Here is a 57,671-nt window from a genome sequence, read left to right as displayed (position 1 = left end):
AGCACCCGTTAGTTCTATAAGAAAAGCGAAACTTCTTCAAGAATCGCTCCCTTTAATTAGAATTACAGCTGCAATCGATTTTATAGATTGGGTTTTATACCCCCCTTTATTCACGGGGACTGACATGATTGATAAAACTGGAATTTTGATAAACTTATTTTAATAATGATAATATCATCGCTACAGAATTTTCTACAAATGAACGCTCTGGACGAGATTTCATCAACACGGTAAGTCCGATTAATGAAACGACTAGTGTCTGTGCTAAAACTTTAGCATTAAGGTTGCTTTCGAGCTCACCTGAGCGAATACCTCGGACAATCGTTTCTTGAAATATGATCGAAAGATACATCTGATGCTCCCTTGTAAGGATTTCAAATTTTTCATCGTGAGGGGCAAGTTCCACCATTGTGTTAATGCAAAAACATCCCTTGTTCGGACTTTCTTTATATTCCTCTTCCACCAAATCTTCAAAAAATGTGTGAAATGCTTCCTTTACTGATAGATTGTTTTGAAGTTTTTTTCGAATATGGGAAGCATGTAGCTTTGTATATTTGCGTAATGCAGCCTCAAACAATTTCTCTTTGTCTCCAAAAGCTGAGTATAAGCTTGGTCGTTGTATCCCCATTTTGGCAGTCAAATCGCTTAACGAAGTAGCCTTGTACCCCTTCTCCCAAAAAAGCAACATAGCATCATCCAACGCTTTTTCCTCATCAAATTCACGTTGTCGAACCATAATAAATCCCTCATTTCAGAATAAAATTTCTTCACTAGATAATTAATCTTGTTCTTGATTCTTTTTTATTTGCTCAATGATTCCGAATCTGTCCACTTGAATCCAGTATTCCACTATTTTTCGATCCTCTAATCGGTATACGGCACTACCTATTTCAATAACCTCTTTATTTGTAGGCAGATAACCCTCATACTCTCCAATATGCATTCCTGTCTGCTTCCATCTGACATGAACTTTTTGATTTTGAGAAATTAATTCTTGAATTTCAATTTTAAATTTCCCCCATGAATCTATCATTTCTCTTATATGATCAGCATAATTCTCAGGTGACCTTTTAATTGTCACCATGCTTTCTGAATTCACTTGATGTGCTCTTACCTCCTTCGCCATAAAAAACTTAGCTTGTTCGGGATTGCAACCTGATCTGACAACTTCAAAGAAGCTTTTTATAATCTGTTCGTTTGTCTGTAGGAATTTTGGAGATGGTGAATCGCCCCCAGATAATTCAGTTAATTCGTTATTCCCCGGTATTTGATTCATGGATAATTAATCCCCCTTTTAATTACCAATCGGTATATTATGATTTTATTTAATTAAATTCCTATTGTCAAATTGTGATCATTTTTTCAAGGACAGCATTCAAATAACTGCATAACTTACTTGACATCAAAACGTTTTGTTGGTTATCCTTATAAGGAATCATTTCATACCGAACGATATATTATACTGTTAAGTACAAAAAGGGGTGTAAGTAATGGTAAAGGTGAAGGTTAAGGTTAAAGAAAAAACAACAATTAAAGTTGAAGATCATGATACGAAAACGGTTCAGTTACAAATAGTATCCGGATCAACCATGACTCGCTATATGGCACTATTGTTTGCAACAGCCTGTGGGATGGCTGTCGCCAACATATACTATGCACAACCGTTGCTAGACTCTCTGGCGACCGAGTTCGGTATCGCCCATTCATCCATCGGCATTGTCATTACCATTACTCAGCTTTGTTACGCGCTAGGACTGCTACTGCTAGTACCGCTCGGTGATCTACTGAATCGACGTCGGCTAATCATCGGTCAGATGCTTTTATCCGTGTTGTCTCTGATTGTGGTTGGCATCGCCCCCATCATCACAGTGCTGTTCACGGGGTTAGCTGCGGTCGGACTGCTTGCTGTGGTGACTCAGGTGCTCGTAGCGTTCGCATCGACTTTGGCTGCCCCAGCCGAGCGTGGACGTATAGTCGGCTTGGTGCAAAGTGGAGTCGTGATCGGCATTTTGCTCGCACGAACATTCGCTGGTGTACTAACCGATTTCGCCGGTTGGCGTTCGGTCTATCTAGTTTCTGCCGCCATGATGCTCATCATGACTGGCGTGTTGTTCCGAGTACTCCCGCGTGATGAAAGCGAAAGAGAGTCACTATCCTATCCGCAGCTGCTTCGTTCGGTGCTCACATTGTTCATGCAAGAACGAATCCTACGCATCCGCGGAGTACTGGCTCTGCTGATTTTTACCGCGTTTAGTACATTGTGGACTTCGTTGGTGCTTCCTCTCAGTGCTCCACCATACTCTCTTTCACATACCGCTATTGGAGCGTTTGGTCTTGCTGGAGTTGCCGGAGCATTAGCTGCTGCTCGTGCTGGGGGTCTGGCTGATCGAGGTTTAGGGCAGCGAACAACCTGCATAGCCCTAGTTTTATTGCTAGCATCATGGTTCCTAATCAGCTTTACCGAACACTCACTGATCGCATTAGTTATTGGCGTTATCTTTCTTGACCTGGCTGTGCAAGCAGTACATGTCACCAATCAGAGTATGATTTTCACAGTGCGTCCTGAGGCGAGAAGCCGACTTACTGCTGCTTACATGATTTTTTATTCCATCGGCAGTGCCATGGGTTCAATTGTTTCAACCAATATATACGCAAACTACGGATGGATCGGAGTATGTCTATTTGGTGCCTCTGTCAGCGCTTTGGCCCTTTTGTATTGGGTAATAACCTACCGTATAACGGAGCAGATTAGAAAGAAATAATAACGATATTTTGTTGGTTTGAAATTTTTCAAGTCTTAAAATCATACAAAGTTACAAAAAGGGGTGATACATATTAGTCATGTATAATATGTATCACCCCTCTTACTTCTTGTTCAACAAACGCACGCTTATATACAGAGTTTTTCCAAAGCAGTGCAGCTTTATTTCAAATATACACTTATTCGATTAAATGGCCCAATTGTTGAACAAAGATCAAACAGTACTCTTAAACTAAATTGCCCCGATAATTCCATAAAGAAAAAGCTGCCTTAAAACAGCTATGATCTTCAGCTAACCCAGCTGTTAGCTCAATAATTATTCTTTATCTTGGTGCATCAAACTCAATTGGAAGAAAATAGCGCTTAATAAAGCTATGATCATTCCTAACATTGCAGCATAGCCAGAAAATACTTCATTTCCCTTGAAAACACTACAAATAACTATTCCGCCAATTCCACCGAATCATATTTTACACTGCTGGATGGTTCTGGTTACACTAAACGAACATATAGGAAGAAAACCCCCGAAAATTTTGATATCAGGGGTTTTCTTCATTTTTTATATTTAGTATTTTTCTTCACATACTTAGTTTTATTTAAGGAATCTGGATTGAGCTGCAAATGTAATACAATTTTTTTCACTGCAAAAATCTACATTAGTCTCTCTAAACTCATTTGGACTTTCAACGTAGGAATAGTGGATACTATCTAACACGCTAACACACGAGCTTTTCAGATTTAGTCATAAGTTCAATAGTAGACTCCTATTTCCAAATAGAATTATCAACTGTGTTATATCGTTAGATTTTTTAGCATTTCAATATATGCCTTCAATTCTGAATCCGTCAATCCTGAAATACGTTCGAAAAAAATAGATTCTTTTTCTTTTAAAGCTTTTATTGTTTTGTCATGACCAAGCTCGGTTAAAGATAGCATTACCCCTCGACGATCTTTAGGGTGGGGTTCACTCTTTACATATCCCAGACCTTTTAATTGCCCTATAAGTCTACTGATAGAGCTACGGTCCATTGCTGTTGATTCAGCTAAAGTCGATGCGTTAGTAGGACCATGTGAAAATAACCAGCGAACAATCAAAAAGGCTGCTGGCTGCAAAGTTGTATCAAATGTAGCTGCAGTTCTGACATTAAGTGCATGTGCCTCACTAATCAACGAATTGAGCTGTTCACCAAGAGCTAACTCCAGTTCTTCTCTCAAATCAGAATTATTAATATCCATAGTTCTCCCTTCTCAACGCAACTAAATGTATTTGACATATATCAAATACTTGAATATGATTGATATATGTCAAATATATTTAATTGTTAATACTATGTCAAGTTTATAGAAGGAGAATGTATAATGCCCGAGTATCCAATAATTGTAATGACTGGTGCTACCAGTGGTATTGGTCAGATTGCTGCAATTGAAATCGCAAAACGTGGTGCACATTTAGTGCTGACTGCTCGTAACAAAGAACGGGCTAAAGCAACTGAGAAATTAATTAGAGAAGCTTCACCAAATACGGAGGTTGATTTCTATTTTGGTGATTTATCGTTAATGCATGATGTTCGCCGTATAGGACTTGAGATAAAACAAAACTATTCAAAAATTGATGTACTCATCCACAATGCTGGGCTTCATGGGTTCGAGCAACGTGTTACCTCTGAAGGATTTGCCGAGATGATTGCGGTAAACTATCTAACGCCTTGGCTACTAACAAATCTGTTAAAGGACTCTTTGGTAAAAGCAAAAAATGCAAAAATTATTAATGTCGCTTCGGAAGCCTCACGAAATCATGGGGAACTAAAATTACCATATGATTTGACGGACACATCTCCATTTACATTGAGGGGTTCATCTAAAATTTATGGAAAAACAAAGCTTCTAAATATCATGTTTACTGGTGAGTTAGTGCGTCAGTTTTCAGGAACTTTGGTAAATGCCAACGCTCTAAATCCTGGTTTCAATAATACTGGCCTGGGAAGAGAACTTCGTATATCTTCTGTATTGGGAAAAGTCTTAGAATTCCTTAATATCGGAGATCCAAAAAGAGGGGCTGACATCATTGTTCGTTTAGCGCTTGATTCCGAATATGAGAGAGTGACAGGAGGATACTTTAATGTTGGAACTGGAGATAAAATTGATCCGATATATCCAGGAAAAGATGTTTCTATGCAGCAAAGTTTGTGGAATGATACCAAAGAATTATTATTAGAGTATATAAAATGATTTACTATTCTTCAATGAAGTTACATTTTCCTAAACGGAAATGTATATGGGAATTGGTTAATGCGATTCCAATTTAGACAAATAGTCTTTTATTATACAACTAGTGCTGAAACTTTAGTAAATTCAAGTTCAATTTCACTTCCCGTATTTCTCATTTCCAAACTTTTATTACGTTTGTTATTGAACTAACCTCCCTCAATAAACTAAACACAATCTCACGATTGCTTTAGAATTCTTAGGATTTCATAGTCATATCATTAACCGTTATCTATGTAAGCTCGGCATTACTCCTCTAGGATAGGGATTTATCGAAAAAAGTGTATGCTAAACTAGCCAATCATAGGAAAAAATTGGTTTAAGCAATGTTATGATCGCACTATAGGATATCAATGTTTCATGGAGGTCCACCCTCCCATGTCTCACAGAATCGATGCTCCTACATTCCTTCGTTCAACCTTTCAATAAGGGTTGCTGCAGCACCCCCTTATTCACTCCTGAAGCACCATTTGCTACTAGACAGAGCATGGCTGCCTGTATAGGTTTGAATCCCAATGCAACTAATAGAAAGGCACAGATTGCAATCGGTAGATTGAATATCTTTAAGTGTTTTAACAGAGTGTGCAAACTTTTCTTTTTCGCTCTCATTTAGTGAAAGCTCCACATTATTTTTTGCACCTGTACGATTAATTACAGTTGGAGTATCAACATGAACATTACTTTGACCATATTGGCCTTCAAACAACGATCCAACTAGTAAGTATCTGGAATAAAAATGCCGATACACCTATGCTAATGATTAGAGTAAGAAGGGCTGTGATAATGCCCTTCATTTTAAATACAGTCAGACCCAATAGAAAGGAATATGACAGGAAAGGCCGCAACCAAGGCTGATAAGTACGTGTTATTCAATGGATTATAATCTTGAATCCACATGATGCTTTCTTCTTTCTATTTAATGTTATAATTTTAATTCTTCAAAATGAGGCGCCAAAATGTCTTTTAAGACATAAGCACTGTGTTGGAAATTCTGTTGTTCTTCTTCATTGAGTTCTAATTCGACAATTTCTCGGATTCCACTACGATTAATGATTGCTGGAACACCCATGTACACATGCTTTTCACCATACTGGCCATCCAGATGAGCAGAGACAGTTAACACGCTATTTTCATTGTGGAGAATGGCTTTTGTAATTCGCACAAGTCCCATAGCGATGCCATAGTAAGTAGCACCTTTTCCTTCAATGATTTTATAGGCTGCATCACGTACATTAATAAAAATCTCATCTAAGTCTTCTTTTTTATAGTGTTCTTGGCGTTCAATCATTTTCAAAACGGGAATACCACCCACGTCTGCAGAACTATAAACAGGTAGCTCGCTGTCACCGTGTTCTCCGATGATATACGCATGCACATTTTTCGGCGCGACTTTAAAGTAATCACCTAGTAGGAAACGGAAACGAGCTGTATCAAGAATGGTACCAGATCCAATGACTCGTTCTTTAGGTAACCCACTATAATGCGATGTTGCGTATGTTAAGATGTCAACGGGATTGGTTGCAACAAGAAAGATGCCATCAAATCCACTAGCCATGACATTCTCGACTATTGTTTTAAAAATCTTCAGATTTTTATCCACAAGGTCAAGGCGTGTTTCTCCTGGTTTTTGGTTCGCTCCTGCACAAATTACAACTAAATCTACATCTGCACAATCTTCATACTCTCCAAAGCGAATATTTGTCGGATCTGGAGCGAAAACTTTCCCATGATTTAAATCCATCACATCACCAATTGCTTTTTCTTTATTTAAATCAATCATAATCAACTCATCTACAATTCCTTGGTTCATAAGAGCAAAGGCGTAGCTTGAGCCTACAAACCCTGTTCCAATTAATGCGACACGGCTTACTTTTTCTTTTGTCATAGGTTTTTCATCCTTTCATCTCATTAAGTTTTCAAAAGGACAATATTGTTTGTGAAAAATTTCACAAATTAATGATACATCACTTTTTTCCAATTTACAATCCATTTTCAAAAAAAATGTGTTTTTACAAAGGCTACTAAACTGCATAAATTTCTCTGTAAAGCTACTCAGTTTCTATCTTTAACGCTCTCCCTTTAACCTCTAACTTTTTGCATCAATTATCTGTTTAATAATTTCTATGCTTTTAAAATCCTTTGGACGAAGTCTTCTTCCTGTTCCTTGTTCGTAAACTCTTTTTTCCTCAAGTAATTGGTATGGGTTTAGAACATTTATTGATACACCTCTTAAATTATAAAGTTCCAATGGCAAGGCATCTTTCCTCCATACCCAATCTGGAAAACCGTTAGCGACTATATCGCCATTATCAGAATACCGAACAAATACAAAACTCACATCGACATTGTTTTTGAGGAAATCGGTTTGAAACTCTCCTACAGGCTTTATTTGAAAACCAGCATTAACAAGAGCCTGTTCCAAGTGCTCACGATAATGTAACCAAGTAACTAAATCAATATCAGTATGTGAACGAGTAATCTTTCCAAGAAGAAAATCTATCGCCCATCCGCCTCGTAGCCACAGGTTAAAATTAAGTGATAAGCAAATTTCATTTATTTCAAGAAGTATATTTAATTGTGATTTGCCTGTATCATTTTCTCCGGTAACATTCTTACAATCCATCCTCATACACACCCTTTATGTACTAAGATTTTAAGCATTACCTTATTCTGCATAAGGATTGCAAAATCCTTCTTCAAAAAACCTGCCCCGTTAGTTGCATATAGAAAGAGCTGCCTTAAAGACAGCTCTGATCTTCAGTTAACGCACCCGTTTGTTCAATAGCGTTATTGTAGAGTTGATACAAACTTGACGTAAAATGTGTAATTCAAGGAAGTATTAATGAGAAGGCTTTTTCTCCAAAATACTTTTAAAACTTTTTCTGTAACAAAACAACAAATAACTATACATGATTACAATTATTACTGCTAAAACAAGTAACGAATGATCAAGGATCAAATGAAGTAAGAAAATGTTGGCTACAATTGGACCCAATATTGCAAGTGCTAATGGGACAAATCGATTACTTAAAAGTAAAACTCCACAAACAATCTCTAAAAACTTTTCAAATATTAATAGATATTCAAATTTGAATAATGCCATCGCTTCGGGGCTAGTAGCAATAAATGGTTCAAAGTCAAAAATGACAAAATAACCGTTTAGACCTGCAATAAGGAAGATAAAACCTAAAAATATTCTGGAGAGATGTAAAAGGACTTTATTCAACCTGCACACCACCAATTTGATTTTAGTTTTAATTCTAATTTTATTATAGTTGGTTACTGCGCAGTACGATAAAACTTTGTACTAATGCAACTAACCCTCCCCTATAGTTGCATAAGAAAAAAAGCTGTCTTAAAGACAGCTCCGATCTTCAGCTAACGCACCGTTAGTTCATTAAGGAATTGATTCAATACTCAACTATATTTAGCCATTGACCATCAGGTTTATCATTTATCTCAAATAAATAGACACCAAGCTCTTTAATATTGCCGTTTCTCTAGCAGCACATGCGAATGCACGCACAAAGAAACTCTTCTTTCTTTTTATAGCGATGTCCCCTGTAACATTTTAAAAAGTCGGCTCATACATTTATGAATATTTTCATTTTTGGTATTATCAATCCATGCACATCCTACTGAACCTCATTACACAACCGACCGATATTCTCGACTTCAACAACGACTTCATCCCCCGACTTGATCGGGCAGCTGCCAGATGGTGAACCCGTGGCCAAAATGTCACCGGGCTCCAGTGTCATTACCTGTGAAAGCCAGCTGATTAAAAATGGAATGCTTAGAGACATTTCATTGGTATTTCCGTCTTGGACAACGCGGCCGTTTAAAGTGGTCACAATCCTTAAGTTTGTAGGATCTGCCCCGGTAACGATGCATGGTCCCAAAGGTCCGAACGTATCAAATCCTTTGCCCCGCGTAAACTGTGGATCTTTTTTTGTAAGATCTCTTGCTGTGACGTCATTAAATATCGTGCAACCAAACACATAATCAAGCGCATCTTCTTCTTTAATGTTTTTTCCTCGCTTTCCAATGACCAGGGCCACTTCCCCTTCAAGTTCCACTTGGTTGGATAGATCGTTTGGAGGAAGGATAATTTTCTCCTTGTCTGCAATAAGCGCAGATAATGGCTTTAAAAATAGAAATGGTTCTACAAGGTTTGCCTCTCCCCCTGTTTCCTTCGCATGACCTGCATATGTCCAGCCGAAATTAACCACCTTAGAAGGTTTTACAGGTTCCAAAATTTTCACGTCACTATATTTCAGCTCTACCCCGTCATACTTTATTTCCTTTTTGACAAGTTCCGCAAAACTGCTAGACAGTTGTAATATCATCTCATCCTCAACAATACCGTAATGTATTTTGCCGTGTTGATTCTGATAGCGAACTATTTTTTGTGTTTTTTGTAGCACATGCATTATGAATAAACTCCTTTGATGAGTAAGATATACTTACCTCAGATAATATAAAATTCGGCTCTCCTCCTAATCACAAACAAGCCCCCTGTAGGGGATAATACCAAACCCTTATGTCTGAAAATTTTTTTTATTACATGATGTTTTCTTTTTTTATATTGGTAGCATCTTGAGAGTGCTCCCAACATTCAAGATTTTCAAGACCTTTAATGCTGTCTTTATAAAAAACTGGATCTTGACCAGCCTTTTTCTGTTTCATATAATCACTTAATGCTGCAAAAGCTACTTTTGATAATAAGAGAACGGCAATTAAGTTTACGATAACCATCAAGCCCATAAATAAATCTGCTAAATCCCATACAAGCTCGACCTTTGCAACCGAACCGAATACAATCATGGCGAACGCGCCTATTCGATATAGAATCAACCACACTTTACTTTTGTGTAAAAATCGAATATTTGTTTCCCCATAATAATAGTTACCAATTAACGAACCGAATGCAAATAGGAAAACAAAGATAGCAAGACAACCTGATGCCCAGGAACCGATGTGTTCACTTAATGATGTTTGTGTAAGTGCAATGCCAGTTAGCCCTGGTTGTTTATAAGCATCAGAAAGTAAAATAATAAATGCTGTACTTGTGCAGATGATCAGTGTATCCGTTAATACGCCAAATGCTTGAATAAGTCCCTGTTTCACCGGATGACTTGTTTTTGCCGTTGCGGCAACGTTTGGCGCACTCCCCATACCAGCTTCATTCGAGAATAAACCACGTTTAACTCCATTCATGAACGCAGCGCCTATTGAACCGCCTGCTATTTGTTCAAAGCCAAACGCGTTATTAATAATAAGAGAAAGAATTTCCGGCATTTTGGTTATATTCATTGCTACGACAAATAATGCCATTCCAAGGTATAACACACCTAGAATCATAACCTTGTATTCAGCAATTTTTGCAATACGCTTCACACCGCCAAAGATAATCACAGCGAAAGCAAGTGTCATGAGAATCCCTACGATTAAACGATCTGTACCAAATGAATTCTCAAAAGCAATTGTAACGGTATTTGATTGTACAGAATTGAATACAAGACCGAAAGAAAGCGTAATTAAAATAGAGAATAATACTCCCATCCAACGTTTGTTCAATCCTTTTTCCATATAATAGGATGGGCCGCCTCGGAAACCAGTTTTATCTTTCACTTTATATACTTGCGCTAACGTACTTTCAATAAAGCTGGTTGCTGAGCTAATAATAGCAATAATCCACATCCAGAATATCGCTCCAGGACCGCCTAATGCAATCGCAATCGCAATTCCTGTGATATTACCTGTTCCAACGCGAGCGGCCATACCAATACAGAAAGCTTGAAATGGGGAAACGCTGTCTTTAGAACTAGTTCTCCCTTCCATTAAAACACGGACCATTTCCTTTAACATTCGAACCTGTACAAATTTCAATTTAAATGTGAAATAAATCCCACAAGAAACAAGCATAATAACTAATAATTTTGACCAAAGGAATTCATTTGTTACGCCAACTACATCATGTAATAATTGTTGCATTCTATCACCTCTTATAAAAAATTTACTAACTTAGAAGATACCTAGTTTTTTCACTGTAAAAATATCAACTTCATCAACTGATGAATTCTGGTTAAAGTCAGGAGTTATATAGCCGCCAAATATTTGAATTAATAGCCTTGATGGCAATATCTCAAAAATATAATGTAATATCTGCTGCAATCGATGTTTCCATCATTTCTTTTACCTTTTTAGGATCTGTTGTTTTTCCTAGCACCCACATCAATTTCGGCACGATTGCTTCTGTGTTCATATTTTTAGAACGTACTACACGATTATGGTCAATTTTCCGACCGACTTCATATATCCCCATGTCTTCTCCTTCTTCTAGACATTGAGTCGTAATGACAACCGATACACCGTGCTCTATTAATTCAATTAATTTCGCCAAAATGTTGCGCACTTGAAAAGGAACACCACCACTTCCATAGCTCTCCACAACCACTCCTTTATACAAATCTTTTAGGCAGTCAAAAAATTCTGGCTTTATCCCAGGATGTAATTTCACAACCGCTACATCTGTACAAAGTGATGTATCTAATTGAATGTGTTTCTTTTTTTGAATATGAATCGATTCATTATATTCAATATGGTCATCATGCATCGATGCAACATACGGATAATTAATACTTTCAAAGGCATCATAGCTTTTCGTTCTAAGTTTAATCGCTCTTGTCCCTTGAATGACTTTGCCGTCAAATACAATATATACCCCACCTATATCTTCACAAGCAAAACGAATGGCATCTGAAATGTTTCGTTTTGCATCCGTTTTACTATACGAAATAGGAATTTGCGAACCTGTAACAACAATCGGTTTTGATGAATCTTGTAACATATAAGAAAGTGCAGCTGATGTGTAAGCCATTGTATCGGTACCATGAGTAATAATAAAGCCATCGTATTGATCGTAATGTTCGTAAATAGCATTCGCCATATCTACCCAAAACTCTGGTTGTATGTTGGTGCTATCAATGTTCATTAACTCTTTCGTATCAATACGGCAACGTACATTTAATTCAGGAATGTAACTTAATAGATCATCGGCATGCAGTTCAGGTACAAGTCCGTTTTCTCCTTCAAGTGAGGCTACTGTTCCACCAGTCGCAAACAACATTAATTTTTTCAATGATAACGGCTCCTCTATCTCTTTTTTACAATACGTTTTTTAAAAGAAAGTATTCAATTCGCGTATGTTTATTCGATTCGCGTACTTTCCATGTAATTATAGTAACATAAATATAATAATTCAAGATAAAAATATTCAATTTTCGTACACTTCCTCCACTTTTAGAATCCACAGAATGGTGCTTGCTTCCTGAATCTGAGCTGAGTTATTACAAATAATAAATATCAAAAAGATGATTGTTTCATAAAGATACTTAATTACAACTTAGATGAAATTAAGCCTAAAAACTCATATACATCAACTTGTTTATATGTTGTCAATGAGAATATTATAGTTTTTATATACGTGAATCATTTAGTGAAATAATTTAAAATCTTTAATTAGGGGACAATTGATTTTATCCCATGTCGGATAATATACCTTCTGTCCAGATTTAAACATACAGTATCCTTAAAAATATCACGCAAAAAAAGCGATCATACGTTCAAAAGGCCGCCAATTGGCGGCCTTCTTATGGTGCTAACGCACCCGTTAGTTCATACAGGTTTGTTGGGTTGACACAAACTGTGAGGTGAAAATTAAGTTAAAAAGGACAAAAAAGATTACTTTTTCTTATCCTTTTCAAGTAAATCAATTATTCTATCAACTTTTGTTCAATGCTTTCTGATTTGCTTGGCTGTTTAGTAACGAGAGAAAGAACAAGAAAAAAACACACCAGAAAAAATCCCAAATATAAAAATAAGGAAAACTAGTTGAAATATCAAATCACCAATATTCATAATAAATCCTACCTTTACTTCAATAAGGGGGTGCCGCAGCACCCCCTTATGAAATAAATCCCCTTTAGTTGGATAAGTTAAGCTACGATCTTCAAAAAAAAACCACTTAATTGAAAAACGTCTATTGATAGCAAAATAAATTATTATTTTAATCGGGGATTTTTAACTTTTATGTTAATAATTTGTATTATGTAAACCAGGAAAGTTAAATATATTGTGTTTAATGATGTCGGTATATGTTGTTTTATGTAGATTGAAATATAGAATAAATATGAACCCTATTTGTTACAAAAAAGTTCACTCAATATGTTAAGTTGGAGACTATCTTCGTTAATTATTAATTACTATAATTTGTCTTACTTGAGTTATTATATTTTTATTTATCACTTAATAATAAATACTTATATTGTATGTTTAAACGGGGTTTTAAAGAAATAAAAGAGGGAAGATATGAAAAAATTAAATGATCAACTATTGATAGACTCATACCTTAAAGCAATTGAATTAGACTTAGAAAAAAAATTCATCCTCGTTCTAGAAGAGGAATTGAAGAGAAGAGGTCTACCCCTTATCGATCAAAAAGATAGGAGTAACTAATTAGTATATGCTTTAAACTGTAATTCTTTGCTTTGTTTTTTAACCCATACTAATAATTCATGTTCCTTATTAGTCAATTCTCTGTATAAGACTCGTTCAAGCTATAAAACTAATTAACTCTCTAAGATTAACCTTTTAGTGTCAAAATATTGACTATAAAACCACTTAGAATTAATTAAATCTCTTACTTGAATTTCGACATAAACTTTCATTTGTCCTTTATGAACTAAACTGTAAACGGATTGATACGCAAATAGCATTGTTGAAGGAGACTTCTAATTAATATTCGTTAAGGAGTGATGAAAGATGATAAGCGTAACAGTAGATAAGTTAAAGTTCAAGAAACAATTATCGGTGATTGAACAAATCACACTGAAAGATTTTCTGTATACCTGGGTAGGTAGCTCAAGCAAGGGATTTGACGATTTTTTTCACCTTGAGTACACAGTAGATGTATTTGCCAAAATGGAAAAAACGACGAATGACAACGATTTGTTGATTTCTGATGATGATTATTTCAGATACATAACATTTACGGAAGATAATCAAATTGTGATAGGTGTTTTAGATATGAATTCAGAATTAAAACATAGAATAATTTCACTAGATAAGATTAAATAATTCTTCGTTTTCTTTAATTCATACAAAATGAGGCAGCGTGGTACACTGTCTTTTTTTATTTGTTCACTATATATCTTATGGGACGTTACTGTCCTGCCCCAAAAAAGCTGCCTTAAAGACAACTCAGATCTTCAGCTAATGCACCCGTTAGTTTTAGTAGATTTCTTCACATCCTTTTTAGTATTTCAGTTAATACAGGAATGCCGCCGTATGACGATTCTACAAGGAAGCTAACATTCTGAATTTCTATGGTTTTTTCCAACTGAATAAAAATCATGTAAGAAATATCAAAATATGATAGTATTTTCTATGTCATACATAATTTAATAATTAATAAAGAAGGAGCTAACTAGACATGAACATAAAAAAATATCTAGGAATCACGTTTCTATCAGTTACACTATTACTTTTTGGATCTATCACTGTTATCCATAGCTCAGCAAATAGTAATCCAAAAGAAGAGAGAGTAGAAGCAACTTCAACAAATCCAAAGTTAAACAATGTGAAAATTTTAGCTACTGGTGGAACGATTGCAGGTTCTGCTACGTCCAATACTGACACAACTGGTTATCAAGCAGGTGCACTTGGTGTTGAAACACTAATTAAAGCTGTTCCTGAACTAAAACAAGTAGCAAATGTGAGTGGTGAACAAATCGCAAATATTGGCAGTAACAATATGGATAATAAAACTTTATTAAAGTTGGCGAAACGAATTAATGAGTTATTAAAATCTAAAGACGTTGATGGTATTGTCGTAACGCATGGAACAGATACCTTAGAAGAAACTGCTTACTTTCTGAATCTGGTCGTAAAAAGCAACAAACCTGTCGTGATTGTTGGGTCAATGAGACCGGCTACAGCTATAAGTGCAGATGGACCTTTAAACTTATATAATGCTGTAAAAATTGCTGCTAGTAAAGATGCTAAGAACAAAGGTGTTTTAATCTCATTAAATGATCGGATAGGTTCTGCACGTTATATAACAAAAACCAATACAACCATGACAGATACATTCCAATCGGAGGAACAAGGCTATTTAGGAGCAATCGCAGGTAATAAAATACTTTTCTACAATGAACCTACTCGTAAACATACAACCAAATCGGTGTTTGATGTATCAAAACTAGATAAACTTCCTCAGGTGGACATTATTTATAGCTATCAAAATGATAGTAGATATTTTTACGATGCATCTGTGAAAGCAGGAGCTAAAGGGATTATAATAGCAGGTGAAGGAAACGGTTTAACTTCTGATACTGCTTTTGAGGGTGCTAAAGACGCTGTCAAAAAAGGCGTGATTATTACTCGCTCTAGCCGTGTAGGAAATGGTATTGTTACGAGAGAAAAGATTGACGATGAAAATAATTTTGTTACAGCGGACTCACTTAATCCTCAAAAAGCACGTATTTTGACGATGCTTGCATTAACAAAAACAGATGATCCAAAAGAAATTCAGCAATTTTTCAACGAATATTAATCATTAAAATTAGAAATTTCTAGATTAACTAAAAGTGAATGAAATTTAAAGCATACGATGGTATGAATCACCAACGTATGCTTTTATTTATTTTTGTACTAAGTTGAACTAAATTGTCCTAGTTGTATAAAGAAACCAGCCCTTAGGGAAGTTCAAATTTCAGCTAACGCACCCATTAGCAAAAAAGCTCTTTACTTAATATTCCTAATATAATCATCCGTTTCATTATAAGAATTTATCTGATTCGTATTTCCTCGATTTTTCATATAGTAGAAGAGATAGCATAAAATAATAAAAGGTACTCCACAATACAGAGCAATTCTTTGGCTCGCATCAAAAGCAAGACCTATACAAGAAGCAAGACACAAAACACAAGCAGCAATGGGTACAAAAGGATAAAGTGGTGTACGGAATTTTAAATTTTTAATATCTCCACCCATTTTCAAAAAATGTTTACGGAACATGTATTGAGATAAAACAATCCCTATCCAAACTACTACTACTGCAAATCCTGATATAGCCACAAGTACTACATAAACTGTATCAGGTGCAAATACACTAGATAATAGAGATAAACAAGCTACTGCCATACTTATAACTAAAGCATTCAATGGTACTCCATTTGACGTTATCTTTCCAAAAAATGAACTTATCATTTTCTCATTTGAAAGAGACCATAACATACGAGTAGATGCATATAGACCAGAGTTTGCTACTGAGAGTAAAGCTGTAATAATAACAAAGTTCATAATATCAGCTGCATAAGGAATTCCGATGTTGTCAAAAACCATCACAAATGGACTTTCAATGACTCCTGCTTCTTCCCAAGAGATTAAACCAGATAACACAAAAATTGCACCAACAAAGAAAAACATTGTTCGCCAAATTACATTTCTAATAGATCTTGGAACGTCTTTTTCTGGATTTTCACTTTCTCCAGCAGCAATGCCAATAAGTTCTGTTCCTGAAAAGGCAAAATTAACGGAAATCATGGCCATAAAAACTGGAAGCAGGCCATTTGGGAAAAGACCCCCATCTGCAGTGAAATTAGAAAGCATGGGGGCAGAGGCTCTATCATCCATTGGAATAAATCCAAGCATTGCAGATCCTCCAAGTACAATAAATAAGATAATAGTAATTATTTTAATACCTGAAAACCAAAATTCGGTTTCTGCAAATATTTTTACTGAAAAGGAATTAAGTAAAAAAATTAGAATCGCAAAGACGGCGCTCCACATCCAAACAGAAGTGTTAGGAAACCACCTCTGCATCAACAGTCCAGAGGCAGTAAATTCGGAACCTACCGTTACCACCCAAGTAAGCCAGTACATTAAACCAATAGTAAATCCAGTAGCAGGACCGATATATTTGGTAGCGTAAGTTTGAAATGAACCTGTTACTGGCATAGCAACAGTTAGTTCGCCTAGGCATAACATGACAAGGTACATGATTAACCCGCCTACTAAGTAAGCGAGAATCGTACCTCCTGGTCCAGCTTGGCTAATTGTATATCCACTGCTCAGAAAAAGACCCGTTCCAATTACACCACCTAGCGAAATCATGAACAAATGCCTGCTTTTCATTGAACGTTTCAACTGGTTTTCATTGGTATCATTTGTGTTTGGCATCTAGTCTCCTCCTCGTTTACTACTCTAAAAGTACTTATTTTAATAGATAACAATATACAAAGTTTATATTCTTACAGAAAAATCAGAATCTTTAATATAAAGACTGACCTGCACAGGTCAGTCTTTATGTCATCATATTGTTTTATTATTAACTTTAAAACAAACAACTTTTGGTTCAGTCATTTCTTGAAGTGCAAACTTAATTCCTTCACGACCTAAACCCGAACCTTTTACACCTCCGAAAGGCATCGCATCAATGCGATAATCTGAGCTATCATTTACCATTACTCCACCTACATCAAGTTTACGTATTGCTCTAAATGCCTTATCTAAATCACGAGTGAATATACCTGCTTGCAGTCCGAAATCTACACGATTAGATTGGGAGATAGCTGTATCAAGATCAGGAACATTATAAATGGTAACAACTGGGCCAAAAACCTCTTCAGTTGCCAATTTACAATTTTCTGGTACGTTAACTAGAACAGTAGGTTGATAAAAAGACCCTTCACGTTTTCCACCACAAAGCAACTTTGCACCTTTCTCAACAGCTTCATTTACCCAACTTTCAACACGTTTTGCTTCTTTTTCGGTGATCATTGGTCCCATATCTGTTTCTTCTAATAATTTATCACCTACTCGATATTGTTGAGTACGATCTATAAATTTACCAATAAAATCATGATAAACACCTTCTTGGACATATATTCTCTGTACCCCTAAACAATTTTGTCCTGCTGCCCAAAATGCTCCAGAAACAGTTGATTTCACAGCTTCTTCTAAATCAGCATCTTTCAATACAATAACGGGTGAGTTTGATCCAAGCTCCATACATATCTTTTTCAAACCTGCTTTTTGAATAATTGCTTTGCCAGTGGCAAGTCCTCCTGTAAAAGAAATCATTCGTATAGCTGAATGAGTAATTAGGCTATCTCCCATGTCACCTGGATGACCAGTAATGACCGATAAAATTTTCGGTGGCAAACCGGCTTTTTCAAAAGCTTCTGCCAATAAGAGAGCACTTAATGGTGTTACAGTTGCTGGTTTTACAATAATAGCGTTCCCAGCAGCAATAGCAGGACCCACTTTATGTGCAACAAGATTTAATGGATCGTTAAAAGGTGTTATAGCTACAATAATGCCAATAGGAAAACGATAATAGTAACCTATGCGATCTTCGCTTCCGGGCATTTGATCAAACGAAATGGTTTCTCCATTAATTCTCCTTGCTTCTTCAGCACTTATACGAAGTGTTTCAATACAACGTAGTACTTCTTTTCTTGCTTCTTTAATTGTTTTACTTCCCTCACGAGCAATAGTAGTCGCATATCTTTCCTCATTTTCAAGGATCCAGTCCGCAGCACGATGAAGAATAGCAATTCTATCGTGTGTTGGCATATCTGCTGCTATTTTAACCCCTTTTTTTGCTTCTTCTATTGTATATATGACGTCGCTTTCATTAGCAGCAGGAACTGTTGTGATTAAACTATGATCCTGTGGATCCAAGACTTCAATGCATTTATCACGAGATACCCATTCCCCAGCAAGAAACATCTTATTTTTATTTAATAATTTGTCAGTAAATATCATACAAAATCACCTCAAGATAAGTAATTTTTAACTTATAACTTTAAGACTGAAACGAATTATAATTATAATTGATCACGGTTAATATTGATTAAATCAATAAGAATCGAGAATCCTGTTTCTTTACGTCCAGCTCCGGCTCCAATTAAGGTAATCGGGCCCGCTAAATCACAATCATAAGTAATAGCATTTTGTGCACCTAAAACTCCAGCTAGAGGATCTGTAAGAGGTATAGCTTCAGGTCCTACCTTTGCAATGACTTTATCGCCATCCTTTATACATTTAGCAATTAACTTCCATCTCTTCCCTTCAGATTTTGCCCACTCAATGTCCTCTTCCGTAAGATGACTAATTCCTTCACATTCTACTTCTTCTCGTTTCATTGGAATACCCATTACAATGTTAGCAAGAATGGTAGCTTTATATTGAGCATCATATCCCTCAACGTCGCTAGTAGGATCTGCCTCTGCATAACCAAGAGCTTGTGCCTCTGACAATGCATCTTGATAACTCAATCCTTCTTCCATTTTAGTTAGGATATAATTAGTTGTTCCATTCAAAATCCCCCGTATTTCAAAAATGCTGTTCCCTGCCAATGAACTCAGAGGCATTCTTAATGCTGGGGTTCCACTCATAACTGTTCCTTCAAAGCCCCAACGAACATCATTTTTTTTTGCTAATTCAGCTAACTCTTGATAAGCTAGAGAAACCGGACCTTTATTACTCATTACTACGTTCTTTTTGCTTTCAAATGCTGCTTTACAATGATCAATGGCAGGTTGTCCTGTTTTTACATCAGTAAAGGTGATTTCAACAACAGTGTCTGCATTACTCTCACGTATTGTTTGAAAACTATCCCACCCTCTTACCAAGCCAGGGGTTTCAGGGTAACTATCTAATTTTCCTGTTTCCTTTACAGCTTGTAACGCTAAAGAAAGATCCAACCCCTTTGGATCATAAAGGGAACCTTTCATAACATCAGAAATAGCAACGATTTTTGCATCAAAGTTAAACCCACTACGTAGTGACTCACTTTTATCTTGTAAAATTTCAGCTAACCCTTGTCCAACTACACCAAATCCAAGTAATGCTATCCTATGTGTCATATTTCAATACCTCTTCCATTAGTAATATTTTATGCTTTCAACTACAGCTAACAGGGTAATTGGATTCTAAGTAAGAAAAAGCTTGCTCTAAATCTGCTATAAGATCTTCTGTATCCTCGATACCTACAGAGATACGAACTAAACCTTCTGGGATACCAAGGGCTTTACGCTCTTCAATAGTACATTCAACATGGCTGGTCGTTCTTGCAGGCCCATATATCGTTTCAACGGCTCCAAGGTTCCCAGCTTTGTTTGCATATTTTAATTTTGATAATAAAATTTTGATAGCTTTCATTTCATCTTTTAATACAAAACTTAATATCCCACCGAACCCTCTCATTTGTTTCTTTGCGATATCATGATGTGGATGCGCTTCCAATCCCGGGTAATAAACTGCGTCAACAAGCTTTTTCTTTTGAAGATACTTTGCAATTTCCATTGCACTTTTTTCTTGTTGCCGTACACGAAGCTTTAACGTTTTCATCCCTCTTAAAATAAGGTAGGCTGACCACGGGTCCATAGTTGCTCCATTAATTTCACGAAAATGATAGACTTTTTTCATTAATTTTTCAGAGCCACATACTATGCCACCTAATGCATCTGCATGTCCACTTAAGAATTTAGTTGCACTATGGACTACAATATCAACTCCTAATTGAAGAGGATTTTGATTAATTGGAGTAGCAAACGTATTATCTATGATAACTAATGCACCCACTGATTTTCCGACTCTTGCTAGCCTCTCAATATCAGTAACTTTCATAGTAGGGTTAGTAGGAGACTCTAAATATAGCACTTTACACCCTTTGGCCACTTCAGCTTCAATTTCTTTATGGTTTCCGGTATTACACAATGTCACATCGACATCAAGATTGGGCAAGAATTCAGTAAAAATTTTATTGGTTCCTCCATAAGTATCTTTAACTGATACAACCCGATCTCCCGGTCTTAGAAATGTATATAATGTACTACTAATAGCAGCCATTCCTGAAGAAAAACCTACAGCTTCCTCTGCCCCCTCGAGTATCCTCAATTTTTCTTCCAGGGCTTGAACAGTCGGATTTGCCATTCGATTATAGGTATAACCAGGTTTATTTCCAAGGGCAACTTCTTGCCATTCATCCACGTCATCGTAATTGTAGGCTACACTAAGAACTACTGGAACTTGGGTTGCATTATATGCAAGAGATTCTTTTTCTCCTGCCCATACCGCTTTTGTTCCATCTTGCACATCTTTAAAGTTATTCTCACTCATATTTTTCCACCTCTAATTTTATTACTTTGTAAAAATGGTCTTGTTGAAACATGAATTTTATTTTGTATATAATATATTGTATATTTTATACTTCACCCCCTTCCACATTACAGTTTTTACCTAGTGTTTTCTTGGGTTTATTTCTTGACATTAAGGTATCTAATACAAATAGTTTAAAAAAATTAAAACAAACGCTAAAAATATACTTTATATTGTATATTGTATATAGTACAGAATAGTCTGAAAATATTTTACATATCGAATTATATAATTAACTTATCTATTTTTCAATGCTTTATTATTTTATTCTTAAAAATTCTTTTAAAAAAACTGCATTATTTCTAATGCTATAAGCTATATCAACTTGAAAAACAACAATTCATAAAAAAAATGGAAGTAGGAGTCGTTTTATATCTTAAATATAATAATAAATAATAGAGATATTGAAGTCTGTAAAAGATGGTGCTAAGCTAATATATAAGACAAGAATTTCGAATTATATATTGTATACTATATATATTAACTTTTGGCTTAGGAGGAAACGCTATCAAAAATAGATATCAATCATTAAAAGATCTCGTATATGATTATATAACTGAAAGAATTCAGAACGGAACCTTACTTCCTAAGCATAAGATAAATGAATCGGTATTATGCGAAAAATTAGGAGTAAGTAGAACTCCTGTAAGGGAAGCTTTGATACAACTAGCTTCAGACAATTTACTCGAGTATCTTCCTAGAAAAGGATTTATTGTAAAAGAACTTGATACCAAGAAAAAGCTAGATGTATTTCGAATTGTTAGTGTATTGGATTCTTTAGCAGCCTCTTTATCTTTAGAGCATATCACGGAAAGTGATATTGAACGTATGGAAGATTTGGTTAAGAAAATTGAATTTTCAATTTCAACAAAAAATTATTTAGATTATCAAAAATACCAAAATCAATTCCATAAAGTATATATTGATAAATGCAATAATCCTACATTAATAGATCTTCTTGATTCTTTACAAAATAGTTTTGTTAGACAAATTTATTTAAGTAATAATGAAGAAAAGCTTTTTGCCGTATTAGAGGAAATGAATGAAGATCATAAAGAAATTACCAATTATTTTAAAAAAAGAGATAAAGAGAATTTAGAGCAACTTATTAAGAATAAACATTGGGAAATAACTCATTTAGATATGATATAGGGTTCCTGTCTTATAGTGAAAGGTAACGGGATTATCTACTCTCACCAATCCGATTCTGGAGAGGGCCTGAAATACTTATATGACTAGCTATTTTGTAAACACAAAGAGCGTTAACCCTTTTGGCTAACGCTCTAAATCTATTAATAATACCTTACCAACTCATATATGAACCTTTCCGACTATGAGTTAAGCCATACATCACACTCTTCTTTCTCTATTCTATCCCTCATATAAATCGTGACCACCAACATAAATAGTACCGTTTGCATGATCAATTCTTATTGGCCATTCATACGGAACAGATATACGTCTAGCCACACCTCTCCAAAAATTACATGAATCGGCTTCAAAGTCTTGAAACTCTTTTAATAGTTCTTTATAAGATGCACCGTCAAATTGTATAATCATATCCTGCAACCTCATGAAAGCCATATGTCTAATTTCAAGCTCGTAATGGTCTTTTCTGTTATATATTACCTATCAAACTTAGTAAACTAAATAGTCTTAATGTTCAACAAATAAAACTATTAGTCGTGAATGAGCTTAGTTGAACATGTCTTATCTCGTTCCATATACCAACAAAGAAAAGATACCGTATATTCTTCTGGTTAATATTTACTCTTTAAGTACTTGCATATCCTGTAGTTTATAATCCTTCAACCATGAATGGATATGATGTTATAGATTTAATTTTGACTTCAGTTATCGCTGTAATTGCACTCTACCTGTTAATCGTTATTTATAAAAAGAGAAGTAGAAAAGACTTAGATTTTTTCTTACCATTCTTTAGTTTATCATTTCCTCTTTTCATGCATACTTTCGTATGGTCAATACCTTTATTTATCATTGCTTATACATATATTGAACTTTTCGCTCCTTATCATTCTATGGATGAAACTAATCTAATTGATATAATTATATTTACGATAATCGGAATTGCTATTAACATAATGAATATTCATTACTTTAAAAAGATATTTAACTAAGCACCTGCACCCTATTGGTGCTTTTTTATTTCCTCCTCACAGACCCACCAACTGGTTTAATTCTTCTTTTTCTTTTGCTTGGAATCAGGTTACTCGGATTGCTGAAGTAGTTTTAGCAAGATCGGTGATAAAAGCGCAAAACCACAAAATCAATAAAGCGACTACTACACAGGCAGTTTATGTTGAAGACACGCGCATTTAAGAAGTTTGACATGAAGGTGAAGAGCGGAGTAAATATGATAAAGTACCATTTTCATACTTCAATGGAATTGTGAAAAAGTTATTGGACAAGTTATATTTTGATATGGGACTTATTACTTACTAAACAACCACAAAAACTAACATTTTAGGATAATATATGATACTTTAACCATGATATGTTTACATATAAAAAGGAGGGTGAATCTATGAAAAAATTAATTAGTATCGTAACACTTATAGTTTTATACTGGATTGTTTTATTAAAGTATAGCGATAACTTAGAATATGATTCAATATTTTATTTAGCAAGTTCCTTATTCATTTTATCTTTAATTTTTATATGTTTCTTAAAAATTAAAGATAAGATAAATATATTTATTTTAATTGCGCTTTTAAATATCTCAGCAATTTATTTAACTGTTAATTTTCTTATAGGCATAATACTTTTTTTAGCTTTCATCGTGATTTTCTGTTTTTATATTTATTCATATATAAGTAAATAGTAACATGTTAATAGAAAAAATCCGAATATTTATTCCTATTCCCCTGGGTTTATATATGTACATGTACATATATTTAAAAGGAAGGAATGTAGGCGATGAATTTTAAAAAAGGTACTGCATTTTTCATGAGTTTTATAATATTACTTGGTGAAAAGTTCCAGATTTGACAGCTGCTAATACAGCATACGAGTGGATTCAGCAAATTAAAAATAGTTTTGCTGCAAGCGAGGATTTTCGAATCAATCAAGTGGTATATAACGATGGTTAGGATATTACAGATTTAGTTAAGAAGGTTAGAACTAAATTTTGATTTACTATTAAAAAAACAGCCATGTTCATGTGAACCGGCTGTTTTTTTAAATTGGAAAAGCTTCTTATAACGATAATAATTTTTGTTTTTCACTCTGTAATTCTTCTTCAGTAAGATAGCCATGTTCTATAAATTTTCTACTTAAGCAGCACTAATATTTGATTTGGCCCCGTACGTTTCATCACCCTGTAACCATGATCTGCAGCTGTAGCAATCCCTTCATTATTTGGTTTACAATAGCTATTTATTTGGCAGGTTCCGTCATCTCGAACCAATAGTTTTCCAACTAGTCCAACAGGAACCCATTCAGGTCTTTGTAAACGCGGGATATATTCCTGTGAAGAGTCCCATTCAGGGTTTAATATAGGTTCAGTTTTTGTAAAAGAAGGCTGTATTATTCTTCCACCCGCATCTTTTTTTTCCGGTACAACAACCGTATGGTATTGGACTTGTCCCCATTCATCTTTCACGAAGAGTTTGTGCCAGCGCAAGTCACTAGCGTCTGCTATCATTGCGGGAGTCGCACTAATTACCCCAAGGATATAATCATCATTTGCATTCGCTTTTCGTATTTTATCTCCTTCTAAGGTTACAAAATAGCCAAAGTCAATTGAATTTCCGTCCACTGTTTCAAACATTTCAGCGTAATCAGCCTGAGCACCAGCCAATACCATACCATCTAGATAAAGATTGCCTGTCGCCCCTTCGATAACAGCAGAATTTAACGTTGGTCCAACAGCAAGACCATTTGCTAAATGCCAAGAAAAAGGGAAGCGTGTGGTTCCATTTTGACCCATAATGTGAGAACCTATATGTGCAGCAATCGTATTTAGTCCCTCTGAGTGGGAGATGTTTGCTTGTGATTGTGTATTCTGGCCTTCGGCATGAGAAACACTCCCAATGGCAGTTGTATTAAAACCTTCGGAATGTGATGCACTACCACTTGCTATTGTTGCACTTCCTTCGGCATGGGATAAATCTCCGCTCGCAGTTGTAGCAAACCCTTCCGCATGGGATGCATCACCGCTAGCAGTCGTATTAAGCCCTTCCGCATGGGATGCATCACCGCTAGCAGTCGTATTAAGCCCTTCTGCATGGGATGCATCACCACTAGCATCATTAGGAAGGTCACCAAAATTAATTGAACCACCCCCTTCTGCGTGAGCAGATCTTCCACTTGCTGTGTTGCCTAATCCTTCAGAATGGGACGCTTGCCCAATGGCAATTGAACTTTGCCCTTCCGCATGGGAAGCAAAGCCACTGGCTATTGTATTTGTCCCCTCGGCATGAGAAGCAAAGCCACTGGCGGTGGTTACAGATCCTTCCGCATGAGCAGCAGGCCCAGTGGCATTTGTATTTGCCCCCTCGGCATGGGAGCTTATTCCACTAGCAAGAGTACTTTGCCCTTCCGCGTGCGCGTTAACACCGCTGATAGTTGTTTGCGTATTCGATCCTTCTGTGTGCGAATTAGCTCCGGCTGCTGTTGTAGTGTTCCCTTCCGCATGGGAAGCAAAGCCACTTGCTAGTGTCAGTGTTCCTTCAGCATGTGAATTATCCCCATTAGCGTTAGAGAAAGACCCTTCCGCATGGGAAGCACTTCCATTTGCTTGAGTAGCCACTCCTTCGGCATGAGATTGAATTCCACCAGCAAATGTGCTCCTTCCTTCTGCATGAGAAAAATCTCCAAATGCCCGTGGACCTGGGCTTGCATTTATATCAGCAGTTCCTCCTTCCGCATGAGATGCGAATCCACTCGCAGTCGTTCCTACCCCTTCAGCATGAGAACTCTGTCCACTCGCTATGTTAGGAGCCGGATTGCCAAGTGGGTCTATACCACCGCCTTCTACGTGAGAAGCTCTTCCAGTCGCTGTATTTCCTTCCCCTTCTGCATGAGCGTTAACACCGCTTATAGTTGTTAGCGTATTCAATCCTTCTGTGTGCGAATTTTCTCCTACTGCTGTTGTATTGTTCCCTTCAGCATGAGAAGCATCTCCATTGGCAGTTGTACTAATTCCTTCGGCATGGGAAACTATTCCGCTTGCTATTGTAGAGGATCCTTCCGCATGAGCACTATCACCTTGTGCCAAAGTTGTATTGCCTTCGGCATGGGACGCAAATCCACTGGACGTAGTCTGAAATCCTTCGGCATGGGAATCTGTTGCTGTAGCGTTTGCAAGTTGGCCTTCTGCGTGAGAATTAATCCCAATAGCGTTTGTATTGCTACCCTCGGCATGAGAAGCTTCCCCACTTGCGGTTGTACTTTGCCCTTCCGCGTGGGAACGTGGCCCACTGGAGACAGAACCCTCCCCTTCGGCATGGGAAGCCATCCCGCTTGCTGTGGTAGAAGATCCCTCTGCATGTGCTGTATCTGCTGTCGCCGCTGTCCGAAACCCTTCCGCATGGGAGGAGTTTCCCGTGGCTATTGTTTCACTTCCTTCCGCATGGGAAGTATTTGCAATAGCTGTAGTAAGATATCCCTCCGCGTGGGAAGCAACCCCGCTTGCTGTCGTAGAAGATCCCTCTGCGTGGGCCGTATCCGCTGTTGTTTCGGTATCAAACCCTTCCGTGTGTGTAGCATTCCCATTTGCAGTTGTAGTACTTCCTTCCGCATGAGAAGCAGTCCCATTGGCAATTGTATTCACTCCTTCGGCATGGGAGGCTGTCCCATTAGCGGTTGTATTGATTCCTTCCGCTTCCGAACAAGCCCCTATCGGATTTTGGTTACATCCATTGGCCATCATCATTCTCCATTCTTATTAAATTTGTTCATATAAAAATCTTATTATTACGTTATGTATATTTTTAAAAATGGTATAGACAATCTTCACTCAATTAGACAATTTAGGATTCCTGGATAATTGCATTGCTATAATATAATGATCAAAAATGGAGAACAAAATATTACGGAGCTAGTTATGAAGGTTAAAAACCAAACTAAAACAAAAAAACAAGCCCCCCTCACTTTAGAGATGGGCTGTTATTAATCCTTAACTATTACACTATTAATATCACTAAACTGTATATACTCAAAGGAACTTTCTTTCTTTTCGATTCGTAACTCTTTCGTAACAGGATGAATGTACACCAGTATCTATGCAATTTTTTCCTTTTCCCCCTCTTTCTATAAACCGCACATCAATATGGCTACAATTATTGGATATTTTTCCGCCTGCTTATCGAAACAGGAATGCGTAAGGGCGAAGCTGCTGCATTGCAATGGACCGATATTGATCTAAAAGAACAAACCATTTCTATTTCAAAAACTCTAGATTTTACAGCTAAATCCAAACAAGATCTGTTCGGTGATACAAAAACATTTAATTCTAAGCGGGTTATTTCCATTAGCCAGACACTCACTCAAGTACTTCAACATCACCTACGGCATCAAAACCAACACAAACTAGCCTTGAATGATTTATATCACCATGATCTAAATCTAGTTCTTTGCAGGGATGATGGCAGCTTCATGCCAAAGTCTACTTTATTTAATGCATTCAGCCGCATCCTAAAAAAAGCTGAGCTGCCTTCTCTTCCCATCCACTCCTTACGTCATACACATGCAGTACTCCAACTTGAAGCTGGAGCCGATATGAAATATGTTCAGGAAAGATTAGGTCATGGCAGCCTTGCTATTACATCTGATGTTTACACACATATAGGCAAAAAAATTGAAAAGAAAAACATGGACAAGTTTGAGGAATACACCAAGAGAATAATCGATTAAATTTTTTCGCTGAATTTGGTGGGCAAATGGTGGGCAAATATCCACTTCATTTAAATAACTTGGATTTGCCCACCAAATAAAAAACCCCTGACACCAGAGGTGCCAAGGGTTTGAGCTATTAATACATTGACATATATTGTTCGCGTTCCCATGGGTGAACTTGTGTACGGAACATATCCCACTCGATTTCTTTTGCTTCAACGAAGTGTTCAAGTAAATGTTCACCTAATGCTTCTTTGATGACTTCATCAGATTTTAATGTTTCCAATGCAGCATATAAAGTAGCTGGTAGATCAACGATACCTACTTCTTCACGTTCTTCTTTATTCATTACATAGATGTTGCGATCAACTGGAGCTGGAGGAGTCAAGTCGTTCTTGATACCGTCAAGACCAGCTTTTAGCAGAACGGCAAGTGCCAAGTATGGGTTTGCTGCTGGATCGACACTACGTACCTCTACGCGAGTACTTACTCCGCGTGAAGCTGGGATACGGATTAACGGGCTACGGTTTTTAGCAGACCATGCAACATAACAAGGAGCTTCGTAACCAGGAACTAGACGTTTGTATGAGTTAACAGTTGGGTTTGTTACCGCAGTGAAGCTTGGAGCATGCTTAATGATACCCGCGATAAATTGCTCAGCTGTTTTGCTTAATTCCAATTTACCTTCTTTATCATAAAATGCGTTTTCGTTGCCTTTGAATAGAGAAACGTTACAATGCATTCCAGATCCGTTAACACCGAACAATGGTTTTGGCATGAATGTTGCGTGTAAACCATGTTTGCGGGCAATCGTTTTAACAACCAATTTGAATGTTTGGATGTTATCACAAGCTGAAATCGCATCTGCATATTTAAAGTCAATTTCGTGTTGTCCTGGAGCTACTTCATGGTGGGATGCTTCGATTTCAAATCCCATTTCTTCAAGCTCAAGAACGATATCACGACGGCAGTTTTCACCTAGGTCAGTAGGTGCAAGGTCGAAGTATCCGCCTTTATCGTTCAATTCCAGCGTCGGCTCGCCTGCTGCATCCAGTTTGAATAGGAAGAATTCAGGTTCAGGTCCAAGATTGAAATCTGTGAAGCCCATTTCTCTTGCTTCTGCAAGAACACGTTTTAGGTTTGCACGTGGATCTCCATCAAAAGGAGTTCCATCCGTATTGTAAATATCACAGATCAAGCGTGCAACTTTACCTTTTTCGGAAGTCCAAGGGAAGATAACCCATGTATTTAGATCAGGATATAAGTACATATCAGACTCTTCGATACGAACGAAGCCTTCAATGGAAGATCCATCAAACATCATTTTATTATCAAGTGCTTTTTCTAATTGACTGACTGGGATTTCAACGTTTTTAATTGTCCCTAAAATGTCAGTGAATTGTAAACGAATGTACTTAACATTTTCTTCTTTCGCTAAACGAGTGATGTCTTCACGTGTGAACTTTGCCAATTTCTATTCCCCCTAATAATTCATAAATCATATTTTTTATTGGAAAAAACGGGACATATCCCCTTGTCTAAGAGATGTACGATGCTTGCTTCCTTGTAAAAGCTCGGCACGCAGAAGCTTGCGAAGATCCTCGTCACTAAGGTCATGCCTTATTTTTTCCGCTTGTTCTAATTCTTGGGTTTTAGGTAAATTCTGTTCCTTTACAGTGAAAATCTTTTTAATGCCGGCCAGATTGACTCCTTGTTCGATTAAATCTTTAATCTCAAGCAGTCGATCGATGTCATTTAATGAAAAGACCCGACGATTTCCATCTGTTCTCATAGGAGTAATAAGTTGATGCTCTTCGTAATACCGAATTTGGCGTGCAGACAACTCAGTTAACTGCATGACGATTCCGATGGAAAAAAGAGGCATCGAACGCCGAATGTTGTTGCCGCTCATTCTTAGCATCCTCCTTTTGTTTATCTTAAAATAATCTTATATCATGTTATTAAACTTGTCAATATGATGTTACATTTTATGACGTGAATTTCTCAGAAAAATTAAATGATTTGTTACTACACAAATATTATGACTATTATTCTTACTGGAATCCAATTGTATCTGGATTCCATAACAAACCTTATTTAATTTCAATTACAATTGGATCAGCTTTTTGTCCATTAGCGCATTCACAGCAGTCAATACAGCCATTTTAACATGGGCGTATGTCAATCCCCCTTGAACATAAGCAACATATGGAGCCCTTGTCGGACCATCTGCCGTCAGTTCAATGCTGGCCCCCTGTATAAAGGTGCCTGCAGCCATGATTACATCGTCCTCATATCCCGGCATATAGGCAGGATACGGTGTCACATGTGAATTGATTGGTGATGCATATTGGATGGCCTGACAGAAGGCAACCATCTTATCCCGTTCATCAAATTGAACGGATTGAATCAAGTCAGTTCGTTTCGCATCCCATTTTGGGGATGTATTCATACCGAGCTTTTCTAAAAAGGCAGCTGTGAACATGGCTCCTTTAACAGCTTGGCCCACGACATGCGGTGCTAGGAAGAATCCTTGGTACATTTCCTGCAGACTATAAAGCGAAGCACCTGCTTCAGCCCCTATTCCTGGTGATGTTAACCGATAAGAGCAAGCTTCAACCAGGTCCTTTTTACCAACAATGTATCCACCGGTTTTCACTATCCCGCCGCCAGGATTTTTAATGAGTGAACCAGCCATTAAATCCGCTCCGACATGACATGGTTCTTGTGTCTCAACAAACTCTCCATAACAATTATCCACGAACACGACGATTTCCGGGTTAATGCCTTTAACGAAGGCAATCATTTCCTTTATTTCATCGATCGTAAAGGAAGGACGTGTAGCATACCCTTTTGATCTTTGTATACCGATCATCTTCGTATTCGGTTGAATGGCATGTTTGACGGCTTCGAAATCAACGGTTCCAGTTTCCGCCAACGGAACGGCCTTATAGCTGATCTGAAAATCACGTAAAGATCCAATACCCGTCCCCCGGATACCGACGATTTCTTCCAAAGTATCATACGGCTTTCCTGTTATGTATAACAATTCATCCCCTGGGCGCAAAATGCCGAAAAGAGCGGTGGAGATGGCGTGTGTGCCTGATATAATTTGGGGGCGCACCAATCCAGCTTCCGCTCCAAAAACATCTGCGTATATCAATTCCAGCGTATCGCGGCCCATATCATCGTATCCATACCCAGTAGTCGGGATGAAGTGGGAATCACTCACTTTATGTGCTTGATAACTTTGTAATACGCGAAATTGATTTTCTTCGATTCGTTCGTCCACTTGCTTATGTAATGGAGAAATCATCGCTTCCACTTCCTGGGCAATGTTTTTCAACACTTCTCCATTTGTTAACTGCTGATACATCAAAATTCCCCTTTATAATGAATATTTCTCCAGCTGCCCGGTTATTGGATGATCAGCTAGACAAAAACCTTTGCATTCATATCTTTCCGATTCTTCATTAAAGGAGAGAGTGCGCAATATGGTTTCATTTTTCAGCTGTGATAATAGTTTACCCTCACTCGATGGCAGGAAAACATGATACGGGATCATTTCTTCAATCACGTACTTTTCAATTTCTTCCATGATTTCATTCAGATCCGATTGTTCATAGGCACTGATCATTAAAGAAGCGCGACTGGCTGATCTCACAAAATCAGCGTGAACCTTATCTTTCTTATTATACAACGTTAGCTGTGGAATGGAAGGGACATCTAAGTCATTTAGCAAATCCTGCACCGTTTTCTGATGATTAAAGTAATCGGTACTTGAGGAATCGACCACATGTAACAGCAGATCCGCTTCTTTCACCTCTTCCAAGGTAGAGCGGAATGCGGCAATTAAAGATGTCGGCAAATCTTGTATGAATCCAACCGTATCCGTCAGAAGCACGGTAAATCCGCTAGGAAGAATCGCCTTTCGTGTCATGGGATCCAGCGTAGCGAATAATTGGTTCTCTTCATATGAATCCGCCTCCGTCAAACGGTTGAACAGCGTTGATTTACCTGCATTCGTGTATCCCACTAGTGCTATTTGAAAGGTCTTATTACGTTTCCTTCTATCACGATAGCGTTCACGATGCTTCACTATTCCACTTAATTGCTGCTTGATTTCATCTATTTTTCCACGGATGTGGCGGCGGTCGCTTTCCAGCTTCGTCTCCCCTGGTCCCCTTGTGCCGATTCCGCCTCCTAGCCTGGACATTGCCGTCCCCTGTCCAACCAAACGCGGCAATAAATATTGGAGCTGAGCAAGTTCAACCTGCAGCTTCCCTTCCCTGGATCGAGCCCGCTGAGCAAATATATCCAATATTAGCTGTGTCCGGTCTATGACCCTTGCCTCCAATTGTTTCGAAAGGTTCCGAATCTGGCTCGGGGATAATTCATCATTAAAGATAAATAAATCCGGCTCCAGCTCCTCTTCCAAATTCCGGAGTTCTTCCACTTTTCCTTTTCCTATATATGTAGCCGGATCGACGCTTTCCCTTTTCTGGGAGATGGTCATTAAAACCTCAGCATTCGCCGTCTTCGCCAAAGAAGACAGTTCATCGAGTGAATATTCAAAATGTTCACTTGTCTCAGTTGTTTGACACCCAATCAAGACAGCCGTTTCCTTTATTGCTTCTTCCAAATCACACGCACCACCTTCTGGTAAATTTAACTTAATCATAACAAAAAAATTGAATATATAAAAATTTCCTCAAAACGAAGCTTTTAACCGTTTTAAAAATTACGATACCGTGCTAAAATCAAATTTGGCTTTACCATCAAAATCGAAAAGACATAGAGGGACATTCATATGACATGGGAAGTATTAAGCTTCATAGGTACGATTGCATTCGCTATAAGCGGAACCATCATCGCCATGGAAGAAGAGTATGATATTTTAGGAGTTTATATTTTAGGAATCGTAACCGCCTTTGGCGGCGGGGCAATCCGCAATCTGTTGATCGGCGTCCCCGTTTCAGCTTTATGGGATCAAAGTTTCTATTTTGTCATCGCTTTAGTATCCATCACCATCGTTTTTGTTTTTCCTACAAACCTATCAAAGCACTGGGACAGATGGGGAAATCTCAGTGATGCCATTGGCCTCTCAGCCTTTGCCATCCAAGGGGCGATGTATGCCGTGGAACTTAATCATCCAATAAGCGCCATCATAGTATCAGCTGCATTAACCGGATGCGGCGGCGGGATACTCCGTGACGTGCTGGCCGGAAGAAAGCCATTGGTCTTCAGAAAAGAAATCTACGCAGTATGGGCCATCATTGCAGGCTTGGCTTTAGGCAGTGGTGTATTATCCCAATCATGGCAGCTTTATTCGCTCTTTGCCGTCATCACAATATTGCGAGTCCTTTCTTACACCAATAATTGGCATCTTCCTAATAAAAAATGGGTGCCTAAAACATAAATTTGAAAAGCCCGCCATCCTGGTGGGCTTTTCCATGTCATTCTTTCTCTTCATCCTCGAAAATCAAATCTTGGCTGGTAAGCGTCAATAAATCGGATTTTTCAAATGAATCTTCCAGTAAAAGCCGCATCGCCTGCGCCCTAATTGACTTTTCTATTATATTGCGGATATAACGACCGTTAGAGAATGAAATAGGTCCCCGGAAAGAACGTAATATGATTAAATGTTCCCTTAATTTCCTTTCGGCATCCCGATTCATAAGATACTCCTTTTCCTGCAGCATCCGATCGGCTATTTCCATTAACTGTTCAATCGTATAATCCGGAAAATCAATAACAAGCGGGAACCTCGAATGAAGGCCAGGATTAAGACTTAGGAAATATTCCATTTCCCTCGAATATCCAGCAAGGATCAAAATGAATTCATGCTGCCGATCCTCCATATGCTTGACAAGGGTATCTATGGCTTCTTTTCCAAAATCCTTTTCGCCGCCTCTTCCCAAGGAATAGGCTTCATCAATAAATAAGATTCCGCCAATGGCCTTCTTAATCAAATCCCTGGTTTTTTGGGCAGTATGGCCAATGTATTCCCCGACTAAATCTGCCCTCTCCGCTTCAATTAAATGCCCTTTCGAAAGTACATTCATTTTTTGAAACAACTTCCCGATTAAACGTGCTACCGTTGTTTTCCCTGTTCCCGGATTCCCTTTAAACATCATATGCAGCGCTTGCCGGCCAGTCTTCAGCCCCTTTGCCTCACGTTGTTTATTGATGTAAATCCAGGCATATATCTCTTTTATCATCCGTTTCATTTCTTCCATTCCAACCAGCGATTTCAGTTCATCTTCAATCTCTTTCAATGCCACATGCTGGTGGGGGATTTCCTGCACCAAAATTTCTTTTATCGGCAGATCCTTTTGTAGCGCTTTTCTGTTTTCCGCATTAAACACAATATTGATTTGCCCGTTATTTTTCATACGGATCGGTTGTTCCATTTCATTCACCTCTCCATCTTGGACCCTGACTCTAACACCACAATTTTTTATGATGGCATGGCAAATGCTGCATAGCCAAAATTACCCCATCGGAAAATCCGTTTATTCCTTTCGTGATTAAGCCCCATTCCCTTCTTGAAAAGCGACTTATTCTGACAGGATTTTTTCATTGGAGGATTTATTACGACAAATCCCATTCCCATTCACCAATATATTAGGGGTAATGTCATTTCCTGCGGTTTCCCGGAAAATAATCCGTCCCTTGATATATATTCAAATAAGGTACGTAAAATTATCGATTCTTTGAAAAAGGACAGAGAAGGGCATGCAAAAAAAAAACAGGTCGCTATAAGCTAAACCTGTTTTTTACATTCATATATATGATTATTCCTTCACTTCGTAATCGATCTGAACATTACGTTGTGGAGCAAATGTAGAAATCGCATGTTTATAGACTAATTGCTGCTTGCCCTCCGATTCAAATAAAACGGTAAAATTATCGAACCCTTTCACTTGTCCTCTAATCTGAAACCCGTTTAATAAAAATACCGTCACATACGTACCATCTTTACGTAATTGATTAAGAAACTGATCTTGAATATTTACTGATTGTTTCATGTATTAGTCCTCCTCTTTTCTCTCTAAATTTATGTATTCGCCTTCACTGAAAAGCTTTCCTGCTATAAATCCAGATATTTCATGTATTTTTTTTGGAAAATCCTCGAGATCGGTCATATCAAACCAAATTACATCCATTTTATTCCGGAACCAGGTCAATTGCCTTTTTGCGTATCGACGGGAGTTTTGCTTTAATGTCTCAACGGCTTCATCCAATGAAGCCCTTCCATCAAAATAATCATAGATTTCTTTATAGCCTATAGCCTGGATCGATTGGCAATCCCTCAAACCTTTTTCATGAAATGACTCCACCTCTTGAATCAGCCCATCTTCTACCATAACATCAACACGTTGATCGATGCGTTGATATAACTTTTCACGTTCCATTGTCAATCCAATGATGCACGTATCATATTTGAATTCTGTAGGCTGTTCATTCAGCTGCTCACTCATCGTTTTACCAGTACAATGATAAATCTCAAGTGCCCTGATCACCCTTCTTACATTATTAGGATGAATCCGATTCGCGCTTTCCGGGTCAATGCTGCGTAATTGTTCAAAAACAGGATCGATTCCTGACTCCCTTACCTGTTTTTCAAGTCCCTCCCTATAAACAGGGTCGGATGGCGCCTCCGAAAATTGATAATCATAGATGACTGATTGTATGTATAATCCTGTTCCACCGACGATAATGGGAAGTTTACCTCTGCTTTGGATATCCTCGATACAAGCATTGGCTCGCTCCTGGAACTCTGCCGCACTAAATGGTTCATCAGGTTCTTTAATATCAAGTAAATAATGAGGGATTCCTTCTGTTTCTTCCCTCTTGATTTTTGCAGTACCAATATCCATCCCCTTATAAACCTGCATGGAGTCTCCGCTAATAATTTCACCATTAAATAACTTTGCCATCTCAATGCTCATCTTTGTCTTCCCAACAGCAGTCGGTCCAATGATAACGAGAAGTTTTCCTTTTTGTTGTTTCACAATCTCACTGCCTTAAATGATTTTTTCCCTATCTTATCATAATCTCGTTGAGAGCAGCTAAACATCTACCCATTATGTCCAATTGAGGCACTTTTATTCAATTTTTCACCTGCAATAATCATCATCTTTATATAAAAAAGGTATGATCCCTTTCAGGGTCATACCTTCTTATCAAATGTGTTTCCTTTGGATCAATTCAGCCCATTTTTCCATTTACGGGAATGATCATCGTAACGGTCGTTTCTTTTTCAGAGGATTGTACATGAATCTCTCCATCATATCTGTTCACTAAGTCTTTGACGATGAACAATCCTTGTCCGCGAACTTTGCCCTTTTGTGCCTTTTTGGTTGAAAAACCGCTGGCGAATATATTCTCCAGATCTAATTCCGAAATCATTGGTCCGGTGTTCGTGACCAAAAACGTATACTTTTCATCATCAGCTTTGCAGGCAATATCCATTCGGCGTTCTTGCTCTGGCAATTCAATTGTTGCCTCAATAGCATTGTCGATAACATTTGATAATAATTTTATCAAATCGATTGTTTTGATCCGATTGAAGGATTTGGGTGAAACATCAATTTCGATATCGATATTATAATTCTGGGCCGAGAGCCTTTTGGTCTCCAACAGGACAGATAAGCCCGGATGAATCACATCCAATTTCATCGATTCAATTGAATGCACTTCTTTTGAAAGCCCTGTTAAGTATTCGAGTGCTTTTGCGTTCTCTTCTAATTTAAGCAGTCCATGTATCACCTGAATATGATTGGAAAAATCATGCCTTAATGAGCGGACTGAAGCAAATAGAGATTGAAATTCCGATTGATATGTATCTTCCGTATCCCCCACTTCACGTGTCAGTTCCTTTTGATACCATTTTTGAATGACAAAAAAGGTAACCAGCAGCATGATGACAAATCCACCATTATAAACAAGAATGGCAATGCTGCTTTTCAATACCTTGCCGTTAATGGCATTAATATCTTCCGCGCTCACATCAATGCCCAAAAAACCAATAATGTCGCCATCTTGATTTTTCATTGGCACACCCACAGTCAAATACTCACCATATTCCGGATCTTCTAGAATCCCGGTAATGAAGCTTTTGCCTTCATACCCCTGTTTGACCTGCTCCGGCGGAACAGTACATGCACCACCGATAGGAAAATCCCCTTTATGATCTTTAGAAAACCCAGTAATCATGCACTTGGATACTGTGGGATTATCAATCAGGATGGTATAAACATATAATGCTCCTATTTTTTCACGGGCATCCTCTAAGTAAGCTTTTATATCCAAATAATCCTGGCTCTTTACTTGGTTATTGAGAAATCGCTGATATGCCTCCATATCCATCGAGTCGGCTATAGATCTGGCAGCTACCAAGTTTTGATTGGCAACGGATTTTTGCACAGAATTTTTAATGCTTAAATATGTTGAAAACATATTTAGAAGAATGAAAACAATCAATAAAAGTATGGTCAAATAAAGAAGTGCCCTTAACTTTTTATTTTTCATAGGATTAAACTTACCTCATCTCTAGCAGCTAAAAGTTAACGAACCTATTCTGAGTTTACTATATTAAGGGATAAAGAAATAGGGAAAAATCTAATATTCTCTATAATCCCAGGCATATAATACTATAATAAATCAAGTAATTGACAGACTACCCACTATTTTTTTGATCATATGACCTTTTATGTTTTAATATAAACCACGTCTATTATTAATACTTTCCAATAAATCATTTTATCCCCAAAAGTAATTATTTTAGTATAATTATGTATGTGAAAATGGTAAAAATAAATGCTGTGGGGTTCGATATTCTCGCTTCAAATAAATAATTTTACCCTTTATATGAAAATATTACAAGATTGTAAAGGATTAATCTGTAAAATCACACCATATTTCATATATTTGTGCAAAATAGCGGATCACTCCTCTTTCAATAGTGCATATTGACTAATTTGTCATCAATACAAATGCCGTTTCAATGAGAGGACTCCTGAATAAAAAAAATGGAATCAGGGACTGAACCCCAGATTCCATTTACATATGATAGCTTCTATTTAATCGAATTGATGACTGCCCGCTCATACATCTTTTTAGTTACTTGATAATATAGCAGTTGAAAAAGAAAATACGTTCCGATGACCATAGCAGAATAGACGAATAAGTTGGATCCCAATAAATTGCTTAATGCCACATAGGCGATTATGGCATGAATCATCCCTATCAAAAATGGAGCGAAAAAGAGGATGCGTATTTCCTCACTTAAAATTTGCCGTATTTCTTTTTTTGTCAGTCCCAATCGATGAAGGGCATGAATTTGGATTTTTTTATCTTCTAAATTCGTAAAAACTCGCAGATACATCATGCTTCCTTGGACGATAAAGAATAATAAACTGACAAACAAGCCGATAAAAAGTATCAAAAGGCTTCCCTGTTTCATTTCTTGATAAATCGGAGCTCTTGTTTGCAGTTGATGGTTTGGATTATTAGACATTTTTTCGATTTTACTGGATGTTTCCATTGATTCTTCCCAATCTCTAATTTCATACCCGCGTACTCTTACCTTTTCTTTTAAAGGCACATCAGCAGTGAGTTCATGATACAGCTGATCATCGACCACCATCAGGGTCGTTGCTGACTTTATGGGGGCGACAATGGATTGATTGCGCTGACCAATCATTGTTACCTGTATGGTTTGTTTACCATAGTGAAGTTCCTTTTGTTCTCCCTTTTGGACGAATTGATAATCCAGTCCTCCATAAGGAAAAACGTATAACGCTTCCTTCCCAGATAACTTTACCGGATCAATTTTTCGCAATGCAGCCACATTGTTATAATCACTTTCCGAGATTAATAATGACCTATTTTCATTGGATTCTCCCGTTCTCATATGGGGTAACATGTGGGTAATGGGTAAACCTGTCATATTTACTTTGTAAAGGATCTTGAATCCATCTTCCTTTAATGCTTTCTCTACTGCGGATGGTTCAATAATGGAATATATAGAAGCGTCATTTTCCACCCAGCCAATTGATTGCGGAATGTTATTTATCCCTTGCTTTTTTAAGTCTGCACTGAACATGAAAAGTGTGCCTGCAGCTGTCAAAATGACGGCTGTAATGATCGAGGTCAAAAAGAATAATCTGGAATAGTCTTTAATATTAAATATTAGGTTTGTTTGAGTGATTAAATTCGTTCCGCCATATAAGCTTTTCTTCTTCCGGTAAAGCCTGCTGCAAAGAGCGACAATACTTTGGCTGAATAAAAAATAGGTGCCGATCAGAACGAAGAATAAAATGGGCATTACTCGAATATAAGAATTATTCATCGACATTGTGCATGCCAAATAATAAGAAACGCTTAAGCAAACGGCTGATAATGCAATTAACCACTTTGAAACGAAGGGAGTCATTTTGGGTTTTTGTTTATCTTTGAGTAAATCGACTACCTCCGCATTTCCTATGTGGAACAATGAAAAGAGCGATAATAGCTGAAATAGCAAAATGAAACCAACAATGGTATAAATAAAGGCCTCAGGGACAAAGACAAACGATATTGGTTGCTCTACAGCCAATAACCAAGAAATTGCCATTAAGAATAACTTTGAGAACAAAAACCCCAAGCCTACCCCAATCAGGATAGATATGAGGGAAACCATCGTTTGCTCCAGGTAAATTAGTTTTCTAAGTTGGGATTTGGACATTCCAAGCAGTGTCAGCAGCCCAAACTCTTTTTTTCGCGGCTGTATAAATGCTGCATTCGAATAAGCGATAAAGAAAACCGAAAATATGATGATCACTATTTCTGCTGCAATGAGTCCCCTGCTAATTAGCTTTCCCCCCGGGATATCCGCATGGACCACATCAGGATGAAAGATAAATGATGCGTAAATAAAAAAGATTGAGACGGATAGGACAATACTGAAAAAATAAGCTAGATAACGTTGTGCATTTCCTTGGATATTTCTCTTAGCGAGAAGTCGGATGTTCATGATAGACTCCTCCCAAAACGCTTAACGTATCTAAAATCCTTTGATGGAAACTCTGTCTTTCCCCTCCGCTGTGCACCTCTGAAAAGAACTTGCCATCCTTTATGAATAGAATCCGGTCACAGAAGCTGGCGGCAGTCGGGTCATGAGTGACCATAAGGATGGTTGCTCCCTTTTTCTCCTGAAGTGTCGTGAGGGTATCCATTACCTGCTTGGCAGATTTGGAATCCAAATTACCAGTAGGTTCATCCGCTAAAATAATGGAAGGCTCATGAATCATCGCTCTTGCACAAGCCGTTCGTTGCTGCTGACCTCCGGAAATTTCATAAGTCCGCTTTTCTAAAATCCCTTCTATACCAAGAAGGCTCGCCAACTGATTCACCCTATTTTCCATTTCCTGCAGTTTATAACGATCTAACGCTAGAGGAAGGAGGATATTTTCGCGAACGGTAAGTGTATCAAGAAGGTTGAAGTCTTGAAAAACAAATCCAATTTCCCTCCTGCGAAACAATGCCAGGTCCTGATTGTTTAATTCATTAGGATTTTGATCATTTAGAATGACTTTACCTGTGGTTGGCTTATCAATCGTGGCCATTAAGTTAAGGAGGGTGGTTTTCCCGCTGCCGGATGGACCCATCACTCCGACAAATTCCCCTTTCTGTACATTCATGGTGAAATTATGTAACGCCTTATGAAATAAATTCCCCTGTTTTTGAAAATAAGTTTTGGATAGTTGTTCTGCTTTTAAAATCGACATCCGAAAATACCTCCCTTTCTTACCGTAAGTATAATGAATAAAGCGGGAGGCTCCCATCGAAGTTTATTACATAATCGTTTAGCACCCTTACAATTCTGTCACCTTTCATGTAAGATATTTGTCTTAAAGAGAAACTCCACAGTAGTCCCTTCGGATACAGTCGATTGGATGGTAACGACATGCCCAAGTCTATTAACGATTTCCTTCACAAGGTATAGTCCCATCCCGGTTGACTCTTGTTTGACTCGCCCGTTCTCACCAGTAAAGAATGGATCAAACACCCGTTTTACATCATGTGGGACGATTCCAATTCCCTGATCTGTTATCCTAAGGAAAATCTCCGACTCTTTTTCAATGATATTGAACGTTATGCTGTCATGCTCTTCCTGCCTTGAATACTTCAGTGCATTAAAGACCACCTGACTAATGGCGAAGTGGAGCCACTTACGATCCGAATGCACATATACATTCTCAAGCTCCGTTTCAAGCCTGGGATATAGGAACCGTTTGATGAACTGTTTCTTTTCCTCGTTAATCACTTGCTTGACTAGATTAATTAAGTCAACCCGCTCCGATTTTACATCCTCCGAAAAACGCTGCAGCCTTGCCCCGTGCAATATAATTTCCAGCCCTCTGCGAAATCGATCATTTTCTTCTTCTATCTCTTTAAGATAATCCTTCATCGGCTCATTCGAAAATGTCCTTTTGCCTTCTTGAATCAGTAAGGAAATGACTGAAACAGGTGTCTTCATTTGATGAACCCATTGATGAATCAACAGCTCATATTGCTCCTTCTGTTTGATTTGTTCTTGTAATTGACCAATGGTTACCTTGTTCATTTGTTGAAAAAGTTCCATCCACAACTTTTGTTCATTTGTCAAAGGTTCCCTAAAGGCTTCGACATATTCAAATGACAAGCTCGTTTCTTGCTTCATTCTTGCTAATTGATTAAGAAAACGGTAATGCCTTATGTAATCGGCCGCTAAAAATAGAAGCATCATAAACAACGCGAGAATAATTAAATAGATGATATTTGAAATCGATATGTGATTCCCCGCTTCCAGAACGGATAATGTATAAGCAATAATAAGCAGGCTTACCAATAGAACGGTATAAAAAATAAAATAAAGACGGTCTTTAATAAAGGATTTCAGCTTCACTTTTCTTCACCTTGCACTATTTTTAGTCGGTATCCTTTTCCCCTGCTAGTTGTTATGGCATGCTTGATGCCAATATCCTCAAGTTTTCTCCGTACCCTTGTGACATTGACGGTCAATGTATTGTCATCAACAAATGAATCATCATTCCATAATGCTTCAAGTAACTCTTCACGCGAGACGATCGTGTCATACTGTCGTAGTAAACAACTCAATAATTTCAACTCATTTTGAGTCAACGCTACCTGATTGTCTTGATATTCGATCATCGCTTTTTCCGTATAAAGCGTTAATCCCTCCATTTCCTTTACTTGCTGGTGGAATGAAGATATATCCGCATATTCACCATACACCCTACGCAGGACACTCTTTATTTTCGCTAATACCACTTCCAAATGAAACGGTTTTGTTAAATAGTCATCTCCCCCATATTCAATGGCCATGACTTGGTTCATTTCATCTGTCCTTGCAGAGATGAATATGACAGGAACCTTCGAAACCGTCCTTATTAGCCGGCACCAATGGAACCCATCATAATAGGGCAGATTAATATCCAATAAAACCAAATCTGGCTTTATATCTTGGAACTCCGCAAAAACTTGGTCCAGTTGCTTCACTTCAAAAACCCCATACCCGTACCTTTTTAAATAATTGACCAAGATTCCAGCTATTTTGAGATCGTCTTCAACCAATAATATTTTATACATTTTTATCTCCTCATTAACCTGACAATAAAAAACCTTGAATGGCATGAGCCAATCAAGGGGATTACAATAAAATTAGATTTCCTCCGGGACTTTCAAGCCCTCAATGAAGGATTGAAAACTCGATGCAACTTTATAAATGTTTTCATCCTGGCTTGATGGATCCGAATACCAACCTTGATCCCAGAAATAAACTCCCTTTTCTTCTTCATTATTTATCAGCAAAATTTTACCTGCACATGTATCATTACCTATTATAATGCAATTCTTATGTAAGTCTTCTCTGTTTTCTTCATGCCATTTCTGTAAATCCAGTTCTTTATCTAGAAGCTCTAATCCATAAAGTGCTTGTAAGCATACAAGTGTGTCTAATCCATCTACATAAAACTTACAGTTTTGAACCGTAGTTGTGCCGCCATTATGCTTAAGGAGAAATTGTTTATAATCTTCAGGAATTTCAAAACCCACAAACTCCTGAAAATTATTCACTGCTTCTTCTCTCGCTTTCCCATATCCAGTTATACTCACCATTGTATCGACTCCATTTCATTTTATTGTAGTAAAATCAATTGAACTAATTGCTGTTTAGAAATACCTTTTCTTAATGGAGATCCTTTAAATATAAATTATTCATTATTACTTTAGAAAATAATACTTTTTTTGAATATATTAACATAATTTTACTATCCTTATCAGTATTTTCTGATATATTTTTTGACAATTTCGTTGCTTATCACTAAGAAAGTAGCTTTTTTTAATCGAAGTTTTGTCGAAAAATCGATAAATCGTATACTTTCGCAGATAATTCAGAATTTTTCGATGATATATTTCCATTTTCGAAGATATATTCCCGATTTCGCAGATAAAATATTATTCTATAAAAAAGGCGCCAACTTCATCTTCAAGATTGGGCGCCTTTTCTCTATTTATCAAACAATTTTATAGTCTTCATACGTAATTAATAACCTGCTCATAGAAACTGTTTCAGCACGAAGCTTATTCTTGTCACGACAATAAGCAATGATGGAACTATTAGGAACTTTAGCTGTACAATTCCATTTACTATATTTTTCATTATACCTAGAGGATATTTCGATAATCTCACCACGTACCTTTAACATCCTGCGTTCTACCAAGGGCATCAACTCCAATTCCGATAATAGTATGTACCCTAAATCAGATAAAATATTCTCGAATCCCATTCCGTCAAAGATTATGGACATTATAGCAAAACAAAAAGGGGTCTGCTATAGATTTATTATTATAGGAAATGACAAGGTAGAATGCCTCTAATCCCCTCTTTATTTAAGGTATTATAACCAGAATAATCTTAATACTCTTTTGGAATATTAAGATAAATCAAAAAAACCACCAAATAACTCTTAATTATTACGATAAAATTATATTCGTATCACAAAAGAAATATTTGAAATTAAGAGATTAGAGTCGTATGATTAGTAGTATCGGCGGAAAAAACATAAATCAAAATAATTAAGTTTAAAGGGGAATTAGATATGGTAGATGTAATCTCAAAACCTGAACATGAAACACTTAATATTTCTGCAAACCAAGAGCAATTGGATATCTTAGATCAGCTTTTAAAGCCTGAGGTTCAGGAATCATTGAACACTTTAGTCGAGCAGTTACCAAAACTGACTGAGTTAGTGAATATTTTAACAAAGTCTTATGATTTCGCTCAATCGGTTGCGACTGATGATGTGTTGAAAAATGATACGGTCAGCGCCATTTCGGAGATCGCGACACCTGTAGTCCATTCAGTGAAAGGGCTTGCGGCAAATGCCATCGAAGCTAAGGATCGTGCAGAAGCGAATAATGATGTGATCGGTCTTTTTGGTCTGTTAAAAATGTTGAAAGATCCGCAAGCACAAAAGCTTTTCCGTTTCGCCCAAGCTTTTCTTGAAGTCTCTTCAGAACGTAAAAACCAAAAATAATTTGATAACTTTCAATCAGTAAGGACGGGGGATTAACTATGTCAAAACAAATCGTCATCTTAGGTGCAGGTTACGCAGGATTACTATCTGCCTTATCCGTACGTGAATATTACAAAAAGGATGAAGTGCAGGTCACAGTGGTGAACCAATTTCCAACGCACCAAATCATCACCGAATTACACCGTCTTGCAGGCGGATCCATTTCTGAACAAGCCGTTTCCATTCCTTTGGAAAAGCTTTTCAAAGGAAAAGATATCGACCTTGTCATTTCCAAAGTGGAGTCATTCTCGGTCGATAATAAAGAAGTGAAACTTGCCAATGGTTCCACATTATCTTATGATGCCCTGGTTGTTGCTTTGGGAAGCCAAACAGGATTCTTCGGCATTCCGGGACTTGAGGAAAACAGCATGGTCTTGAAATCCGTAAATGATGCAAACAAGATTTACAAACATATCGAAGATCGCATTCGCGAATATTCTCAAACGAATAATGAAGCGGACGCAACCATCGTGATTGGCGGCGGCGGATTGACGGGCGTTGAGTTAATCGGTGAAATCGTGGATCATTTCCCTAAAATCGCCAAAAAGTTCGGAGTGGACTTCAAGGATTTGAAAATCAAGCTTGTGGAAGCTGGGCCAAAAATCCTTCCGGTCCTGCCTGATCACTTAATCGAACGTGCCATGACAAGCTTGGAAGCACGCGGCGTTGAATTCCTGACAGGTCTGCCTGTAACGGGTGTTAAAGGAAATCAAATCGAATTGAAAGACGGACAAACGATAACGGCCAATACGCTTGTTTGGACAGGCGGAGTTGCGGCTCTTCCTATAGTAGGCGAATCAGGCCTTGAAGTGGATCGCGGCAAAGCAACCGTCAATGAGTATTTGCAATCCAAATCCCATAAAGACGTATTCGTTGTCGGCGACAGTGCCGTTGCTTTCCCTCCAGAAGGCGGCCGTCCATATGCTCCTACTGCACAAAATGCTTGGCAAATGGGTGAGCTTGTTGGATACAACCTATATGCAGCATTTGAAGGCAAGAAGCTTGAAGAATTCTCACCTGTAAACTCAGGTACACTTGCGAGCCTAGGCCGTAAGGATGCAGTGGCAACCGTTGGGGCCAATAACACGTCCCTTAAAGGCCTTCCGGCTACATTGATGAAAGAAGCAAGTAATGTTCGCTACCTATCACACATCAAAGCCCTATTCAGCCTGGCTTATTAATTCTAAGATAGAGCACAATAAAAGAGGACCATTCATCTTTTGATGAATGGTCCTCTTTTGAAATCAAATCTTTACTTGGTTGATGCTGAATCTAAGTGAAAATCCCTCAGGTAATTTAGCCTTTGTCAATATTCTGGTTTCTTTCAAGCGTATATCATTATAAGAGGAGACCTCCATCAATTCTTCATCCATATATGCAGGATGGGTCATTATCTCCACACTCTCCCCATCCATTACTCTCCCTTTCAAGTTTTGAAAGTAATCTTCAACCACCATTTCTCCATAAAAATCATCCAGGAATACATCTGTAACGGTTTGAATCCCTGCAAGGTGGCTTCCGGCATTACGGACTGGCAATCCATATTTATTTGACAGCTTTTTAATAACCGGTAGAAATGCTTTGATCCCGTGTACATGATGGTGGCTATCGAAATGAGTCGGGAATAGGCCAAATTCCAAAAATCTTTCGATTTGCGCTGACCACTCCCTCTCCAATTCGCTCAAGGAAATGCCGGCAGGATCCCCATATACCGTACCTTGCCTCTTAAAGGAACCAGATTCGTCAACCAAACTCGGAACATCACTCAACAAAGGTTTACCCCATGTCAGGACTAAGTGAATACCTACCTTCAACGAGGGTGTTTTCTTGGCGATTTCAATCGCATGCTCCGTTGCTTTCGCATTCATCATGATTGTTGCCGAATTGACAATTCCATATTTGTGGCTATCCAAAATCCCATAATTCACCGCTTTAGTTAACCCGAAATCATCTGCATTTACAAGGACTTCAATCATGATAAATTATCCTGCAACTCCTTTTTTTCAAAAAACTGCGGCAAATAATCTTTATGTGCCTCCAGCATTTCGTCCAAGATAAGTTTTGCAACCCGGTCGCTTGGAACGAGTGGATTGATCGTCATGGCAAGCAACGCAGTATCATAGTCCCCCGAAATTGCAGCTTCGATGGCTACCCTTTCAAAGGATTTGATTTGCTGAATTAATCCGCGGACAGCGACAGGAAGCTCTCCTACATTGATTGGTTTAGGTCCATCCTTAGTTATCACGCAACTGGTTTCAATCGCCGATCCGTACGGGATGCCTTCAATTGCACCATGGTTGACCGTATTCACCGCTTGAATATCTCGCTTATCCGTATGCATCGAGCAAATCAACCGCACAGCCGCATCACTGTAGTACGCACCTCCGCGCTCTTCAAGCTGCGGCGGCTTGATAGCCAGATCCTGGTCTTTGTATAGCTCGAATAAACCTGCTTCAAGTCTTTGAACGACCTCTGCGCGTGTTTCCCCTTTTTCCGCATCCTTCAATTCTTGGGCCAGCACATCACCCGTTTTATAATAGTAATTGTGGTATGGACACGGAAACAGGTTCAACGCTCTAAGGAATTCCGGCTCCCAGCCCATTGCATGGATATTCTTCATCGTGACAGCTTTAGCTGGATCAGTAATCAACTGGATGATTTGATCTTTGACACTCTCGCCATCAACGAATACATCCAAGCCGTAAACCATATGGTTCAACCCAGCAAAGTCGATACGGACCCTTGATGGTTCTACACCCATCAAATCCGCAACACCTCGTTCCATCCCAATCGGCACATTGCAGAGTCCGATGATTTTGGAAATATTACTGTGACGGAGAACTGCTTCCGTTACCATTCCTGCAGGATTCGTGAAGTTAATCAGCCATGCTTCCGGACATAATTCCTCCATCTCATGAGCAATATCCAGAATGACGGGAATCGTTCTAAAGGCCTTGAAAAGCCCGCCTGGTCCATTCGTCTCCTGTCCGATCACTCCGTGTTTCAATGGAATCTTTTCATCAAGAGCCCTGGCTGCGAGCTGGCCAACCCGCAGCTGGGTTGTTACATAATCAGCGCCTTTAAGCGCTTTCTTCCTATCCAGCGTGAGATGGACTTCAATATTCACACCAGCCTTTTCAATCATCCTTCTTGCCAAATTCCCGACAATTTCAAGCTTTTCCTTTCCGGCTTCGATGTCCACGAGCCAAATTTCACTCACAGGAAGTTCTTCATGATATTTGATGAAACCTTCGATCAGTTCAGGCGTATAGCTCGAACCTCCGCCAATCGTGACGATCTTCAACCCCTTGCTCATTCAGCAGTCCTCTCCTTCACAGCATCTGCATGTAAGAATTCTTCGCGTAGATCGATCATTTCAATTGCAAGATCCTTCATAGTCATCGCTGTCATTAAATGATCTTGTGCATGCACCAGGATAATGGGAAGATCAAAAGAGTCCCCGCCTGCCTCAGCATGGATTAATTGGGTTTGGTATTTATGGGCTTGCAGTAATTCCGTTTCCGCCTCGGCGATTTTCAAACGGGCAGAATCAAAATCCTTCTTCTTTGCCTCCTGCAACGCTTCCATTGCAAAGCTTCTCGCATTCCCGCTATATAAAATCAATTGAAAGGATAGCTGGTATAATTCTTCTTTTTCCATTTTTCATCACTACTTTCTTAAAGGCTTAGCGTTTCTGAATCTTTTGTAAGCTTTGTTTCATTTTTTGTGTCTATCTTCACTTGAGCATAAACGAATGGTAAATAAATCGCTGTTGAAATGACTAAGTTGATTGCAGCCAGGACCGCTCCAGACACATGCCCGCCTGTGGCCAGGAATCCACCCACAATCGGAGGGGTTACCCATGGAATCTTAGCAACGATCGGGAAAACCATTCCGCTGCTTACTGCGATATAAGATATCACCGTTGTAATTACCGGGCCGAGAACAAATGGGATGAACCACATTGGATTCAGAACGATAGGCAATCCGAAAAGAATGGGTTCGTTTATCTGGAACACTCCTGGCGCCCCTCCGAGTGCAATCATCTGTTTATACCGTTTCCGACCGGCAATGATCATTGCAATGATAAGGCCCAATGTTGCACCAGATCCGCCTAAATATACAAATGCATCCAGGAAAGAACCCGCCAATACGCCGTATTGGTCCATGTCTTTGACGCCTTTTGCATATAAATCGATATTTTTCACACCCGAACTTTCAAAGAGCGGTGTCGTTATCCCGCCAAGGATATTAGGTCCGTGCAAACCGATCATCCATAATAAATGAACAAGAAAAACTAGTAAAATAGCGAATGGCAATGAATCTACTGCACTTTGTAACGGAGATACAATCACTTTACTCAGCCAGTCATTCAGTACCTGCCCATCCGTAGCTTTACGGAATAGCAGTCCGAATACGCCAGCGATAAAGATCGTTGCCATACCCGGCACTAACTTTGCAAATGAACGGGCTACCGCTGGAGGTACTCCATCTGGAAGCTTGATGACTAAATATTTTACCCGGGAAAGTCTTACGAAGATTTCAGTTGCTATTAAGGCAACGACAATTCCTGTAAATAGGGCTGTAGCATTAAAATAGTTTACGCTTACAAAACCCCAGGCCCCGCCAGTAACATCCTTATCATCGATGGTTAAAGTGACATTTCCGATTTGAGGTAATAATAAAAAGAAACAGGCTGCGGAAACCAACATCGCTTCAAAACCATCGTCACCGTATGACCGTGCCAATTTATAAGAGATGCCGAATACAGCGAATACCGTCATGAATGCAAAGGTTCCAAACCAAATATCACCGCCAAGCGTATTCCATGCAGGACCGAAGATTGCCTCCATCATTCTCCCGTAAGGCTTGATGACTTGCCCAAGATTATTAAACAGGACGGCGAATGAACCAATCATTGTAATCGCTATCATTCCAATCAATGCGTCACGAATCGCAAGCAAATGCCGGTTATTTCCTACCTTTACTGCCCCAGGCATAATATACTTATCAATAAAAGTCATCATATCCTTATTCTCCTTTTATTAAAGTAGTGGCTTGTTTTAGCACTTCTTCACCATTACATAGTCCATAGAACATCGGATTGATGGTTGCGACTGGAATTCCCTTTTCTTTCCCCGCTTCCTGTAGCTTGGAAAGAAGATATCTAACCTGCGGCCCTAATAAAATAACATCGGCCTTATCTATTTCATTGTTAACTTCTGTAGAACCAACTGCCCATATATGACACTCTACCCCTTGGTTTTTAGCACTTTCCTCCATCTTGGTAACTAATAAACTAGTAGACATCCCTGCAGAACAACATAATAAGATATTCATTGAAATTACCCCCCTTTTTAATGATTGATTATTCAGTATTTTCAAGTGAGTTGAAACCGTTTTCTTTCTTATACCGATGTTACTTTTTTATCACTTCCCTTGGATGAAATGGGTATTATTGCCTCCATACATATATTGTAGTTACAAATCGAAAAAATATCAACACAAATTTAAATTTGTTACTACAAATTTGTGAATTAAAGTTGATTATTGTACTTATCCGAGATAATCTATATGTATATATTGGGAATGAGCATAGGAGGAATCACTGTGGAGACCATGAATAAAGAAGCGGCATTGCATTCCATAGTTAAGGAATCGATTATCGATCTCATAAAAAATGGCGAATATCAAACAAATACAAAATTACCGACTGAGGCTGAATTTTGTAAAATATACGGAGTAAGCAGGACAACAGTTCGCACGGCCTTACAGCAATTGAACGTCGAAGGCTATATTTACCGTGTCCAAGGCAAAGGTACTTTCGTTTCGGAGAATAAAGTGAAGCAATTTCTTACAAGCACGGTTGAAAAATTCTCTGAGCAAGTCACGATGCAAGGTAAAAACCCTTCAACAAAGGTCATTAGCTTAAAGGTGATTGAAGCAAACGCTACCCTTGCCAAGCTTTTCAAACAAAATATTGGAGACCCCGTAAATAAACTGGAACGGATACGTTACGTAAACGATATCCCCCTTCAATATGAAATTGCCTTTCTCCCTTGGTATAAAACACCCGGGCTTAATATCGAAGCCTGTGAAAAATCACTCTTTAAAGTACTTGAGACACAATTCAATTTAAAAGTAAAAAAAACGGTCGAACACTTGGAGTTTTCACTTGCCGACGATTCCATTTCTGACAAGTTGGACGTACCGAACGGCTCACCTTGTTTTTCATTGGAAACTTACACATATGAGAATGACGGATCGGTCATTGAATTCTCTAAAACTCTCTTTAGAGGCGATCGTGCTCACTTTGTCATCGAGCGGAACTATTGAAATAAGACGGCTGCCTTATTAATTAAGGCAGCCCGGACTGTAGACATACTCGATTTTTTTAGGGTTTTGTAAGATTGGAACGTTGAATTCCACTCCAGGCACTCGCCTTCCGTAGGAGGACTCGAACACCGACTCCAATCAACTTAGTTTTAAAGTTTAGATAAAAACCCTTTTGTTGATAAAAGGAGGCTCGGAAGACTTTGTAACCCTTCATGTTTTTTACTTTTTTAATGGGTGAAACGTCATTGGATTGAAGAAATTTGCGCCACTCCTCCGAATAACCGGCTAGCCGAGATCCCACAGCCGCTTGCATTGAATGAGGCTTTGAAGAAAAAGGGAACGGATTTCTAAAATCAACTGAAACAAACTTCATGCAAACTCGTTTTTCTTCTTGAGAGAGGCAATCATAACGATTGCCTCTCTTTTCGTTGTGTGTCCGGATAATTATTTACATACTTACAAATACACTCATTAAATGAGTGAATTTACAAATATAGCATAATATTAAACAAATAACGCGAAAGCAATAATCCGGACCGGGGAGGTGTGGTGCTTGTCGTTTAGTCTACATCCCCCCCCTTTTTCCGCATACCGGATCCCTTTGCATCATTGTTTACAAGGCCAAATATAATTCGATATGAAAATGCCCCCAATTAATTCATTGAGGGCATCTCTACATCATCTTAGAATAACAGGTCCTTTTTCTCATGGCTCAAGCTGAATTATACTTAATCCCCGTTCTGATTAAGCCATTTTTTTGTGACAGCTATCATCTCTTCTTGTTGTTTCTTAGCTGAGATAGTCGCTTCATTATCTCCCTTTTGCTTTCCATATACACCAAATTGACCGTGGTTTCCTCCCGCTATCTTATGCATGTTTGCCTCTTTAGATAGTAAGTGCTTTGTCTTCAAAATCTTCTCTACTGTAGATAGCCCATCATGTTCTGCATATAACGATAGCATAGGAACTTTCATTTTTGAAAAGTCATTCGAGTCACTGGGATATGAACCGAGGAGGATAACCCCTTCCACCTCTTTTGGATTTTCATAAGCATATGCGGAGGCGGCTACTCCTCCTAACGAGTGTCCAGCAACATACCATTTCTCCACTTCTGGATATGTATCTTTAGCTTCCATCGCTTTATTTTTATCAAACAAAGCGAAATTGAACCTCACATTTGGGATAACGACTGTATATCCCTCTTTTGATAATTCTTTTGCATAATATCCGTATGCTTCCGGCTCAACCTTGGCACCTGGATACAGGACAATGCCCACTTTCTTAGTTTTTGTTGGTTCAAATGTGACAAACCCATTTTCCTTTTTTATATCCCCCTTTCCAACTAACGCATACAATTCATCTGATGGTTTGTATGTTTGTTCTGACCATATATAAAAGGTGCCGAAAGCGATAATCATTAATGCAAATATACTAACGAGAATATATTTAATGACTTTTTTCATTTTATACCTCACTATCCCTAAAATTTATTTCTAAGTACTTTTACTAACGCACATAGATACTGGTATTTCTCTTCATTTCCTTATGGGCTATATAAAACGAACATTACTTCTAACTTCCTTCTAATAGCTTATGTCATTTTCCTCATGTAGACGGATAAGTCATCTCTACCTAATCTAAAAAAGAATCAAGGCGCGAAAGAAGGTGGTTACCACGTATTTCAATGGCTGCTTAACAGTAATATCGCTATTTATATGCATTTTTGATGCAATGCTTCCCATCCTTGTTTAAATATAAAGTTTCTTATGTAGACCTTTGATACTTTATAAAAACCACATATAAAACCTACCCATTATATTCTCTGATATAGGTATTTACAATCTTTCTTGAACAATTTAACATTAAACTAAAATTATATTTAAAAGGGCACTTTTTGTTTTGTTCTATTATAGTACGGAAAAAACAATATAGGGGGTGATGTAGTTGGATACTATTTTATATTTTTGTTATTCAATCGTTTATATGATTCTTTTTATCATGGGAATGGTGTTACTTCGACAGGACCGCAAACTCTTTTCGTATTCAAGCTTTCTTCTTCTAGTTACTTTCGGGCTTATCGTGGATAACTTAATTATTGCCTCGGGAAAGTTCATTGGTGATGGGCCTTTGTTAAAGTCATTAAATGCATTACGTTTCTGGAGTCATGGATTTATCACTCCTACATTGATCTTGTTTGGATGGGGAATGGCAAAAAGGATACATATTCCTTTTACAAAAAAAACGATAGCACCCTACTTTTTCCTTTTCCTTACAGCTGGGCTTATCATATATGAATTTATTGAAAATATGCATAAGACATTTGTATCAATCTACGAGTATGGAGTTTTAAGATATGTTAGTGAGGAATCTTCGGGCCCACCTTTAATGGTGCTTATTGTCACCTTTATATTATTGGTGATTAGCATCTACATATTTATAAGAACACGTTGGATTTGGATGCTTTTAGGGGTTATAGTCATGATAGTTGGAAGTGCCATTCCTATTCCCATAGAAAGTTCGGCTGTTACCAATGCATTTGAATTAATTTTTTTATGTTCACTATGGCTTACAAACTATAAACTAGAACCTCGCTCTCCATATACAAAGTGATTCATCCTTAGAAAAAAAGGGCATAAAATTAAAAGATAAAAAATGGAATAGGAGCATGCAAAAAAAAGTAATAAGGATTTTACAATCCGCTTTATATTAAACACCTTTATTGGCTTCACTCTTTGCACCCAAGCATCCATGAAAGATTGCTTGGGTGTTTTTATCACCGAAAAACGAGTATCCATTCAATATAACAATTGGTATATGACGAATTTCTCAAAAGGATTAGATTCAGTCAAGCCAGGTAATATCACTTCGTTTTTCAGCTCGAAAGCGGTTTGATTTTCGAGGAAAAAAGTATAATCCTGTGAAGCATAATATAATATCAGTTCGATTTGGCGCGGTTCTTTTTCAAAGGAAAGCAAAATGTTATTGATGATTTTCATGAAAATCTGTACCGAGAACGGATTAAAGAAATAAAAATGATTGTCCTGCTTATCAATATCATATTCTTCTGCCAAGCAACAGTGGAATTCTATATCGTTATTGTCGTTTTTCCTTTTTTTCATGTAGCCATTCAGATTCTCGATCGCTTCTTTATAGAAATTTTCATTCATTTCCACGCCAACCACAGATGATTGATAGAAGTGATGGATCAAAAAATTCAAGCGTCCTTTACCGCATCCAAAATCCACAATGCGATCATTTCTTTTCAGTGGATATTCTTTGAATAAATGTTCTAATGCGCTGTATGGCGTAGGTTCATATCGATGATAATGCAAAGAATCATTGAATTTTTTTTGTTCACCTTCCGTCCTGATGTTCAGTATTTCATCATAATTTTTTACTTCCTTTGTTATATGCACCTGCTTCATGTTTTTTAATAAAGGGCGTCCTAACTAAAAACCCCGGAAAGCGTTGATCTTATCCAGGGTAATGTTTTGTTATATGAATGTCCAGACAATTAATTGGATTTTGCTCTCGTTACTCAATCATTAAAATCAGAGATGCTTGGGTTGGCTATATGATGACCGCCTTCCACTTGGATCGTCTGACCTGTAATGAATGTGGACTCGTCAGATGCAAGGAATAGTACGGTATAACCGATATCATCCGCTTCACCATGATATGGCAATGCTTTGAATTTGCCAAAAATATCGAGTACGGCCTGATGCATATTATTTTTCGCTGCAGGAGTTAAAATGAGACCTGGTGCCACTCCATTACAACGAATATGATCTTTACCATACTGTGCAGCGATATAACGAGTCAAATTCACTACACCCGCTTGGACGCACCATATGCGGATCGTACGGAGTCACCTGTAAATCCGGCCATTGAGGCCGTATTGATAATTGAACCTCCTCCAGCTTTAATCATGTGAGGAATCGCAAACCTGCTTCCCAATAGCACACTTTTTAAATTCACGTCCATAAGTCATTTCCATTCTTCCAAATCTAAGTTCACGACATCCAGATCTTTATGCAGGTTAGTTAAACCCACATTATTAACGAGTACCATAACCGTTCCATATTGTTCAATGGTAAAGTCGACTGCTGCCTAAATGGAGTCTGCTTGTCCAGCATCCAAAAATACTCCAGCTGCTTCCCCACCTTGTTTTTTAATGTTTTCGGCCGCTTCTTTTGCTCCTGCTTCATTAAAATCAGCAATCACGACTTTTGCTCTTTCTTTAGCCATTAGTGGGGATATGGATAACCCAATGCCTGAAGCTCCACCTGTCACTAACTTTACCTTGTACTCTCCCCATGATAAACCACCTGCTCTTCAAAATATGAATAGTTTTGCTTTATTAATCATGACTAACAGTACAAGAATACAACGCATATAAAGTTACAAATAATTATGCCTATAGTCTAATTTCGTAAAATGCAGATGTGGTAAATTTTGTACCAATACAGAAAAAACTGAAGCACCCAGAAGTGCTTCAGCTTTTTTTCATTTTTCTTCTTCATCATCCCATATGATCCAATCATGAACCTCTAGAATTTCCAGGAATTTCATCAACCTCGGTAAGGCTGGTTCCGCTTCCTCACCAAAATGTTCACTCATCGCTTCAGAGATCTGATTTACATTCCTTTGGAACTCCATCTGTTTAATGGCATATGCTCCAAACTTATCAAGCTTGATTTTACGGACTGATGGCTGTTTTAAGAAACGAATGGTCATTCTTTCCACAAAATTGGTCCTTTGAATGACCAAAAAAGTGGCTTCCGAAGATTCTTGCACCATAGTGACGCGTCTTTCCAAAAGGGGAACCATGGTTAGCAGGTTCCTCTTTTTTGATTGGCGTTTACGAAGCATCTTCTTTTTTCCCTTTGCTGGATACGAACCAAAGCAATCCAGCTAGAGCAAGGAATAATAAGAATGGCAGCAAATTGCTGGCTAATTTAGCCGCAGCCGGAACTTGGACACCTGCTGCGATCAATATGGCAATAAGAACACCAATCAATGATTCACCCGCTATTAAACCAGAGGCAAATAATACACCTCTGTCAACCCGTGCTTTAAGCGCTTCTTTTGTTTTCGAGAAGAACTCAACGAAGAATCGAATAAATCCACCGATCATGATTGGCGCACTAGTATGAACCGGCAAGTATATGCCCACTGCAACAACAAGTGAATTCAAACCGAAAAACTCTAATGTAATGGAAATAGCCGCACCGATAAAGATCAGAGTCCAAGGTAAATCTCCCCCTAAAACACCTTCGGCAAGTATTTTCATAAGAGCCGCTTTAGGTGCAGGCAGTTCTGCAGAACCCATCGTATATGCGTTATCCATAAGAACCAGGATAAAACCAATGACAGAAGCGGACGCAACAACACCGATCATCATGGCAACTTGTTGTTTCCATGGTGTTCCGCCGACGATATATCCTGTTTTTAAATCCTGAGAAACATCACCTGAAACCGCAAGCGCTGTACAAATGATTGCAGCGACGGTTAAAGCGGCCACCATTCCAGTCGTACCAGTAAAACCAGTTGCCTTATAGACAATCGCAACAATCAATAGAGTGGCGATCGTCATTCCAGAAACAGGGGAAGACGAACTTCCGACGATTCCAACAACCCTTGAAGCCACTGTCACGAATAAAAACCCAAAAATCGCGATTGCAATCGCACCGATGATTCCTACATCCGTTATAGGTGTGAAAGCAATGATTAAAATTAAGATGATCGTACCCAACCAAACGTATTTAGCCGGTATGTCTTGTTCTGTACGGATAGAACCCGATTTTAGTTGTCCTTTATTGGCTTTTACGCCTTTAAGAGTATCAATAACTGAACTGAAAAGTATTGGTAATGTTTTGATCAAAGTGATCAATCCGCCCGTCGCAACGGCACCAGCACCAATATAGCGAATATAATTATCCCAAATTCCCCATGCATCCAATTCACCGATCGGTACATCAGAAGGGAAAATGGCTGTCCCATTGTTTCCGCCAAAAAAGCTGATGGCCGGTATTAAAACGACCCAGGCTAATAAACCCCCACCTAGCATTTGTCCTGCAACACGCGGTCCAATAATGTACCCTACACCCAAAAGGGAAGGAAAGGCATCAAGACCAACCACTGCATTTTTAAAATTCGTGATCCCTGTTTCAACCTCTGTCTTGAAAAGCTTAAATCCATCACCAAGCCCTTTAACAACACCGCCAATTACCAAACCGGCTCCGATTAGCTTGGCGCTTGTACCGCCCTTTTCTCCTGACTTCAGGACCTCGGCACATGCCGTACCTTCTGGATATGGTAATGTTTCATGCTCCCTTACAATCAAAAGCTGGCGAAGGGGAACCATCATGAAGACCCCTAAAAATCCCCCAGTTAATACTACGAAAATGATGAATGCTTGACTCACGTCCATGTCCCACATGAATAATGCCGGAATGGTAAATACAGCACCGGCACCAATAGCCTCACCTGCCGTGGTCATCGTTTGCACAATATTGTTTTCTAATATTGAATCCCTGCGAAAAACCCCTCTTAATATGGCCATTGAAATTACCGCCGCGGGTATAGAA

At 38.1% G+C, this 57,671-nt stretch carries 50 protein-coding genes and 5 pseudogenes (1 of these 55 only partly in view); 14 read left to right on the top strand and 41 right to left on the bottom strand.

Going from position 1 to position 57,671, the window contains the following annotated elements:
* Positions 1-154: 154 nt before the first annotated feature.
* Positions 155-736, bottom strand: a complete 582-nt coding sequence (locus tag AC2YHV_RS19775) for a TetR/AcrR family transcriptional regulator (RefSeq protein WP_487373886.1) — start codon at positions 734-736, stop codon at positions 155-157.
* Between the two features lie 42 nt (positions 737-778).
* Positions 779-1,276 carry an ester cyclase gene (locus AC2YHV_RS19770; RefSeq protein WP_082854678.1) on the bottom strand — a complete coding sequence of 166 codons (498 nt, stop codon included), beginning with the start codon at positions 1,274-1,276 and terminating at the stop codon, positions 779-781.
* Positions 1,277-1,589: 313 nt separating this feature from the next.
* Here AC2YHV_RS19770 and AC2YHV_RS19765 point away from each other — a divergent pair, with 313 nt between their 5' ends.
* Complete coding sequence (locus tag AC2YHV_RS19765) at positions 1,590-2,762, top strand: MFS transporter (protein ID WP_487373897.1); 1,173 nt, start codon at positions 1,590-1,592, stop codon at positions 2,760-2,762.
* A gap of 791 nt (positions 2,763-3,553) precedes the next feature.
* Here the strand turns inward: AC2YHV_RS19765 and AC2YHV_RS19760 are convergent.
* Positions 3,554-3,997 (bottom strand): MarR family winged helix-turn-helix transcriptional regulator, encoded by a 444-nt coding sequence (locus AC2YHV_RS19760; RefSeq protein ID WP_034313372.1) that lies wholly within the window; start codon positions 3,995-3,997, stop codon positions 3,554-3,556.
* Between the two features lie 123 nt (positions 3,998-4,120).
* Between AC2YHV_RS19760 and AC2YHV_RS19755 the strand changes: the two genes are divergently transcribed.
* Positions 4,121-4,990: an SDR family NAD(P)-dependent oxidoreductase gene (locus tag AC2YHV_RS19755; RefSeq protein WP_034313375.1), complete on the top strand. Its 870-nt coding sequence runs from the start codon at positions 4,121-4,123 to the stop codon at positions 4,988-4,990.
* A 492-nt stretch (positions 4,991-5,482) separates the two neighbouring features.
* On the opposite strand, the pseudogene AC2YHV_RS19750 reads toward AC2YHV_RS19755, so the two are convergent.
* From AC2YHV_RS19750 to AC2YHV_RS19715, 8 genes and pseudogenes are all read right to left on the bottom strand, one after another.
* A pseudogene (locus AC2YHV_RS19750) lies at positions 5,483-5,584 on the bottom strand (L-lactate permease); the annotation flags it as partial.
* A 58-nt stretch (positions 5,585-5,642) separates the two neighbouring features.
* Positions 5,643-5,774 (bottom strand): annotated as a pseudogene (locus AC2YHV_RS19745) (hypothetical protein); the annotation flags it as partial.
* A gap of 174 nt (positions 5,775-5,948) precedes the next feature.
* Entirely contained in the window at positions 5,949-6,911 is a 963-nt protein-coding gene (locus AC2YHV_RS19740; RefSeq protein WP_054396795.1) for an L-lactate dehydrogenase, read from the bottom strand.
* A gap of 201 nt (positions 6,912-7,112) precedes the next feature.
* A complete protein-coding gene (locus AC2YHV_RS19735; RefSeq protein ID WP_487373885.1) occupies positions 7,113-7,649 on the bottom strand; it encodes a nucleotidyltransferase domain-containing protein in 537 nt (178 codons plus the stop codon).
* 216 nt (positions 7,650-7,865) lie between these two features.
* Positions 7,866-8,252 (bottom strand): DoxX family membrane protein, encoded by a 387-nt coding sequence (locus AC2YHV_RS19730; RefSeq protein ID WP_063576833.1) that lies wholly within the window; start codon positions 8,250-8,252, stop codon positions 7,866-7,868.
* 409 nt (positions 8,253-8,661) lie between these two features.
* Positions 8,662-9,459 (bottom strand): fumarylacetoacetate hydrolase family protein, encoded by a 798-nt coding sequence (locus AC2YHV_RS19725; protein WP_400449716.1) that lies wholly within the window; start codon positions 9,457-9,459, stop codon positions 8,662-8,664.
* A gap of 130 nt (positions 9,460-9,589) precedes the next feature.
* A complete protein-coding gene (locus AC2YHV_RS19720; RefSeq protein ID WP_477589076.1) occupies positions 9,590-11,023 on the bottom strand; it encodes an alanine/glycine:cation symporter family protein in 1,434 nt (477 codons plus the stop codon).
* A 151-nt stretch (positions 11,024-11,174) separates the two neighbouring features.
* Positions 11,175-12,170 (bottom strand): asparaginase, encoded by a 996-nt coding sequence (locus tag AC2YHV_RS19715; protein ID WP_487373884.1) that lies wholly within the window; start codon positions 12,168-12,170, stop codon positions 11,175-11,177.
* Between the two features lie 1,229 nt (positions 12,171-13,399).
* Between AC2YHV_RS19715 and sda the strand changes: the two genes are divergently transcribed.
* The 3 genes from sda to AC2YHV_RS19700 all read left to right on the top strand — a co-directional run bounded on the left by sda (position 13,400) and on the right by AC2YHV_RS19700 (position 15,644).
* Positions 13,400-13,546 carry a sporulation histidine kinase inhibitor Sda gene (sda, locus tag AC2YHV_RS19710; protein ID WP_063576836.1) on the top strand — a complete coding sequence of 49 codons (147 nt, stop codon included), beginning with the start codon at positions 13,400-13,402 and terminating at the stop codon, positions 13,544-13,546.
* A gap of 306 nt (positions 13,547-13,852) precedes the next feature.
* A complete protein-coding gene (locus tag AC2YHV_RS19705; protein WP_487373883.1) occupies positions 13,853-14,167 on the top strand; it encodes a hypothetical protein in 315 nt (104 codons plus the stop codon).
* A 355-nt stretch (positions 14,168-14,522) separates the two neighbouring features.
* Positions 14,523-15,644 (top strand): type II asparaginase, encoded by a 1,122-nt coding sequence (locus AC2YHV_RS19700; protein ID WP_034313400.1) that lies wholly within the window; start codon positions 14,523-14,525, stop codon positions 15,642-15,644.
* A gap of 191 nt (positions 15,645-15,835) precedes the next feature.
* Here AC2YHV_RS19700 and AC2YHV_RS19695 read toward each other — a convergent pair whose 3' ends face one another.
* From AC2YHV_RS19695 to AC2YHV_RS19680, 4 genes are all read right to left on the bottom strand, one after another.
* Positions 15,836-17,272 (bottom strand): amino acid permease, encoded by a 1,437-nt coding sequence (locus tag AC2YHV_RS19695; protein WP_082854680.1) that lies wholly within the window; start codon positions 17,270-17,272, stop codon positions 15,836-15,838.
* A gap of 132 nt (positions 17,273-17,404) precedes the next feature.
* On the bottom strand, positions 17,405-18,862 hold the full coding sequence (locus tag AC2YHV_RS19690; RefSeq protein ID WP_487373882.1) for an aldehyde dehydrogenase family protein: 1,458 nt from the start codon (positions 18,860-18,862) through the stop codon (positions 17,405-17,407).
* Between the two features lie 62 nt (positions 18,863-18,924).
* Positions 18,925-19,965 (bottom strand): homoserine dehydrogenase, encoded by a 1,041-nt coding sequence (locus tag AC2YHV_RS19685; protein ID WP_057276394.1) that lies wholly within the window; start codon positions 19,963-19,965, stop codon positions 18,925-18,927.
* Between the two features lie 37 nt (positions 19,966-20,002).
* Positions 20,003-21,220, bottom strand: coding sequence for a cystathionine gamma-synthase family protein (locus AC2YHV_RS19680; protein ID WP_034313408.1), 1,218 nt, complete (start codon positions 21,218-21,220; stop codon positions 20,003-20,005).
* A gap of 477 nt (positions 21,221-21,697) precedes the next feature.
* Between AC2YHV_RS19680 and AC2YHV_RS19675 the strand changes: the two genes are divergently transcribed.
* Positions 21,698-22,411 carry a GntR family transcriptional regulator gene (locus AC2YHV_RS19675; RefSeq protein WP_487373896.1) on the top strand — a complete coding sequence of 238 codons (714 nt, stop codon included), beginning with the start codon at positions 21,698-21,700 and terminating at the stop codon, positions 22,409-22,411.
* 219 nt (positions 22,412-22,630) lie between these two features.
* On the opposite strand, the gene AC2YHV_RS19670 is transcribed toward AC2YHV_RS19675, so the two are convergent.
* Complete coding sequence (locus tag AC2YHV_RS19670) at positions 22,631-22,819, bottom strand: hypothetical protein (RefSeq protein ID WP_222619704.1); 189 nt, start codon at positions 22,817-22,819, stop codon at positions 22,631-22,633.
* A 772-nt stretch (positions 22,820-23,591) separates the two neighbouring features.
* Here AC2YHV_RS19670 and AC2YHV_RS19665 point away from each other — a divergent pair.
* Both AC2YHV_RS19665 and AC2YHV_RS19660 read left to right on the top strand, forming a co-directional pair.
* Positions 23,592-23,722: pseudogene (locus AC2YHV_RS19665) on the top strand (helix-turn-helix domain-containing protein); the annotation flags it as partial.
* A gap of 82 nt (positions 23,723-23,804) precedes the next feature.
* The gene (locus AC2YHV_RS19660) at positions 23,805-24,101 is read left to right on the top strand and encodes a hypothetical protein (protein ID WP_487373881.1); all 297 of its coding nucleotides are present in this window, start codon (positions 23,805-23,807) and stop codon (positions 24,099-24,101) included.
* 447 nt (positions 24,102-24,548) lie between these two features.
* Here the strand turns inward: AC2YHV_RS19660 and AC2YHV_RS19655 are convergent, their stop codons facing one another.
* The gene (locus AC2YHV_RS19655; RefSeq protein WP_487373880.1) at positions 24,549-27,149 is read right to left on the bottom strand and encodes a peptidase G2 autoproteolytic cleavage domain-containing protein; all 2,601 of its coding nucleotides are present in this window, start codon (positions 27,147-27,149) and stop codon (positions 24,549-24,551) included.
* A 392-nt stretch (positions 27,150-27,541) separates the two neighbouring features.
* Here AC2YHV_RS19655 and AC2YHV_RS19650 point away from each other — a divergent pair.
* Positions 27,542-28,135: pseudogene (locus AC2YHV_RS19650) on the top strand (site-specific integrase); the annotation flags it as partial.
* Between the two features lie 118 nt (positions 28,136-28,253).
* Here the strand turns inward: AC2YHV_RS19650 and glnA are convergent.
* The 4 genes from glnA to hflX all read right to left on the bottom strand — a co-directional run bounded on the left by glnA (position 28,254) and on the right by hflX (position 32,759).
* Complete coding sequence (gene glnA, locus AC2YHV_RS19645; protein ID WP_034313424.1) at positions 28,254-29,588, bottom strand: type I glutamate--ammonia ligase; 1,335 nt, start codon at positions 29,586-29,588, stop codon at positions 28,254-28,256.
* 36 nt (positions 29,589-29,624) lie between these two features.
* Complete coding sequence (locus AC2YHV_RS19640) at positions 29,625-30,029, bottom strand: MerR family transcriptional regulator (RefSeq protein WP_034313425.1); 405 nt, start codon at positions 30,027-30,029, stop codon at positions 29,625-29,627.
* A 195-nt stretch (positions 30,030-30,224) separates the two neighbouring features.
* Complete coding sequence (locus AC2YHV_RS19635; protein ID WP_098184609.1) at positions 30,225-31,493, bottom strand: methionine gamma-lyase family protein; 1,269 nt, start codon at positions 31,491-31,493, stop codon at positions 30,225-30,227.
* Positions 31,494-31,505: 12 nt separating this feature from the next.
* On the bottom strand, positions 31,506-32,759 hold the full coding sequence (gene hflX / locus AC2YHV_RS19630) for a GTPase HflX (RefSeq protein ID WP_057276372.1): 1,254 nt from the start codon (positions 32,757-32,759) through the stop codon (positions 31,506-31,508).
* Between the two features lie 168 nt (positions 32,760-32,927).
* Here hflX and AC2YHV_RS19625 point away from each other — a divergent pair, with 168 nt between their 5' ends.
* Positions 32,928-33,536, top strand: coding sequence for a trimeric intracellular cation channel family protein (locus AC2YHV_RS19625; protein WP_034313431.1), 609 nt, complete (start codon positions 32,928-32,930; stop codon positions 33,534-33,536).
* Positions 33,537-33,573: 37 nt separating this feature from the next.
* On the opposite strand, the gene spoVK is transcribed toward AC2YHV_RS19625, so the two are convergent.
* The 10 genes from spoVK to AC2YHV_RS19575 all read right to left on the bottom strand — a co-directional run bounded on the left by spoVK (position 33,574) and on the right by AC2YHV_RS19575 (position 43,977).
* Positions 33,574-34,530 carry a stage V sporulation protein K gene (gene spoVK / locus AC2YHV_RS19620; RefSeq protein ID WP_034313433.1) on the bottom strand — a complete coding sequence of 319 codons (957 nt, stop codon included), beginning with the start codon at positions 34,528-34,530 and terminating at the stop codon, positions 33,574-33,576.
* 384 nt (positions 34,531-34,914) lie between these two features.
* The gene (gene hfq / locus AC2YHV_RS19615) at positions 34,915-35,148 is read right to left on the bottom strand and encodes an RNA chaperone Hfq (protein WP_034313436.1); all 234 of its coding nucleotides are present in this window, start codon (positions 35,146-35,148) and stop codon (positions 34,915-34,917) included.
* A 3-nt stretch (positions 35,149-35,151) separates the two neighbouring features.
* Positions 35,152-36,072 carry a tRNA (adenosine(37)-N6)-dimethylallyltransferase MiaA gene (gene miaA / locus AC2YHV_RS19610; RefSeq protein ID WP_213016768.1) on the bottom strand — a complete coding sequence of 307 codons (921 nt, stop codon included), beginning with the start codon at positions 36,070-36,072 and terminating at the stop codon, positions 35,152-35,154.
* A 259-nt stretch (positions 36,073-36,331) separates the two neighbouring features.
* The gene (locus tag AC2YHV_RS19605; protein WP_487373879.1) at positions 36,332-37,654 is read right to left on the bottom strand and encodes a sensor histidine kinase; all 1,323 of its coding nucleotides are present in this window, start codon (positions 37,652-37,654) and stop codon (positions 36,332-36,334) included.
* Between the two features lie 547 nt (positions 37,655-38,201).
* Positions 38,202-40,139 carry an FtsX-like permease family protein gene (locus AC2YHV_RS19600; protein ID WP_487373878.1) on the bottom strand — a complete coding sequence of 646 codons (1,938 nt, stop codon included), beginning with the start codon at positions 40,137-40,139 and terminating at the stop codon, positions 38,202-38,204.
* Positions 40,117-40,893: an ABC transporter ATP-binding protein gene (locus AC2YHV_RS19595; RefSeq protein WP_057276367.1), complete on the bottom strand. Its 777-nt coding sequence runs from the start codon at positions 40,891-40,893 to the stop codon at positions 40,117-40,119. The genes AC2YHV_RS19600 and AC2YHV_RS19595 overlap by 23 nt, the downstream gene beginning before the upstream one ends.
* 98 nt (positions 40,894-40,991) lie before the next feature.
* Positions 40,992-42,053 carry a sensor histidine kinase gene (locus tag AC2YHV_RS19590; RefSeq protein ID WP_487373877.1) on the bottom strand — a complete coding sequence of 354 codons (1,062 nt, stop codon included), beginning with the start codon at positions 42,051-42,053 and terminating at the stop codon, positions 40,992-40,994.
* On the bottom strand, positions 42,050-42,757 hold the full coding sequence (locus tag AC2YHV_RS19585; RefSeq protein ID WP_098865062.1) for a response regulator transcription factor: 708 nt from the start codon (positions 42,755-42,757) through the stop codon (positions 42,050-42,052). The genes AC2YHV_RS19590 and AC2YHV_RS19585 overlap by 4 nt, the downstream gene beginning before the upstream one ends.
* Before the next feature lie 72 nt (positions 42,758-42,829).
* The gene (locus AC2YHV_RS19580; RefSeq protein ID WP_098184618.1) at positions 42,830-43,285 is read right to left on the bottom strand and encodes an SMI1/KNR4 family protein; all 456 of its coding nucleotides are present in this window, start codon (positions 43,283-43,285) and stop codon (positions 42,830-42,832) included.
* 398 nt (positions 43,286-43,683) lie between these two features.
* A complete protein-coding gene (locus AC2YHV_RS19575) occupies positions 43,684-43,977 on the bottom strand; it encodes a hypothetical protein (protein ID WP_134402162.1) in 294 nt (97 codons plus the stop codon).
* 291 nt (positions 43,978-44,268) lie between these two features.
* Between AC2YHV_RS19575 and AC2YHV_RS19570 the strand changes: the two genes are divergently transcribed.
* Together AC2YHV_RS19570 and AC2YHV_RS19565 are read left to right on the top strand one after the other, a co-directional pair.
* On the top strand, positions 44,269-44,706 hold the full coding sequence (locus AC2YHV_RS19570; RefSeq protein ID WP_057276363.1) for a helical membrane plugin domain-containing protein: 438 nt from the start codon (positions 44,269-44,271) through the stop codon (positions 44,704-44,706).
* Positions 44,707-44,744: 38 nt separating this feature from the next.
* Positions 44,745-45,926, top strand: coding sequence for an NAD(P)/FAD-dependent oxidoreductase (locus AC2YHV_RS19565; RefSeq protein WP_063575153.1), 1,182 nt, complete (start codon positions 44,745-44,747; stop codon positions 45,924-45,926).
* Positions 45,927-45,989: 63 nt separating this feature from the next.
* Here the strand turns inward: AC2YHV_RS19565 and chbG are convergent, their stop codons facing one another.
* From chbG to AC2YHV_RS19540, 5 genes are read right to left on the bottom strand one after another with little or no spacing between them, the layout of a single operon-like run.
* Positions 45,990-46,721 (bottom strand): chitin disaccharide deacetylase, encoded by a 732-nt coding sequence (gene chbG, locus AC2YHV_RS19560; RefSeq protein WP_487373876.1) that lies wholly within the window; start codon positions 46,719-46,721, stop codon positions 45,990-45,992.
* A complete protein-coding gene (locus AC2YHV_RS19555; RefSeq protein ID WP_098865156.1) occupies positions 46,718-48,061 on the bottom strand; it encodes a 6-phospho-beta-glucosidase in 1,344 nt (447 codons plus the stop codon). The genes chbG and AC2YHV_RS19555 overlap by 4 nt, the downstream gene beginning before the upstream one ends.
* Positions 48,058-48,405 (bottom strand): PTS sugar transporter subunit IIA, encoded by a 348-nt coding sequence (locus tag AC2YHV_RS19550; RefSeq protein WP_095678825.1) that lies wholly within the window; start codon positions 48,403-48,405, stop codon positions 48,058-48,060. The genes AC2YHV_RS19555 and AC2YHV_RS19550 overlap by 4 nt, the downstream gene beginning before the upstream one ends.
* A 17-nt stretch (positions 48,406-48,422) precedes the next feature.
* The gene (locus AC2YHV_RS19545; RefSeq protein ID WP_048684683.1) at positions 48,423-49,772 is read right to left on the bottom strand and encodes a PTS sugar transporter subunit IIC; all 1,350 of its coding nucleotides are present in this window, start codon (positions 49,770-49,772) and stop codon (positions 48,423-48,425) included.
* Positions 49,773-49,776: 4 nt separating this feature from the next.
* The gene (locus AC2YHV_RS19540) at positions 49,777-50,085 is read right to left on the bottom strand and encodes a PTS sugar transporter subunit IIB (protein ID WP_063576866.1); all 309 of its coding nucleotides are present in this window, start codon (positions 50,083-50,085) and stop codon (positions 49,777-49,779) included.
* A 279-nt stretch (positions 50,086-50,364) separates the two neighbouring features.
* Here AC2YHV_RS19540 and AC2YHV_RS19535 point away from each other — a divergent pair, with 279 nt between their 5' ends.
* Positions 50,365-51,081: a GntR family transcriptional regulator gene (locus AC2YHV_RS19535; RefSeq protein WP_057278475.1), complete on the top strand. Its 717-nt coding sequence runs from the start codon at positions 50,365-50,367 to the stop codon at positions 51,079-51,081.
* 728 nt (positions 51,082-51,809) lie between these two features.
* On the opposite strand, the gene AC2YHV_RS19530 is transcribed toward AC2YHV_RS19535, so the two are convergent.
* Positions 51,810-52,544: an alpha/beta fold hydrolase gene (locus AC2YHV_RS19530; RefSeq protein WP_487373875.1), complete on the bottom strand. Its 735-nt coding sequence runs from the start codon at positions 52,542-52,544 to the stop codon at positions 51,810-51,812.
* A 481-nt stretch (positions 52,545-53,025) separates the two neighbouring features.
* Between AC2YHV_RS19530 and AC2YHV_RS19525 the strand changes: the two genes are divergently transcribed.
* Complete coding sequence (locus tag AC2YHV_RS19525) at positions 53,026-53,691, top strand: hypothetical protein (protein ID WP_487373874.1); 666 nt, start codon at positions 53,026-53,028, stop codon at positions 53,689-53,691.
* A gap of 185 nt (positions 53,692-53,876) precedes the next feature.
* On the opposite strand, the gene AC2YHV_RS19520 is transcribed toward AC2YHV_RS19525, so the two are convergent.
* From AC2YHV_RS19520 to AC2YHV_RS19505, 4 genes and pseudogenes are all read right to left on the bottom strand, one after another.
* Positions 53,877-54,497, bottom strand: a complete 621-nt coding sequence (locus tag AC2YHV_RS19520) for a methyltransferase domain-containing protein (protein WP_487373873.1) — start codon at positions 54,495-54,497, stop codon at positions 53,877-53,879.
* A 122-nt stretch (positions 54,498-54,619) separates the two neighbouring features.
* Positions 54,620-55,374, bottom strand: a pseudogene (locus AC2YHV_RS19515) (SDR family NAD(P)-dependent oxidoreductase).
* A gap of 213 nt (positions 55,375-55,587) precedes the next feature.
* A complete protein-coding gene (locus AC2YHV_RS19510) occupies positions 55,588-55,953 on the bottom strand; it encodes a PqqD family protein (protein WP_054396857.1) in 366 nt (121 codons plus the stop codon).
* Positions 55,943-57,671, bottom strand: partial view of an OPT family oligopeptide transporter gene (locus AC2YHV_RS19505; RefSeq protein ID WP_063576869.1) — the 3' portion only. Its footprint extends 164 nt past the window's final position; the window shows 1,729 of its 1,893 coding nt (coding positions 165-1,893); the start codon falls outside the window, past its right edge; its stop codon occupies positions 55,943-55,945. The genes AC2YHV_RS19510 and AC2YHV_RS19505 overlap by 11 nt, the downstream gene beginning before the upstream one ends.

This window comes from Peribacillus sp. SRI_006 (genome assembly GCF_057586375.1).
Note: the sequence above shows the minus strand (reverse complement) of the source record. Positions and strands in the feature narration are given on the sequence as shown.

Coding starts and splice junctions, on each gene's coding strand:
- AC2YHV_RS19580 (WP_098184618.1), bottom strand. CDS start 43,285: ATGGTGAGTATAACTGGATATGGGAAAGCGAGAGAAGAAGCAGTGAAT.
- AC2YHV_RS19565 (WP_063575153.1), top strand. CDS start 44,745: ATGTCAAAACAAATCGTCATCTTAGGTGCAGGTTACGCAGGATTACTA.
- spoVK (WP_034313433.1), bottom strand. CDS start 34,530: ATGGAACAACCGATCCGTATGAAAAATAACGGGCAAATCAATATTGTG.
- AC2YHV_RS19700 (WP_034313400.1), top strand. CDS start 14,523: ATGAACATAAAAAAATATCTAGGAATCACGTTTCTATCAGTTACACTA.
- AC2YHV_RS19685 (WP_057276394.1), bottom strand. CDS start 19,965: ATGACACATAGGATAGCATTACTTGGATTTGGTGTAGTTGGACAAGGG.
- AC2YHV_RS19635 (WP_098184609.1), bottom strand. CDS start 31,493: ATGTATCAGCAGTTAACAAATGGAGAAGTGTTGAAAAACATTGCCCAG.
- AC2YHV_RS19595 (WP_057276367.1), bottom strand. CDS start 40,893: ATGTCGATTTTAAAAGCAGAACAACTATCCAAAACTTATTTTCAAAAA.
- AC2YHV_RS19530 (WP_487373875.1), bottom strand. CDS start 52,544: ATGAAAAAAGTCATTAAATATATTCTCGTTAGTATATTTGCATTAATG.
- AC2YHV_RS19765 (WP_487373897.1), top strand. CDS start 1,590: ATGACTCGCTATATGGCACTATTGTTTGCAACAGCCTGTGGGATGGCT.
- sda (WP_063576836.1), top strand. CDS start 13,400: ATGAAAAAATTAAATGATCAACTATTGATAGACTCATACCTTAAAGCA.
- AC2YHV_RS19510 (WP_054396857.1), bottom strand. CDS start 55,953: ATGCTTCGTAAACGCCAATCAAAAAAGAGGAACCTGCTAACCATGGTT.
- AC2YHV_RS19655 (WP_487373880.1), bottom strand. CDS start 27,149: ATGGCCAATGGATGTAACCAAAATCCGATAGGGGCTTGTTCGGAAGCG.
- AC2YHV_RS19705 (WP_487373883.1), top strand. CDS start 13,853: ATGATAAGCGTAACAGTAGATAAGTTAAAGTTCAAGAAACAATTATCG.
- AC2YHV_RS19555 (WP_098865156.1), bottom strand. CDS start 48,061: ATGAGCAAGGGGTTGAAGATCGTCACGATTGGCGGAGGTTCGAGCTAT.
- miaA (WP_213016768.1), bottom strand. CDS start 36,072: ATGAGCATTGAGATGGCAAAGTTATTTAATGGTGAAATTATTAGCGGA.
- AC2YHV_RS19735 (WP_487373885.1), bottom strand. CDS start 7,649: ATGGATTGTAAGAATGTTACCGGAGAAAATGATACAGGCAAATCACAA.
- AC2YHV_RS19550 (WP_095678825.1), bottom strand. CDS start 48,405: ATGGAAAAAGAAGAATTATACCAGCTATCCTTTCAATTGATTTTATAT.
- AC2YHV_RS19770 (WP_082854678.1), bottom strand. CDS start 1,276: ATGAATCAAATACCGGGGAATAACGAATTAACTGAATTATCTGGGGGC.
- AC2YHV_RS19570 (WP_057276363.1), top strand. CDS start 44,269: ATGGTAGATGTAATCTCAAAACCTGAACATGAAACACTTAATATTTCT.
- AC2YHV_RS19775 (WP_487373886.1), bottom strand. CDS start 736: ATGGTTCGACAACGTGAATTTGATGAGGAAAAAGCGTTGGATGATGCT.
- chbG (WP_487373876.1), bottom strand. CDS start 46,721: ATGATTGAAGTCCTTGTAAATGCAGATGATTTCGGGTTAACTAAAGCG.
- AC2YHV_RS19760 (WP_034313372.1), bottom strand. CDS start 3,997: ATGGATATTAATAATTCTGATTTGAGAGAAGAACTGGAGTTAGCTCTT.
- AC2YHV_RS19605 (WP_487373879.1), bottom strand. CDS start 37,654: ATGAAAAATAAAAAGTTAAGGGCACTTCTTTATTTGACCATACTTTTA.
- AC2YHV_RS19660 (WP_487373881.1), top strand. CDS start 23,805: ATGAAAAAATTAATTAGTATCGTAACACTTATAGTTTTATACTGGATT.
- AC2YHV_RS19720 (WP_477589076.1), bottom strand. CDS start 11,023: ATGCAACAATTATTACATGATGTAGTTGGCGTAACAAATGAATTCCTT.
- AC2YHV_RS19600 (WP_487373878.1), bottom strand. CDS start 40,139: ATGAACATCCGACTTCTCGCTAAGAGAAATATCCAAGGAAATGCACAA.
- AC2YHV_RS19640 (WP_034313425.1), bottom strand. CDS start 30,029: ATGAGCGGCAACAACATTCGGCGTTCGATGCCTCTTTTTTCCATCGGA.
- AC2YHV_RS19740 (WP_054396795.1), bottom strand. CDS start 6,911: ATGACAAAAGAAAAAGTAAGCCGTGTCGCATTAATTGGAACAGGGTTT.
- AC2YHV_RS19575 (WP_134402162.1), bottom strand. CDS start 43,977: ATGTCCATAATCTTTGACGGAATGGGATTCGAGAATATTTTATCTGAT.
- AC2YHV_RS19540 (WP_063576866.1), bottom strand. CDS start 50,085: ATGAATATCTTATTATGTTGTTCTGCAGGGATGTCTACTAGTTTATTA.
- AC2YHV_RS19680 (WP_034313408.1), bottom strand. CDS start 21,220: ATGAGTGAGAATAACTTTAAAGATGTGCAAGATGGAACAAAAGCGGTA.
- AC2YHV_RS19690 (WP_487373882.1), bottom strand. CDS start 18,862: ATGATATTTACTGACAAATTATTAAATAAAAATAAGATGTTTCTTGCT.
- hfq (WP_034313436.1), bottom strand. CDS start 35,148: ATGAAACAATCAGTAAATATTCAAGATCAGTTTCTTAATCAATTACGT.
- AC2YHV_RS19725 (WP_400449716.1), bottom strand. CDS start 9,459: ATGCATGTGCTACAAAAAACACAAAAAATAGTTCGCTATCAGAATCAA.
- AC2YHV_RS19625 (WP_034313431.1), top strand. CDS start 32,928: ATGACATGGGAAGTATTAAGCTTCATAGGTACGATTGCATTCGCTATA.
- AC2YHV_RS19585 (WP_098865062.1), bottom strand. CDS start 42,757: ATGTATAAAATATTATTGGTTGAAGACGATCTCAAAATAGCTGGAATC.
- AC2YHV_RS19545 (WP_048684683.1), bottom strand. CDS start 49,772: ATGATGACTTTTATTGATAAGTATATTATGCCTGGGGCAGTAAAGGTA.
- AC2YHV_RS19535 (WP_057278475.1), top strand. CDS start 50,365: ATGAATAAAGAAGCGGCATTGCATTCCATAGTTAAGGAATCGATTATC.
- AC2YHV_RS19695 (WP_082854680.1), bottom strand. CDS start 17,272: ATGCCAAACACAAATGATACCAATGAAAACCAGTTGAAACGTTCAATG.
- AC2YHV_RS19755 (WP_034313375.1), top strand. CDS start 4,121: ATGCCCGAGTATCCAATAATTGTAATGACTGGTGCTACCAGTGGTATT.
- AC2YHV_RS19670 (WP_222619704.1), bottom strand. CDS start 22,819: ATGATTATACAATTTGACGGTGCATCTTATAAAGAACTATTAAAAGAG.